The organism is Streptacidiphilus anmyonensis (genome assembly GCF_000787855.1).
Taxonomy (GTDB): Bacteria; Actinomycetota; Actinomycetes; order Streptomycetales; family Streptomycetaceae; genus Streptacidiphilus; species Streptacidiphilus anmyonensis.
Map to the genome: position 1 here is coordinate 1 of NZ_BBPQ01000069.1, position 45633 is coordinate 45633.

Consider the following 45633-nt stretch of genomic DNA (forward strand, 5'->3'; position numbering starts at 1 on the left):
TACGGCGACCACCGAGATCTACACCTAAGCCTTCGTCGGCAGCGTCAGATGTGTATAAGAGACAGGGCGGAGGCTCGGGGCGCTCGGGGCCGGGGCGCGGCGCGGCGGGGTACGCGCGGCGCTGGCGGCTGATGGGCGGGGTGTCGGCCGGGCTGCTCGCGGTGGCACTGGGCGGGGTGGTGTACGGGGTGGGCGGACTGCGGCACGCCGTCGCGCACGCCGCGTCCTCCGCGCGGGGCGGATCCGGGTCGGACGCCGTGATGCCCGCCCGGGCGTCGGCGGCCACCGCGTCCGCCGCCGGTCCCACCCCTTTGCCGAGGTCGACGCCGCTCGCCCTGGCCATCCCGTCCCTGCGGCTCGACGCGCCGCTGCTGGGCCTGGGGATGGACGGGAAGGGCGCCGCCGAACTGCCGCCGTTCTCGCTGCCGCACACCGCGGGCTGGCTGCGGGACTCCGCCTCGCCGGGGGAGGCCGGGACGGCGGTCGTGGTCGGGCACGTGGACACCACCACCGGGCCGGCCGTGTTCTGGAGCCTCGCGGCCGTGCGTCCCGGCGCCGAGGTGGACGTGTCGCGGCTGGACGGCCGCACGGCCGTCTTCACCGTCGACCGGGTGCGGGAGTTCCCGAAGGCGGGATTCCCGGCCGCCCAGGTCTACGGGCCCGCCCCGGGCGCGCAGTTGCGCGTGGTCACCTGCGGCGGCGGATTCGACCGCGACAAGCGCGAGTACACCGGGAACGTGGTCCTCTTCGCGCATCTGAGCGGCGTCCGCTGAGCCCGGGTGCGTACAATGTACGCACCTGTGTGGAGGAGGCCGTCTTGGCGGAAGCCCGTACGCCCGTGTGGGCCCGCCCGCGCGGCGCCGGCCGGGGACCCCAGCCGTCCCTGAGCGTGGAGTCCGTCGTCGAGGCCGCCGTGGCGCTCGCGGACGCCGAGGGGCTGGAGTCGGTGTCGATGCGGCGCATCGCCTCCGAGCTCGGCGTCGGCACGATGTCGCTCTACCGCTACGTCGAGACCAAGGACGACCTGCTCGACCTCATGATCGACCAGGTGATGGGCGAGGGCGACCGACCGCCGCGACGCGCCGACTGGCGTGCCGAACTGCGCGGCATCGGGCTGCGCTACCGGACGCTGGTGCTGCGGCACCCGTGGGTGCTGGGCGTCTCCGCCTCCCGCACGCCGCTCGGGCCCAACGTGCTCGACAACACCGAGCGGATGCTCTCCGCGATGGACGGCCAGGGCATCGGCATCGACGCGATGGCCCGTCTCGGCTGGACCGTGATGGCCTACGTGCGCGGGTTCGTGATGAGCGAGATCGCCGAAGCGGAGACGATCCGCCGCACCGGCGTCACCGAGGACCAGTACCGCAGCGCCCTCGGCCCCTACCTCGCGGGCGTGTTGGCCGAGGGCCGCCACCCGCTGCTGTCCCGCTTCGTCCACGACGCCGAGGACCACCCCGACCCGGACCGGGTCTTCGCCTCGGGGCTGGACCGCGTCCTCGACGGGATCGCCGTCGACCTGGAACGGATCCGAGCCGCCCGCGCGGGGTGAGATGCGCGGGGTGAGCTGCGCGAGGTGAGATGCGCGAGGTGAGGTGTCAGTGACGGGCGATAGCGTTTCCACGTCGAGTCAGCCCGAGACGACGACAGACAGCCAGACGGCGACGCCCGGAGGATCCCGCATGTCCAACACCGCTCCCACCGACGAGTTCGTGCTGCCCGAGTCGTGGCGCGCGGCGCTCCAGAGCGAGGTGGAGCAGCCCTACTTCCACGAGCTCGCCGCGTACGTCGACGCCGAGCGGGCCGCCGGACAGGTCTTCCCGCCCCGGGGGGAGGTCTTCGCCGCGCTGGAGCACACCCCGCTCGACCGGGTGAAGGTGCTGCTGCTGGGTCAGGACCCATACCACGACGACAACCAGGCGCACGGCATGTGCTTCTCCGTCCGCCGCGGCGTCAAGGTTCCGCCGTCGCTGCGCAACATCTACAAGGAGCTCGGCACCGACCTCGGCCTCACCGCGCCGGGGCACGGCAACCTGGAGGAGTGGGCCGACCAGGGCGTGCTGCTGCTCAACGCGGTGCTGACGGTCCGCGCCCACGAGGCCGGCTCGCACGCCGGCAAGGGCTGGGAGAAGTTCACCGACGCCGTCATCAAGGCCGTCAACGCCCGCCCGGAGCCGGTCGTGTTCGTGCTGTGGGGCGGCTACGCGAAGAAGAAGCTGCCGCTGATCGACACCGCCCGCCACGTGGTGGTGCAGAGCGGCCACCCCTCGCCGCTCTCCGCGCGCCACTTCCTCGGCACCAAGCCCTTCTCGCAGATCGACAAGGCGCTGGCCGACTTCGGCCAGCCGGCGATCAACTGGCAGCTCAGCGACTGAGATTCGGGCGGGTTCAGGCGCGGAACGGGGCCTCCGTCACGTCGCGGAGGTCCTGGACCGTCACACCGGGCGTCAGATCGACCAGCCGCAGGCCGTCCCGGTCGACGTCGAAGACGGCCAGGTCGGTGATGACCCGGTGCACCACGCGGCGGCCCGTCAGCGGCAGGGTGCACCGGCGCAGCAGTTTGGGGCTGCCGTCCTTGGCGGTGTGCTCCATGACGACCACGACCCGCCGGGCGCCGTGGACGAGGTCCATGGCGCCGCCCATGCCCTTGACCATCCTGCCGGGGATCATCCAGTTGGCCAGGTCGCCCTCGGCCGAGACCTGCATCGCCCCGAGGATCGTCACGTCCACCCGTCCTGAGCGGACCATCCCGAAGGACGCGGCCGAGTCGAAGTACGACGCGCCGTCGAGGACCGTCACCGTCTCCTTTCCGGCGTTGACCAGGTCCGGGTGCTCGGTCCCGGCGAGCGGGTAGGGGCCGGTGCCCAGGATGCCGTTCTCGGAGTGGAGCACGACGCTGACGCCCGGCGGGAGATGGTTCGGCACGAGCGTCGGGAGCCCGATGCCGAGGTTGACGTACTGTCCGTCGTGCAGCTCGGCGGCGGCGCGGGCGGCGAGCCGCTCGCGGGTGAGGGTCGGCGTCGGGGTCGGCGTCGGCGTCATGGCTCAGCTCTCCGGGGTGGCGGCGGGGCGGACCGGGTGGACGGTGCGGACGGTGCGGCGTTCGATGCGCTTGTCGGCCGGGTCGTCGGCCTGGACGACCCGGTCGACGTGGATGCCGGGCAGGTGGATCGCATCGGGGTCCAACTCGCCCGCCTCGACGATGCGTTCGGCCTCGACGACGGTGGTCCGCCCGGCCGCCGCGGCGAGCGGATTGAAGTTCCGAGCGGCCGCGTGGAACACGAGGTTGCCGTGCCGGTCCGCGACGGCGGCCCGCACCAGCGCGAAGTCGGCGGTGATCGCCTCCTCCAGGAGGTGGTCGCGGCCGCCGAAGCTGCGCACCTCCTTGGTCGGCGAGGCGAGGACGACCTCGCCGTCCGGGCCGTAGCGCCACGGCAGGCCGCCCTCCTGGACCTGCGTGCCGACGCCGGCGGGTGTGTAGAACGCCGGGATCCCGCAGCCGCCCGCCCGCAGCCGTTCCGCGAGGGTCCCCTGCGGGACGAGCTCGACCTCCAGCTCGCCGGCGAGGTACTGCCGTGCGAACTCCTTGTTCTCCCCGACGTAGGACGAGGTCATCCGCGCGATCCGGCCCTCGCGCAGCAGCAGGCCGAGCCCCCAGTCGTCCACTCCGCAGTTGTTGGAGGAGACCCGCAGCCCGCCGACGCCGGAGGCGACGAGGGCGGCGATCAGCGTCGACGGGATCCCGCACAAGCCGAAGCCGCCGACGGCCAGTGAGGCTCCGTCAGGGATGTCCGCGACGGCCTCGGCCGCGGAGGGGAAGACCTTGTCCATGGGGCGAGCGCTCCTCGAAGGGTCGGGGGAGATGTGCCTGGGGAGGTGGTCCCACCATCGCCACCGTCCCTTCGCCGCAGCCATGTCGGGCGGCCACATGCTTCCGGCGGGGGAAGCGGTGTCCGTTCACATGTCCCTGCGCAGGCCGCGCTCCTACGGTTCCGGCATCCACCTCGCAGACCACCCGCAGCCCGAGGAGCCGGCCATGACCGTCGACCGTCCGTCCCGCCCAGCCAGACGCAGCGCGGGGGTCCTCGCCTTCGCCGCGGCCACTGCCCTGCTCGTCGCCGGGTGCGCCTCCGCCGGGACCGCCGGCACCGCGCAGTCGGGCGGCGGCGCCTCCGCGCCGGTCCAGGTGGGGCTGCTGTACTCGAAGACCGGCCTGCTGGCCGACTACGGCAAGCAGTACGAGCAGGGCTTCCAGGCAGGCCTCGCCTACGCCACCCACGGCACCGGCGCGGTGAACGGGCACAAGATCGACGTGGTCGAGGAGGACGACACCGGCGACCCGGCGACCGCCGTCGCCGACGCCAAGGACCTGATCGGCAAGGGCGTGAAGATCCTCGCCGGGACCACGGACTCCGGCGTCGGCCTCCAGCTCGCACCGCTCGCCGCGCAGAACCAGATCCTCTACATCGCCGGACCGGCCGCCACCGACGCGCTGACCGGCGCCAACACGTACACCTTCCGCTCCGGCCGCGAGAGCTACCAGGACATCGCGGCCGCGGGCTCCTTCGTGGGGGATCCGAGCGGCAGGAGGATCCTCGTGCTGGCCCAGGACAGCGCCTTCGGGCAGGCCAACGTGGCGGCGGTCAAGGCGGTGCTCGGACCCAAGGGGGCCACCGTCTCGCAGGTGCTGGCGCCGCCGAGCGCGACGGACCTCACCCCCTTCGCCCAGCAGGTGAAGTCCGCCAGGGCCGACCTGGTCTACGTCGCCTGGGCGGGCACCACCGCACCCGCGCTGTGGACGGCCCTGGACCAGCAGGGCGTGCTGGGTTCGACGAAGGTCGTCACCGGCCTGGCCGGCACCGCCTCCTACCCGATCTTCGGCAACGCGGGCAGCAAGGTCTCCTTCCTGGCCCACTACTTCCCGGGCGCGGGCGGGGACAACCCGGTGGAGACGGCCATGCTGAACGGCGTCAAGCAGGCCGGCGGCACGCCGGACCTGTTCACGCCGGACGGCTTCACCGCCGCTCAGATGATCGTCCACGCGCTTCAGGCGTCCGACAGCGACACCGGGGCCATGGTCAAGGCGCTGGAGGGATGGTCCTTCGACGGCCCCAAGGGGCCCGAGCAGATCCGCGCCGCCGACCACGCGCTGCTTCAGCCGATGTTCCAGGCCACGCTGACCGGCTCCGGCGCCTCCGCGCAGCCCAAGCTGCTGGCCTCGCTGACGGCCGCGCAGGTCGCGCCGCCGGTCAAGCCGATGGCGGGCTGAGCGACGTGACGACCGCGCCCCCGGCGCCGCCGGTGCTCCAGCTCACCGACGTGGGTTGGAGCATCGGCGGCGCCGTGATCCTCGACGACGTCTCGCTGGAGGTCCGCGAGGGCGAGTTCCTCGCCTTCATCGGCCCCAACGGGGCCGGCAAGACCTCGCTGTTCAACCTGGTCAGCGGCCTCAACCCGGTCAGCCGCGGCCGCATCGCGCTGGACGGCGCGGACATCACCCGCCTCGCCCCGCACGCCCGCGCCCGGCGCGGGCTGGGCCGCACCTTCCAGACGTCCAGCCTCTGGCCCGGCATGAGCGTCGCCGACCACGTCCGCCTCGCCGCGCAGGCGGCGCAGGGCGGCTCGTTCCGACTCTGGCGCCGCGCCCGGCCGTTCACCGCCGAGGTGACGGACACGCTGGAACGCACCGGCCTCACCGGCCGCGCCGACGCCCTGGCCGGCTCCCTCTCGCACGGCGAGAAGCGGAAGTTGGAGCTGGCCGTGCTGCTCGTCGGCGACCCGCGGGTGATGCTGCTGGACGAGCCGATGGCCGGCGTCAGCGCCGAAGAGGTGCCCGCGCTCACCGAGTTGATCCGCTCGCTACACCGCGACGAGGGCCGCACCGTGATGATGGTGGAGCACCACATGGACGTCCTGCTGGGCCTGGCCGACCGCCTGGCCGTGATGCACCACGGCACGCTGCTCGCCCTCGACGTCCCCGACACCGTCATGGCCGACGAGACCGTCCAGCTCGCCTATCTGGGGGAGGGGCTGTGACCTCTCCCGTTCTGAGCGTGCGGGGCCTGAAGGTCGTCACCGGCGGCCGCCACATCCTGCACGGCGTCGACCTCGACGTCGCCCCGGCCGGCGTCACCGCGCTGCTCGGTCGCAACGGCGCCGGCAAGACGACCACCGTGCGGGGCATCCTCGGCCTGGTCCCACGCACCGGCTCCGTCCGCTACGGCGGCGACGAGACCGTCACCATGACGACACATCAGATCGTCCGGCGCGGCATCGGCTACGTCCCCGAGGACCGGGGCGTCTTCGCCGCTCTGACCGTGGCGGAGAACCTGCGCCTGGCCGAGCGGGACCCGGACCCCGCCTACGGCCTGGTCCACGAACTGTTCCCCGAGCTCAGGCAGCGCGCCCGGCAGGCCGCGGGGACGCTGTCGGGCGGGCAGCAGCAGATGGTCGCCATCGGCCGCGTGCTGCTCAACCGCGGCAACCGGCTGATCATCGCCGACGAGCCCACCAAGGGGCTCGCGCCGCGCGTCGTCACCGAGGTCGCCGTCGCCCTCGAACGCGCCGCGCAGGCCGTGCCCGTTCTGCTCGTCGAGCAGAACCTGGCCCTGGTGAGGCGGTTGGCCGACCACTGCGTCGTCCTCGCCGACGGCCGCACCGCCCACGCCGGTCCCGCGGCCGAACTCCTCGCCGACGCCGGGAAGTCCCGCACGCTGCTCGGCGTCGGCCGCCGGGTGGACGCGCCCGCGCCCGCCTCGGGAGGGGAGAGCTGATGTCCACCGTCGTCCTGCTCGGCATCACCGGCCTCGGCCTCGGCGCGCTCTACTTCCTTGTGGCGTCCGGGCTCTCGCTCATCTTCGGCCTGATGGACGTGCTCAACTTCGCCCACGGCGCGCTGCTGTCGATCGGCGCCTACGCCACCTGGTGGGCGGCGAGCCACTCCTTCGGCTTCCCGCTCGCGCTGCTCTTCGGCACCGCGGTGGGCACCCTGGCCGCCGTCGCGCTCGAACTCGGCCTCGTGCGGCCGCTCTACCGGCGGCCGCGCGAGCAGGTGCTGGCCACCGTCGGCGTGGGGCTGGCCGTGCCCGCGCTGCTCTCCGCGATCTGGGGCGCCGACGCCCGCACCTTCCCCGTGCCGAGCGCGCTGGCCGGGACGTTCACGCTGCTCGGTGCATCGGTGCCGGTGGACCGGCTGGTGCTGGTCGGGGCGGCGCTGGTGGTGCTGCTCGCGCTGCGGCTCTTCCTCGGCCGCACCCGGCACGGGCTGGTCGTGCGCGCCGGGGTGGAGGACCGGGCCATGGTGACCGCGCTGGGCATCGACGTCCGCAAGGCGTTCACGCTCGTCTTCGCCATCGGCGGCGCGGCCGCCGCCCTCGCCGGGGGTCTCGCCGGGCTCTACTTCGGCTCCGTCGACCCCACCCAGGGCGGCTCACTGCTCATCTTCGGCTTCGTCGTGGTGGTGATGGGCGGCCTCGGCTCGGTCAGCGGCGCGGCGGTCGCCTGCGTCGTGGTCGGCCTGGTCCAGCAGTTCGCCAACTACTACAGCACCGCGGGACTGGGCGACCTGTCCGTGGTCGTCATGCTCGCCGCACTGCTGCTGGTGCGGCCGAGCGGCCTGACCGGGAGGCTCGCGTGAACATCCCCGCCCTGCTGCGGCGTTGGTGGCCGCTGCCGGCCCTGGCCGTGCTGGTCCTGCTCCCGTACAGCGCGCTGCCGCTGCCGGGCCTGCTGGACGGTCCGATCGGCAGCCCCGGCAGCCTCCAACTGCTCGCCCTCTGCCTCGTCTTCGGCGCCCTGGCCACCGGCTACGACCTGCTCCTCGGCCGCACCGGGCTGCTCTCCTTCGGCCACGCCCTCTACTTCGCCGCCGGGACCTACGCCACCGGCCTGCTGCTCACGCGAGCCGGCCTGGGCTTCTGGCCCGCGGCCGGCCTCGGCCTGCTGGCGGGCGTCGCGCTGTCCGCGCTGCTCGGCGCGGTGAGCCTGCGCGTGAGCGGCATCGGGTTCGCCATGGTCACCCTCGCCTTCGCCCAGGCCGGGTCGATCCTGGTCCAGCGCGACCCCGGCGGGGTGACGGGCGGCGAGGAGGGCCTCGCCGCGACCGGCCTGCCGGCGTCCCTCGTCGGCATCGCGCACACGGCCGACCTGTACTGGATCGCGCTGGCCTATCTCGTGGTCACCCTGGCCGCCGTCCAGTGGGCCGTGCGCTCGCCGATCGGCCGCGTCTGGGAGGGCATCCGCGAGAACGAACGCCGGGTGGAGGTGCTGGGCCTGCGCCCGTACGGCTTCAAGCTCGTCGCCTTCGTCCTGGCAGGCACCCTGGCCGCGCTCGGCGGAGTGGTCTACCTTCTGCTCACGGGCGGCGCCACGCCGCAGACGACGACCTCGGACTTCACCCTGTCGCTGCTGGTCATGGTGGTGCTCGGCGGTTCGGGGACGCGCTGGGGGCCGCTTGTCGGCGGCGTGCTGTACACCTGGGCGCAGCATCGGCTCGCGAGCCTGGCCGGCTCCGGGACGATCGCCGGTCTGCCGTCGGTGCTGCGGGTGCCGTTGTCGCAGCCGCTGTTCCTGCTGGGGGTGCTGTTCGTGATCATCGTCTACGCCCTGCCGGGCGGCGTCGCCGGCCTCCCGGCCCGGCTGCGCGCCCGAGCGGTATCGAGGGGAGCACAGGCATGAGTGCAGTTCCGTCCGTTCCGCCCGTTCCGCCCGTTCCGTCCGTCCCATCGGCACCGGGGAGCTACGAGGAGCTGTCCGTTCCGGTGGAGGGCGGCGAGCTCGCCGTCCTTCGCTGGCCCGCGTCCTCGCCCGACGCGCCCGTCGTGCTCGCCCTGCACGGCATCACCGCGAACGGCCTCGCCTGGGCCGCTGTCGCCGAGGCCCTGGACGGCCGGGCGACCCTGCTCGCCCCCGACCTGCGCGGCAGGGCCGCGAGTGCGGGCATCGGCGGCCCGTGGGGCCTCGGCGCACACGCCGAGGACGCCGCGGCCGTCGTCCACGCCCTCGCGGGCGGCGGCCCGGTCGCGCTGACGGGCCACTCGATGGGCGCGTACGTCTCCACGGTGGCCGCGGTCCGCCACCCGGAGCTGTTCTCGTCCGTGCTGCTGGTCGACGGCGGCGTCGGCTTCCCTCCGCCCCCGGGCCTCACCGGCGACGAACTGCTGACCGCCGTCCTCGGCCCCGCGATGGCACGGCTCTCCATGACGTTCGCCACACGGCGGGCCTACCGCGAGTTCTGGCAGGCGCATCCGGCCGTGGGCGGCCTGTGGTCCGACGCGGTGGACGCCTACCTCCAGCGCGACTTGGTGGGGCAGGAGCCGGCGCTGCGCTCGTCCTGCGTCCTGGATGCCGTCCGGACGGACGGCATGGGCGTCTTCGACGCCGAGACCCTGGGGGCCGTCCACAAGCTCCCGGACCGCTCCCGCCTCCTCCTCGCGGAACGCGGCCTCCTGAACGAGCCCCAACCCCTCCTCGACGCCTCGCGCATCGCCGCCGCGGGCGTCGACACCCTCCGCCTCCCCTTCGAGGTGGTCCCGGACACCAACCACTACTCGATCCTCACCGCCCCCGGCCCCGCGGGCCGGATCGCGGACCTGCTGCTGGGCAAGTGAGCAAGCCCTCCAGGAGCGCGGGGCTCAGCCGATACTCGGCTCTCCCGCAGCCTCCGGCCGGGGGTAGCCCCACCCCTGGCCTCCGGCCGGGAGGTACCCCCACCTCCGGCCTCCGGCCGGGAGGCGCCCCCAGCGTGGGCGCGACAAGCCACTGACGAGCAGATGGTCCGGGGCGCGCAGGGCCACCCGCACACGGTGGTTGCTCGCGCCCGCGCGGCGGAGCCGCAGATCGGCGGAGCCCCGCGCTCCTGGAGGCGGGTGCAGCCGACTCGCCGTTGATCCCTACGCGGCTTCGGCGAGGGACTCCGCGGCCGGTGCGGCGGCGCGGTTGCGGGCGCGCTGCCGCGCGACCTTGCGGGCGACGAACGCGCTGATCGTGGTGGTCGCTGCGAAGGAGACCGCGAGGCTCAGCCAGAACGTGTTGAACGCGTTCTCGTTCAGCCAGCCGACGCCGATCACGTAGACGGACCAGACCGTCGCCGAGACCGCCGACCAGCGGATGAAGTGGCGCGGCGGGGACTCCGCCGTGCCGACCGCCAGGTCCAGGACGCTGCGGCCGCCGGGGACGAAGCGGGCGATCACCACGGTGCGGCCGGGCTTGCGCTCCAGCGCGGACAGGACCGTCGCGGCCGCCTCCACCGTGCCGGCGCGGCGTCCGATCCAGCGGCGCGCCCGCGCGCCGCCCTTGCGGCCCAGCCGCAACAGCACCAGGTCCGCGGCGAAGGACGCCGCCGCGACGCCCGCGACGAGGATCGGCAGCGGCGCGTGTGACTCACGCGACTCCAGCACGGCCGCGACCACGATCGAGGCGCTGGGAACGAAAGGCAGGAACGCGTCGGAGAAGACCGCCAGCAGCGCCAGCAGGTAGAACCACGACATCTCCAGTGAGCCGAGCACCATGTTCACGCCCTCTGCACCGTGCCTGTCCTGTTCCGTCGTCCGCCTGGTTACCGGTCCACCACTTTCGGGCTCAGCCCTTTCTGGTCGACGACAAACGCTAGCCGGTGCATCATGCCACCGAACACTTGGGCCACGTGTCCCAGCTCACTCCCTTCTTACCTGCGAAAACGCTGGGAATACGCTCCGCTGCCGGATCGGGACCCTCCGCTATGTCTTCGTGACGCCGCGTTCACCCGTTGGCTGACTGCATGTCGGCCGGACGACTCTCCTGCTTCCTAGGGTCGTCACCATGTCCGCCACACTTCCGGCGCCGTCCGCCCCCTCCGCGCCGATACCGCCGGCCGGGGCCGCCGCCCCCGGCGGGACCGACCCCGCCGCCGCGCGCGGCAGGGGACCGCGGCGTGCCGCCGGGCCGGTGTTCCGGCTGCGCGCGCAGGCCGCCGCCGCGCTGCTGCTGCTCGCCGCCCTGCTGGTCACCGCGTTGCTCGGCTTCGCTGACACCGCGGCCCGGGTGCACCAGCTCACCGACGTCTCCGAGCCCCGTGCCGCCGCGGCCGGGCGGCTGTACCAGGCGCTGGCCGACCTGGACGCGCAGCGCGCCAAGTCCCTGGTCATGGGCTACTCCGCCGCCGACCCCGCGAATCCGACCGCCGCCCCGGTCCTCGTCGACGACGGCGTGCTGGCCGGCCTCACCGCACAGGCGGACCAGCGCGACGCGGCAGCCGCGCTGTCACAGCTCGCCGCCGCCGAACCGCAGCAGGTCCAGAGCCTGCTGGACACGCTCAACCTGTACGACGCCTGGACCGGCACGGAGGAGTACTTCGTCAGCAGCCAGGCCAACCCCGTCGTCGGCCACCCGGTGCCCGGCGCGGTCGACAACTACGCGCAGGCCGACGCGCTGCTCCAGACCAAGCTGCTGCCCGACGTCGCCGCGCTGCGCGACGACGCCGACCGGCAGGTCTCCGCCGACCGGGGCGACGCCCACGACGCGGCCCTCGCCTACGCGGCGGCGCTGGGCGTGCTCGCCGTCGCCTCCGGGCTGGTTCTGCTCTGGTGGCAGCGTGATCTGACGATCCGCCACAACCGCGTCCTCAGCCTGCCGCTGGTGGTCGCCACCGCGTGCGTGGCGGCGCTGCTGATCGGCGCCGCCTCGGCACTGGCCGGTGCGGCCGGCGAGGTCGACTCGGCGGTGTCCACCGGCTACACCCCCTACGCCCGGCTCTCCCAGGCGTCCGTCGCGGCCGCCGACGCCGAGGCCCGGCAGAGCCGCTGGGTCGTCGACACCGACTACCGGCCCGCGCTCGCGTCCGACTTCCAGACCGACGCCGGACGCGTCAAGGAGCTGCTCGCCCAGGACCACTCCCCGGCGGCGGCTGTGGTGCGCCAGCGCTTCGACGCCTACCTCGGCTCCGACACCGGCCTGCGGCAGGTCGCCGACGGCGGCGACGTCAACGGCGCGGCGTTGCGGCTGACCGGCGTCGGCCGTGACGACGTGGCCTTCACCTACTACGACTTCTCGGTCCACCTCGGCGCGCTGGCCGCGACCGACGCGGCGGCCTTCAGCGCGCACGCGGGCGCGGCGTCGGACGACCTGTCCGGCTGGACGGGCATCTCCGCGGCGGTGTGCGCGGTGGCGATGCTGCTGGTCCTCGGCGGCGTCAGGCCGCGGCTGCGCGAGTACAGCTGAGCCCGCCTCCGGGCGGCACCGCACCGCAGGTTCGGTCAGGCCCGGGCGGGTCCGGCCGGGGCCAGCCCGGGCCCGGCCAAGTGCGGCCAAGTGCGGCCAAGTGCGGCCTCAACGGGCCGGGGCGCCGCCGGCGTGCCGGTAGAGGTAGTCGACGACCGGCATCGTGCCGTCGACGCCGTCGGGGTTCATGAACGGCGAGGTCCGGAACGCGCCGCCGACGATCACGCTCGGCATCTCGCTGGTCCGGTACTTCTCGCGCAGCGCCGGGGCCGCCTGCGTCTCGTCCTGCACCTGCCGCGACTCGTACGCGCTCCTGACCGCGACCGGATCCAGCCCCTCGCCCGTCGCCCAGTCCACGACGGCGTCCTCCGTGGTCAGGTCCATCCCCTCGTCCCGCACCGCGTGGAACACCGGGATCGCCTCGCGCTGCGCCACCCCGAGCTTGTCGAGGGTGTAGTAGAGCCGCGCGTAGGCCACCATCACCGGCTGGTCCGGCCACGCGGCCGGGATGCGCCGGATCACCACGGGCGGGTTCTGCCGCGCCGCCCAGTCCTCCAGCGGCTGCTCCAACTGGTAGGAGTGCGCGCAGTCGTACCAGAACACCTCGGTGACCTCGCGCGGCGACGTCTTCACCGGCGGGCTCAGCCGGACGTACTGCTGCCCCTCCGTGTAGGGGGCGACCGCGGTCGGCGCGGGCGCGGGGGCTGCGCCGAGCAGCGTGGAGCAGGTGGCGGCGGCGAGGGTGAGCCGGATCAGAAGGCGCATGCAGGCACGATGGCAAGCCGCGCGGCGCGACGGTCCGGGGACACGGCGAGCGCCCGCGGTATTCGCCCGAACGGGGACGGCCGGTAATTCGTTTGCGCGCCCCCGGGCGCGCCCCTAGCGTGGACGTCGTACCTGCTGCCGCCCGACAGGAGAAGGCCCTTGCTCTGCTGAGCTCGGAGACACGTCCCGACCTCAGCCGTGCTGTGCCCTCGTCCCGTTACCGGGCGGCTTTCGCATGCGCGCCCCCGCGCCGACGTCCTTGCGCCGGCTCTTTTGTCGGGCTCTTCGTGTCTCCCACGTGTCGCTGGATTGCTTTCCCCAACGTCACCGGGAGCCCTGCATGTCACACCCCACCACCCCCGAGCCCGCCGTCGTCGTGACGGGCCTCCACTACGCCTGGCCCGACGGGACGCCCGTCCTGGACGGGCTGGACCTCGCCGTCGGCGTCGGCCGCACCGGCCTGATCGGACGCAACGGCAGCGGCAAGTCCACGCTGCTGCGCCTGGTCGCCGGCGACCTCGCACCGGACGACGGCCAGGTCCGCGTCCGCGGCACCCTCGGCTACCTGCCGCAACACCTGCCCCTGGACGTGCAGCTGCCCGTCGACGCCGCCCTCGGCATCGCCGGTCCGCGCCGCGCGCTGCGCGCCGTCGAACGCGGCGAGGTGACGGAGGAGAACTACGCCGCCGTCGGCGACCAGTGGGACGTCGAGGAGCGCGCCCTCGCGGAACTGGACCGGCTCGGCCTCGGCCACCTCGGCCTGGACCGGCGCCTCGCCGAGCTGTCCGGCGGCGAGGCCGTCCTGCTCGGCCTGGCCGGGCAACTGCTGCGCCGCCCGGACGTGCTGCTGCTCGACGAGCCGACCAACAACCTCGACAGCGGCGCGCGGGAACGCCTCTACCGGGCCGTCACCGAGTTCCGCGGCACGCTCGTCGTGGTGAGCCACGACCGCGCGCTGCTGGACCTGGTGGACTCCGTCGCCGAACTGCGCGAGGGCGGGGTCACCTGGTTCGGCGGCAACTTCACCGCCTACGAGGAGGCGCTCGCCGTCGCCCAGGAGGCGGCGCAGCGCGACGTCCGCGTCGCCGAGTCCGATCTGCGGCGCCAGCGCCGCGAACTGGTGGACACCCAGGTCAAGCTGGCCCGGCGGAAGCGCTACGGCCAGAAGATGTTCGACAGCAAGAGGGAACCGAAGATCGTCATGAACAGCCGCAAGCGGGCGGCGGAGCAGTCCGCGGGCCGCCTGCGCAACGAGCACGAGGAGAAGGTCCGCCTCGCGCGCGAACGCCTCTCCGAGGCGGAGCTCGCGGTCCGGGACGACGACGAGATCCGCGTCGACCTGCCCGCGACGGAGGTCCCGGCCGGTCGCACGGTGCTGGAGCTGCGGGACCTCCTGCCGCTGTACGCCGACCCGGAAGGCGAGGGTTCGCGGCTGCGGCTGGAGCTGCGCGGGCCCGAGCGGGTGGCGCTGGTCGGCGCGAACGGCAGCGGCAAGACGACGCTGCTGCGGACGATCGTCGGTGAGCTCGAACCGGTCGCGGGCGAGGTGCACCGTCCCGTCCCGCTGCGGTACCTGCCGCAGCGGCTGGACCTGCTCGACGAGGAGGCGAGCATCGTCGCGAACGCGGCGCGGTTCGCCCCGCAGGCGAGCGAGAACGCGCTGCGCGCGCGGCTCGCCCGCTTCCTCTTCCGCGGTGCCCGGGCGGAGCAGCCCGTCGGCACCCTGTCCGGCGGCGAACGCTTCCGGGCGACGCTGGCGGCGCTGCTTCTGGCCGAGCCGGCCCCGCAGCTGCTGCTGCTGGACGAGCCCACCAACAACCTCGACCTCGCGGGCGTGCGCCAGCTCACCACCGCCCTCTCGGGCTACCGCGGTGCGCTCATCGTGGTCTCCCACGACCAGCGCTTCCTCGCGGAGCTCGGCATCGACCGGGAGGTACGGCTGAACGCGGACAGGTAGCCGCAAACGCTCAGGGCGCGGGCGCGAGGCTGTGCTGATGTGCGGCGCTGCCGCGTGGGCGCGAGCTTGTGCTGTCGGTCCGGCCTGCCGTTGCAGCACGTCAGGGGCGCGAGGCTGTGCTGATGTGCAGCGCCGCCGCCGCGTGGGCGCGAGCTTGTGCTGTTGGTTCAGCCTGCCGTTGCAGCACGTCAGGGGCGCGAGGAACTGCGCGAGCAACCATCCTGTGCGGATGGCGCTGCTCGTTCGGCGACACACCACGCTGGGTGGTCTGTCGCCCAGTTCCCCGCGCCCCAGAGGCGGGTCGGGCGTCAGCCGCCGGTGCTGGCCGTGGCGGGAGCCTTGATCGGGGCCATGAACCAGTCGAAGTAGATCGATGCCGAGACGAACAGGCCGATCACACCGAGCACTGCCCCGGCCCAGGCGACCGCCTTGACCCAGGAGGGGATCTCCTTCGAGGACAGGAACGCCCCGCCGAACAGGGTCGCCGCGCCGACCAGCGCCGCCACCAGCGCGAACACGCCGTTCCACTCGGCCATGCGGTGCCACGCGTCGGTGTACGCGTTCTTCACCAGGTCCGCGTTCGACTTCGCGCCGATCTGGCCGATGACGCCCTGACGCTGCTGGACGACCGTGCCGAGGTACGTGCCGCTCAGCGAGATCACGCCGAGGGCCGCCGAGACGATGGCGAACGCGCCGCCGAGGACCCCCTTGGAGACACTCTCCTGGGTCAGCGCCTCCAGCTCCTCGTCGGTGAGCTCGTCCAGCTCCTTCTGCTCGGGGCTGAGCACGTTGTTGGGGCGGGGAGACCACGCGGTCTTCGGGCCGACGCCCATGGAGACCGTCTTGGGATCGGCGACCGTCTCGGTCGCGGTCTGTATGGGCGTGGCGGGGCCGAAGCCGGGCACGTCGCTGGGGTCGGTGGGGGCGGAGGCGCCGCTCGGAGTGGTGGGACCGGGAGTCGTCATGCCGGGCACCCTAGGGCTTCTTTGTGAGGAGCGGATGAATTCTTGACTCCTTCATGGGACTGGCCGCGCCGCGCGAGCTGGCCCATACGCGGGGTCTCGCCATCCGGTCCTGTTTACCCTCACCAGGAACAGGGCTCAGGTCTTGTACAGAGTCACACCCATGTCTCGCTGGTCCCGCCTCGTAGGGTCATAAGGGTGAGCTGGCTCCCCGCCACAGCGGCGACCGTTCCGCACTGACCTTGGAGTGTTCTGCAATGACCGTCTTGCGTGAAGCCCCTGTGAGCACGAGCGATGCGCACGGCCGTGTCGTCGAGCTGCATGCGATCCGCGAGCAGATGCTGGCGGGGCCGAGTGAGGCGGCAACCGAGGCGCAGCACGCGAAGGGCAAGTTGACCGCGCGTGAGCGCATCGCGCTGCTGCTGGACGAGGGTTCGTTCAACGAGGTGGAGCCGCTGCGCCGGCACCGCGCGACCGGCTTCGGGCTGGAGAACAAGAAGCCCTACACCGACGGCGTGATCACCGGCTGGGGCACCGTGCACGGCCGCACGGTGTTCGTGTACGCGCACGACTTCCGGATCTTCGGCGGCGCGCTGGGCGAGGCCCACGCGCAGAAGATCCACAAGATCATGGACATGGCCATCGCGGCCGGTGCCCCGCTGGTCTCCCTGAACGACGGCGCCGGCGCCCGCATCCAGGAGGGCGTCACCGCCCTCGCCGGCTACGGCGGCATCTTCCAGCGCAACACCCGGGCCTCGGGTGTGATCCCGCAGATCTCGGTGATGCTCGGCCCGTGCGCCGGCGGCGCGGCCTACTCGCCGGCGCTGACGGACTTCGTGTTCATGGTCCGCGACACCTCGCAGATGTTCATCACCGGCCCGGACGTGGTCAAGGCCGTCACCGGCGAGCAGATCTCCCAGAACGGTCTCGGCGGCGCGGACGTGCACGCCGAGGTCTCCGGGGTGGCGCACTTCGCGTACGACGACGAGCGCGCCTGTCTGGAGGAGGTCCGCTTCCTGCTGTCGATGCTGCCGCAGAACAACCGCGAGACGCCGCCGGTCGAGATGACCGAGGACCCGGCCGACCGCCGCTGCGAGTCGCTGCTGGACCTGGTCCCGGCCGACGGCAACCGCCCGTACGACATGCGCAAGGTGATCGAGGAGCTGGCCGACGACGGCCAGTTCATGGAGATCCACGAGCGTTGGGCCACCAACGTCATCTGCGCGCTCACCCGGATGGACGGCCAGGTCGTCGGCATCGTGGCGAACCAGCCGCAGTCGCTGGCCGGCGTGCTGGACATCCACGCGTCGGAGAAGGCCGCGCGGTTCGTGCAGCTGTGCGACGCGTTCAACATCCCGCTGGTCACGCTGCTGGACGTGCCGGGCTTCCTGCCCGGCGTGGACCAGGAGCACGGCGGCATCATCCGCCACGGCGCGAAGCTGCTCTACGCCTACTGCAACGCGACCGTCCCGCGGATCTCGCTGGTGCTGCGCAAGGCCTACGGCGGCGCGTACATCGTCATGGACTCGCGTTCGGTCGGCGCCGACCTGGCGTTCGCGTGGCCGACCAACGAGATCGCGGTCATGGGCGCGGAGGGCGCGGCGAACGTGATCTTCCGCCGGGAGATCGCCGCGGCTGACGACCCCGAGGCCAAGCGGGTCGAGATGGTCAAGCAGTACAAGGACGAGCTGATGCACCCGTACTACGCGGCCGAGCGCGGCCTGGTCGACGACGTGATCGACCCCGCCGCGACCCGCGAGGTGCTCATCCGTTCCCTGCAGATGCTCCGCACCAAGCACGCGGACCTGCCCGCCCGCAAGCACGGCAACCCGCCGCAGTAACACCGGCAACCCGTCGAAGTAACAGTCGTCTGTAATCCTCGAATATCGAATATCCGAGTACACACAAGCACTGAGGAAGGCACCGATGACCTCCGCCACCGTGCCGATGGTCCAGATCGTCAAGGGTGAGCTGGCCGACGAGGAGCTCGCCGCACTGACCGCCGTCCTGATGGCCCGCGCGGCAGCGGCGCAGCGCGCGGCCCAGCCGCGCTTCGCGCACGGAAGCCGCCACCCCCAGGCCCGCTGGCGCCGCCTCGAGCGCGTCAGCAGCTACCGCAACCCGGTCAGCTGGCGCTGACCCGGACGCCGACCTGAACAGGGGCGCGGAGGCTGATGCCCCGCGCCCCTGAGCGTTCCCGTCTTCGCGCGCTCCTGGGCGTGTGCGCCTGTGCCTGCGCCTCGCGCCGAGCGTGCCCCGCGGGCCTTGATCTCTGCGCGGTGGCTAGAGCCACCGCAACAGCTTGCGCATGCAGTCCTCGACGAGCGCCGCCGGCCCGTGCTCGCCGTCCAGCGGACCGTCCGACGCCGCCCACGCCTCCAGCGCCAGGCGGATCGCGTCCGTCGCGCCCGCGGCGATCATCTTCAGTTCGAGCCCGCCCAGGTCCGCCGGTCCCGGCAGGGTCCCGAGGACTTCGGTCAGCCTCTCCTCGGACTCCTGGTTCACCCGGTACCAGACCGCCCGCAGCGCGGCGTCGTCCGCCGCCGCCCGCAGCAGTCCACGGGTGCCCTCCGCCTCGGCCCAGCCGTGACCGAGGGACCAGCCCTCCGTCTCCGCGGTGAGGGACGCGCGCGCCGCGCGCACCAGCGCCTCCCGCAGGTCCGCGCCGGTCGTGTCCGCCGCTTCCGCGGCCGCCAGCTCGCGCCAGCGTGCGCCCCCCGCGCTCAACAGGGGCGAGACCGCGTCCTCCTTGTTGCGGAAGTAGCGGTAGAAGGTGCGCAGCGCGATCCCGGCCCGCTGCGCGATCTCCTCGGCCGTGGTGGCGTCCGGCCCGCGCTCCGCGAACAGCTCGGCCGCGGCGCGGGCGATGTCGAGCTGGGTCGCGGCCTTGCGGCGCTCCGTCAGCGAGGGCTGAGGCTGCATCGTCCGCGGCTGCGTCGTCTGCGTGTTGCTGCTCACGCCCCCTACCTTAAGCCGCCTGCGGCGGCGGATGCCGATGCTGCACGCAATGCCTTGATGGCAAAACGTGCCATCAAGGCGTACGGTGTCTATCGACGCCGAGAACCTCGACGTCGAGAGATTCGTATGGAAACGGAGCAGCCATGAACCGCTACGAGGGTCGTCGAGTCCTGATCACCGGCGGAGGCTCCGGCATCGGCCAGGCCACCGTCCTGCGCATACTCGCCGAAGGCGGCCACGTCGTCGCCGCCGACGTCGACGAGGCCGGCCTCGCCGCCACCCGCAAGCTCGCCGCCGAGGCCGCCGAGGCAGCCGAGGCCGGCGAGGCCGGCGGGGCAGCCGGAGGCGAGGCGGAGGCGCGCCTGCACACCGTGCAGGTCGACATCGCCGACGAGTCGTCCGTCCGCGCGGCCGTCGCCGCCGCGCTCGCCGCCCTCGGCGGCGGGCTGGACGTGCTGGTCAACGCCGCCGGCATCCTGCGCTCCTCGCACACCCACGAGACCAGCCTGGAGCAGTTCACCAAGGTGATCGCGGTCAACCTGACCGGCACCTTCCTGATGATCCGCGAGACCCTCCCGGCGCTGGCGCAGGGCGACGCCCCGGCCGTGATCAACTTCAGTTCGACGTCCGCGAACTTCGCGCATCCCTACATGGCGGCCTACGCGGCCAGCAAGGGCGGCATCCAGTCGATGACCCACGCCCTGGCCGCCGAGTACGGCAAGCAGGGCATCCGGTTCACCGCCGTCGCGCCGGGCTCGATCTCCTCCGGCATGACCGACGCCAGCGGCACCAGCGCGCAGAACGCGGGTCCGGGCCTGCCGCAGGACGCGGACCTCTCACTGTTCGCCAAGCTCGCCCCGGCCCTCGGCCACGGCTTCGCCGGACCGGACGCGGTGGCCGGCGTGGTCGCGATGCTCGGCTCGGCGGACGGCTCGTTCATCACCGGCACCGAGATCCGCATCGACGGCGGCACCCACTACTGAGCGCGACGCCCACGACTGAGCGCGGCACCCACGACTGAGCCTCGCCCTTCTGAACGAAGAAGGGGCGGCCGACGGCCGCCCCTCCCTCACTTCACGTGAGCATCACTCAGCACGGACCGTTGTCGGTCCAGACCCCGGCCGCGCCGCCCGGGGTGTCGGCCTCGGTCCACCACTTGGCAGTCCACTGGTGGCCGTTGTAGCTGACCACGGCGCCGCCGTTGTAGGCGGTGGCGGAGTTCCACGGGGCCGCCGTGCAGGTGCCGCCGCCACCGCTGCTCGGCGACGCGCTGGCGCTGGCCGTCGAGGTCGGGGACGAGGTGGGCGATGCGGAGGCGCTCGCCGACGGCGTGCTGGTGGGCGGCGTCGCGCCCGCGAACTCGACGTCGTACTTGGTGAAGTCCCAGCTGTTCTGCGTGACGCTGCTGCAGGTGCCGGAGGTCTGGCCGTTGTTGTCGGCCGGGCTGCACTGGCGGTCGCGGTTGACCGACCAGAAGGTGTACCGGGCCATGTGGTTGGACTCGGCGAAGTTCAACACCGTCTGGAAGTCCGACTGGTAGAAGTACTCGCCGCTGTCACTGCGGCCGTTCATCATGGAGATGCCCTCGTGGGCGTAGGCCGTCGCGCTGTCCCAGCCGAAGGTGTTCATCAGCATCGTGTTGAACTGCTGAAGCGCGGAGATCTGGCTCGCGGCGCCGTTGAAGCCGCCGTCGAACGGCATGATGGAGAAGTTGTTCGGCGTGAAGCCGTCCGTCTTCGCCTGGTTGAGCATCTGCTGGCCGAACCAGCCGGTGCCGGAGGTGGTTCCGGGCGTGGTCACCGAGATGTAGAGGCCCGGGTTGTTGCGCTGCAGGATCTGCGCCGCGCCGATCTCGTTGGCGACCGCCGTGCTGTTCTCGTACTCGGGCTCTTCGAGGTCGAAGTCCATCGCGTGCAGGCCGTACTTGTCGATGACCTGCTGGTACGCGGCAGCGGTCGAGGCCGGGTCGGAGCAGGTCTGGCCGAGCTTCGTGCCGCCGTACCCGCCGATGGAGACCGAGACGTCGCCGCCCGCCGCGCGGATCGAGGAGATGGTCGCGGCCACGCTCGTGTCGCTGGACACCGGCGCGGTGCCGCCCCAGGTCGGGGTACAGCCGCCTCCGTTGGGGGCGAGGATGAAGGCGAGCTGGAACGCCTTGAGGCCCGTCGCTGCCATCACGTCGGTCGGGTTGGGCGGGTTGTTGTCGAGCGGCATCAGATAGGGCGCGGCGGCGTACCAGTTACTGCCGAGGGCAGCCGTCGTGCTGGCCTGGGCGCTGCCGCCCATCGAGGCCAGCAGCCCGCCGGCGGCGAGCGCGGCGGCGCCGACCGTCGCCAGGATGCGGTTGGGGGTCAAGCGGAACACCTGGACTCTCCTTGTGGGGAGGAGGGCAAGGACATCCGCGGACGCGTGCGGGCGCGAGGGGGCGCAGGGTGGGGGGCACCCGCACGGATCCACGGTCCGTCCAGGGTGGGTGAATGTCGACGGCGCGTCAATAGATTGGACTAGACCTAGGGCTAGACCAATGTTCCCTTAAGGTTGCCGGGCCTTCCCGAGCCTTCCCGGCCTTCCCGGTCTTCCCGTGCGGCTCAGGCGGCTCGGGCGGCTCGGGTCGCTCACCCGGCGACCACCACGACCAGCGTCGTGCCGTGCGCGATCACCGCAGGCTCGGCTGTCTCCGCGTCCGTCCCCGCCTCCGCCTTCGCCTCCGCCTTCGCCCCCGCCTTCGCCTCGGCCCCCGCCTCGGCCCCCGCCTCCAGGCGCACGAACCGCGTGAACAGGGCCCACAGCAGCTTCGTCTCGTAGGTCGGATCGAGCGCGAGGCCGTGCCGCGCCTCGAAGTCCGCGCGGAACGCGTCGAGTTCGGGCGTACGGCGCCCGTACCCGCCGAACACGGCCGCGGCGTCGTCCACGGCCCAGTCGCCGCGCGGGCCGCCGAAGGCGTCCTGCTGCAGCGCGCGCGTCTCCGCCGCGAGATCCGCGTGCCCCAACGCGGCGAACCCGAGCGCCCGTTGGCCCGGGGCCAGGCCGGCCGCCAGCCCCGCCAGCATGCCGCCCGTCCCGACGGAGCAGCACACCAGCTCAGCGCCGCAGTCGCGCAGCTCCTCGCCCAACGCCACGCAGCCGCGCACGCCCTCGGCATTACTGCCGCCCTCCGGCACCACCCACGCCCGCCCGTACCGCCGTCGGAACGCGTCGAGGGATTCGGGCTCCATTCGCCTCCGCCACTGCGCGCGGCTGACGAACTCCAACTCCATCCCGTCGGCGGCAGCCTGGGCCAGCACGGGGTTCAACTCCCGTCCGCGGAGCTCGTCCCCGCGCACGACGCCCACCGTGCGCAGGCCCGCCTCCCGGCCCGCCGCGGCCGCCGCGCGCAGGTGGTTGGAGTACGCGCCGCCGAAGGTCAACAGCGTGTCATGCCCCTCGCGCTGCGCGAGCTCCAGATTCGGCTGCAACTTGCGCCACTTGGTGCCGCTCACGGGTGGATGCAGCAGGTCGTCGCGCTTCAGCAGCAGTCGCACGCCCGCGCGCCGGACGCGCTCGTCGTCCAACTCCTGCACGGGGGAGGGAGCCGACCAGGTCACCCGAGCAGACCCCACGCCTTGGCCACCAACTCGTACGAACGGCGGCGCGCCTCGTGGCCGTGGATGTTGCTGGTGACCATCAGCTCGTCCGCGCCCGTCCGCTTGCGAAGCTCCTGCAGCCCGGCGCGGACCTGGTCCGGGTCGCCGACGACGACGTTCGACAGCCAGGCGTCGATGAAGTCCCGCTCCAGCTCGCTGTAGGGGTACGCCTCCGCCTGCTCCGGCGTCGGCACGAGGCCGGGCCGACCGCTGCGCAGCCGCATCATCGCAAGTGCGCCAGAGCCCGCCAGCCGCCGCGCCTCGTGCTCCTCGTCCGCCGCGACGACCCCCACGCCGATCAGCGCGTACGGCTCGGAGAGGATCTCCGACGGGCGGAACGTCTCCCGGTACAGATCCAGCGCGGGGACGGTGTTCGCCGCGCTGAAGTGGTGCGCGAACGCGAACGGCAGCCCGAGCCGCCCGGCCAGCTGCGCGCTGAAGCCCGACGAGCCCAGCAGCCACACGGGCGGCCGCCCCATCCCGGGCGCGCTCGCCTCCCCGGGCACGGCCTTCAGCCGCTCGTACAGGTGCCCGGCGGGGAAGTCCGCGTCCAGGAAGTGCAGCAACTCGCTGAGCTGCTGCGGGAACTCGTCCGCCGCGTCCATCCCGGCCCCGCGCCGCAGCGCCCGCGCCGTCGCTTGATCCGTCCCGGGCGCCCGCCCGAGCCCGAGGTCGATCCGACCCGGATGCAGGGCGTGCAGCATCCCGAACTGCTCCGCGATCACCAGCGGCGCGTGGTTCGGCAGCATCACGCCGCCGGAGCCGAGCCGGATCCGCTTCGTGTGCGCGCCCAGGTGCGCCAGCAGCACGGCGGGGGAGGAGCTCGCTATGCCGGGCATCCCGTGGTGCTCGGCCACCCAGAAGCGCGAGTAGCCCCACTCCTCGGCCCGCTGCGCCAGCGCCGTGGTCGCGGCCAGCGCCTGCGTCGGCGTGTAGCCCTCCCCGACGGTGGCCAGGTCGAGGATCGACAGCGGCGTCTCAGCTGCCGCTGCTCCGCCCTGCGCGGTCTGCACCGGCTGCACGGTGTGCTGGGGGACGGTCTGGCTCATCGTGCGGCTCCGCGGGTTCGAAGGGCGTCCGTGTCCGGCTCTGCTGGTCGTTCTCTCTACCTCTGGGCAACCGCCGCCCCGGCCGTCCTGTTCCCGCCCCGAGCCGTACGCCGCGCGTCGGGAACCGCCCCGCCGCCGCGAACGTGACACCTTTCACACCGCAGGATCGGGAGGTCCGCATGACCGACGACATCGGCGGCGACGGCTTCGCGGGCGGCTTCACCGACGCCATCACCGACACGACGACCTGCCTCCCGGAGGACCTTCTCCTCCTCTGCGCCCGCCCGGGCGACGGACGCGTCAGGCAGCCGCTCTACTTCCCCCACGCCCTCGCCGGCGCGATCCTCGTCGAGCTGCTGCTCGCCGGGGCCCTGCGGCTCGACGGCAACCGCCTGCGCGTCCACGGCAACGTTCCGCTCCGGCACCCGGCCCTGGCAGCGGCGGCGACCTACCTGCTCCCGACGGTCGCAGGCCCGCGCGGAGCACGCCTCTCCACCTGCCTGCAGCGCCTGCGCCGCCGCCGCCCGGGCGCGCGGCCCTACCTCGACTCCCTCACCGCCGCCGGTCTCCTCCGCCGCGACGAGGCGCGCCTCCTCGGCTTCATCCCCGCCACCACCCACACCCTCACCACCCCGTCCGCCCGCGCCTCCCGCGTCGCCTGCATCGACGCCGTCCTCGCGTCCCCGTCCACCGCGGGCCCGCGCAGCCTCGCCCCCACCACCCTCGCGGCCACCGTCGACCTCACCAACCACCTCCACCCCACCCGCCCGGACCGCCAGACCCGCCTCCTCCTCACCGACCTCACCCGCGCCGACCCGGTCTCCGCCGCCGTCGCCACCTCCATCCGCCGCGCCCGCTCCGCCGACTGACCCCACCCCGCCGCGGGTGGTCACGAGCACCCCCGCAGGTCAGGTAGTATTTCTGTCGTGCCGAGGCGCGGGAGACCGCGAACAAAGCACACCGGCGCCGCTAGCTCAGTTGGTTAGAGCAGCTGACTCTTAATCAGCGGGTCCGGGGTTCGAGTCCCTGGCGGCGCACCACCAAGGTGGTATCTGACCTGCGGCTTCATGGTTGACCATGGAGCCGCAGGTCTTTTTGTGCCCGTGGTTGGAGCGGGGTGGGAGAACGGGCCCGGGCTGGACATGAACGGCTCGGATGAGTCCGCCCTGCCGGGCTTCGCGCGGGGGGAGGCCGGGCAGTGCCACGTGAGCGCTTCGGCGGGCCTGTGCGACCGAGGCCGTCGGCCCGCCTTTCCGGAGCAAGCGGCAACCTCGCATCTTGTGCTGACGTTTGATCAGCTGAGACGTCGGATGACCTCCTGGCTGATGCGCTGCAGGTCCTCGTCGTTGCTGATGTTGGAGAATCGGCCGCCGCGCCGGGGGAGGGCCAGTTGGAAGCGGAGCAGGGGTAGGGCGGGTGCGGCAGCGGTGCCCATGCGGGCCAGGCAGGCCACGGCGTTGTTGGCTGTTGCCGGGTTCTTCGTCCAAGCCTGGAGCAGGGTGTCCAGCACAGCCGGTGCCTCCGGCTCGCCGCCGATGTCCCAGAGGGCTGCGGCGCATGGGACGCGGACCCACTCGTATCCGTGCGCCAGGAGGGAGCGCAGGCGCGGTAGCGCTGCTGCGGCCGGAGCGCCGATCTGGCCGAGGACCTCGGCTGCTTCCGAGATGCGGAAGGTGATGGTGTCGTCCAGCAGGTCAAGGAGGAGCGGCATGACTTCCTCGTGGTCGCGGCCGACGGCCCAGAGGGCGGCGACGGCGGCGGGCCGGACGTGGGCGTCCGTGGAGCCGGTCAGGGCGCGGATCTCGGCGAGGGCCGGTGCCGCCGCCGAACCGAAGGCGCGCAGGGTCTCCAATGCCGAGCAGGCGATGCCCCACAGCTCGATGCCCACCGCTGTGGTGAGCGTGTCGTGGACCACCGGCAGCGCGGCCGGATCTCCGAGTGAGGCGAGGGCGGACAGCGCGGAGCGGACGCTCATCTCCGCGGGCCCCTGCGCGAGTTCGAGCCGACGCAGGTGAGCACAGAGCCGCGGCACCAACGCGTCGGTGGCCTCCGGCAGACTGCCGGCCACCTGGACGGCGCGCCAGGCGTCGACTCCGCTGTCGAAGGCAGCGACCAGGCTGGGAACGGCTCGCACGTCGCCGAGGCGGGCCAGGGCGAGGACGGCGTCCTGGTGGGCCCGCCCCAGATGGGGGCGCGTGGTCGCCCACACGTTCGGTCCGTAGGTGGTGCGTTGCTCGGCGACGTACTGGGCCAGTGCCTCCCGGGCCGGCCCGGCGATCACATGGCACGCCTCTAGGACGGCCGCGGCCTCTCCGGCGACCTCGAGGTGCTCCGCGCCGAGTTGGTCGGCGACCAGCGTGATCAGTGGCGCGTGGTCACCGCGCCAGGCCCGCATCAGGTCCCCGCTCATGCGCAGGGCGTCCAGCCGCGCGCCGGGATCGGGGTCGCGCAGTTGTGCACCCAGCAGGGCCGTGCGCTCGGGCACCCGGTGCGTCAGGGTCTGATGGAAGGTGCGCAGCAGGTCGGTGGTGGGGGAGTGGACGCGCCCGTGTCGTTCAAGGTCCTCGAACGCGGCGAGGATGTGCGGCGGTACGCCGTTCGCCTTTGACTTCGGGGTCTTCTTGCGCGGCGGGTCCGCCCACGCGGAGGCCGGGACGTGGACCTGTGCGAGCTCGCTGAGCAGCTCGATCGCGGCGGGAACGACGTCGGGACCGATCCGGTCCGGAGTACACCGGGCGCGTTGGACCACGGCCGCAAGCCGGATTTCGGGCGCGGCCGTCGGGTCCGAGGCAAGCTCGGTGAACCACGCCATGGCTTCGTCTGTCGCCTGCGGCAGACGCAGGGCCAGCACCGCCATCGCCTCCAGCAGAAGTAGCCGCTCCACGATTCCCGACTCCTCGGGAAGGCGGGTCCGCAGCAGGTGCGCGGCCCGGTGAGCGTCTTCGAGGAAGTGCCCCAGCGCCGGTATCGCGGCGCGGCGCAGTTGCGGGTCGGGCTCCGAGACGAAGCCGGCGAACACGTCCGCGCGCCTGCGCATGGTGGCACCGGCTCCGGTGAAGAACTCTGCGTCGCCGTCTTCCACGTCGCCGCGCTCGATCGCGGACTGCCCGATGCTGACGAGCAGTCGGACGATCTCGGCGCGGTCGGGCGTCCGGTGGTCCTCGGCCAGTTCGAAGAGGAACGGCAGGCTGGCAATGGTGGACGGGTACACGGAGCCCTGGTGGTGCACGGCCGCGTAGTACCGGCTCAGGGCCTTGTCCCGCTCCTCGGGATCCGGGGAGCCGAGGGCCGCCAGCAGGGCGGGCACCTCCTCGGCCGAACCGTAGGCGTGGTGGAGCGACGACCAGTCGATCTCGTGAAGTCCGTTCAACATGGTCGGCACTATGCCTCGCTCCACCGACATCGGCCCGAGGCGCCGGCTCCGAGCCCCCACGAGGCGTTTGTCCGCGCCGACGGTCAAGCCGGTGCGCTGCTGGCATGGCCGGCGGTCGACACCAGGCACAGCCCCGATCGCAGGTCCACCTGTCGGTGGGTGATGCGACGATCGCCACGGTGACTTCGTGGATCGTGATTCAGGTTGGCGAGACCGGCACGGAGATCGAGGTCGTCCTCGATGCGGACGGTGGGTGCGGTGTCGGTGCTGTCCGCTTGTATGGACTGGTGACTGTCTATGGTGTGATCGCGCAGCTACCCGACCCGGAGATCGTGCGGGCACGTTCGAAGGCGATGGCGATGCTGGACGCCACGCTGAGCCCGGAATGGCAATGGCGCTACTACTCGTACGACGCGCAGTGGGGACACTCCGAGGAACTGGCCTCCATGCGCGACGGAAGCGGCAACGACTACGCCGTCGTCTTCGGCGAGGCCGGGGTCTACGCCCAGGCGTGCGATCACGAGTCGCCGATCAACGCATACCGCGTGTCGCCCCCGGAACCGTGGCCCGGACTCTTCGACGCACTCCCGGATGCCTTCCGCCACCTTGAGCGCGAGCCGGCATTCCTCGACCACAACGGTGTGCAGCGGGCCACCGTCTGCCTGTGGCGGGAGCGCACGGACTCCGTGTGGAGGTGCGGCGACATCGAGATCCCTGACAAGAACGAGGATGACGCCGACGGTGCCGAGTGGCTCTTCGAGCTGCTTCTGGAGGGCACCGCGGAGGCCTACGTCGAGTTCGCCGACGAGTACTACGAGATGGCGCCCGCCCTGGAGGCGGTTCAGCACGTCTACAACCTCAAGCCGCTGACGCAGGAGGTCGTCTCGGCCTTGAATCCGGTGGTGAAGCTTGAGGAACTTGCCGAGGACATCGCTCAAATCGGCTATCCCGTATAGCGCCGGGCGATGATGCGAAGGAAGCGCCGCCGTGCCGATGCCGACGGACGGCCCGGGGATCGTCGATTTCCAGCTCTCCCCGCGTGCTGTTCGTTCCAAGGGTGGCCTGAACTGAAGCTCGTGGTGGACTACGACCCGTCCGGATTCGCAATCGGGCAGGCAGGATTCGTCCGCGCAAGGAGGGACGGCGGCCCGTCGCACGCCTTGCCGAAGCCGCGGCGTTTCCTGAAGGCGGACCTCGAGAAGGAGTTGTTGCAGGAGGTGGAGCAGCGGTCGGAGGGGGTGTGACCTGGGCCCCAGGGGGAGGACGATCCTTTACAGAGAACCGTCCAATCGGTATTTTTCGTCGCGGCCTAGCGGCGGCGTAAATCGGACGGGGGACCGGGTGGACGCGCAGGTAGTGGTCGTAGGGGGTGGGCCCGTCGGGCTGCTGGTGGCAGCCGAGTTGGCGGGCCGTGGGGTGGGCGTGCTGGTGTTGGAGAGTCGGGAGGCCGCGTCGGAGCGGCCGAAGGCGACCACGCTGCACGCGAGGACGGCGCAGTCGCTGGCCCGGCGTGGTTACCGGTTGGGTGAGCGGGGCCACGGCAGTGGCGGACCGGTGGGAGCGGAGTTCCACTTCGCCGGGATGCCGGGGCTGAACATCACCGTGCCGTCCACGGAGCCGGGCCCGATCGTCAAGATCGAGCAGTCGGAGGTCGAGCGGCTGTTCGCCGAACGGGCCCGCGCCACGGGCGTGCGGGTGTTGCGGGGGCATCAGGTGACGCGGGTCGTCCAGGAGGGCGACATGGTGCGGGTGGCCGCGCGCCGTGCGGACGGCAGCAGCGCGACGTTCACCAGCGGGTACCTGGTCGGCGCGGACGGCGCCCGGAGCACCGTGCGCGAGCAGCAGCGCATCGAGTCGGACACCTGGGATGCGACGGTCTCCGCCCTGATGGGCCGGGTGCGCCTGCGTGACCCGGGGGCGGTGCTGCCGGGCTGGCACCGCACGGCGCGCGGCTGGGTCGCGGTCAAGGACCTGTTGGACGGGCGGGTGCACCTGCGCACGCTGAGCGACAGACCCTGCGGCGGGGACCGCCACACACCGCCGACCGTCGAGGAGTTGAGCCAGGAGGTGTCCTGGATCACGGGCCGCGAGGTCGCCATGGAGGAGCCGCAGTGGCTCAGCAGGTTCAGCGACTTCTCCCGGCTGGTCCGGACCTACCGCGCGGGTCGGGTCTTCCTCGCCGGGGACGCCGCGCACGTCCACTTCCCGATCGGTGGACAGGGACTGAGCACCGGTCTGCTGGACGCCGTCAATCTCGGTTGGAAGCTCGCCCACGCGGTGCAGGACACCGCCGGGCCGGGGCTGCTGGACAGCTACGACGAGGAGAGACGGCCGGCCGCGCGGCGGGTGATCGACAACACCCAGGCGCAGGTAGCGCTGATGCGGGTCGACCCGGCGCTCGCCCCGTTGCAGGAGCTGCTCGGGGGGATGCTGGCGTCGGGGACGGGGAGCGAGTACCTGGGGCCGTTGATCAGCGCGCAGGACACGGTCCTGCCCGGCCGGCTCCCGGGCGGTGCCGGATCCCCCTGGGAGGGACGGTTCCTGGAGAACATCGCGCTGGTCACCGAGGACGGCCCGACGGAGGTCATCGACCTGCTGCAGGAGGGCCGCTTCCTGCTGTTGCTCGCCGGGGGAGGCGACGCGGCGGAGCGGTACGTGCGCGAGGCGGGCCCGTGGGCCCGCGAGCTGCGCGTGGTGCGGGTGCCCGCCTCAGGGCCGGAGGCGGGGCCGGGGCCGGGTCAGGAGCCGGGTCAGGAGCTGGGGGCGGCGGCGTCGGGCGAGGGCCTCCCGTGTGAGTCGCTGCTGGTCCGCCCCGACGGTTACATCGCCTGGGAGCCGGGGGCCGGCTGCCTCCGGGAGGCGCTGTCGGTCTACCTCGGCGCCGCACGCCATCCGGTCGAGCCGGAGCCCGCGGGTTACCGCTGACCGGCGGTGCTCGGGGTCAACTCCTCCTCGGTCTCCGCGAGTTCCTCGAAGACGTCCTGGCCGCGGTGCGGGGACAGGTCGAGGGTCGCGACCACCGAGGGCACCACGACGCTGGGCAGCAGGTGAAGCAGCAGCGCCCGCATCCGGTGCGGCAGATCGCGGTAACCGGTGACGGCCTGGGACATCGCCTGGACGCCCGCGAAGCTCCCCACCATGACCTCGGCGGTCTCGTCCAGCACCACGTGCGGCAGCAGTTCGCTCTGGGCCCGGGCCTGCTCCAGCAGGCCCGTCACCACCGTCGTCCAGCGCAGGAACGGACCGCTGCGGTCGAGTTCGTGGGCCAGCTGGTCGAGCGAGAGCCGCACGCCGGCGCGGACCATCGGATCGCTCTGCAGCCGGTAGGCGTGGAGCATGGCCACGTCCACGAGCTCCTGCGACTTGGACGTCCGCGGGGGGACCGTCATGGCCTGGTCCTGCTCGGCCAGGACGCCCTGGGCCAGCTCCTCCTTGGAGGAGAAGTGGAAGTAGAGCGCGCCCTTGGTCACGCCCGCAGCCTCCAGGATCTCCGCGATCGTGGCCGCCTGGTAGCCGCGTTCCTCGAAGACCCTGGCCGCGGCGGACAGGATCGCCCGGCGCGTACGGATCGCTCGGTCCTGCTTTGCCACGTCGGTCTCCTTCGGGTGGGGTGGCACCGAGGCGGTCGTCCCAAAAAAAACCGCCAAGCCTGTATATTACAGCCTCGTGGGGACCGTTTCGGCTGCGTTTCGCAACTGATGGTTCCCGAACCGCCGATGCGGAGGGGGCGTCGATGATTCTGGTGACGGGGGCGACCGGGACGGTCGGGCGCGAGCTGGTCCGCTGCCTGCCGGCGGACGTGCCGCTGCGGCTGATGACCCGGGACCCGTCCCGGGTGGGCGACGTGCCCGCGGAGGCCGAGGTGGTCGGCGGGGACTACGCCGATCCGGACTCGCTCGCCCGCGCCCTGCGCGGTGTGCGGGGGGCCTTCCTGGTGACCTCCCGGCCGGGCAGCGAGGACGACGCCGCGTTCCTGTCGGCCGCGCGGGCGGCCGGCGTGGCCCGGATCGTCAAGCTCTCCGCCGCCGCGGTGGCCGACCCAGGAGCCGACGACCTGATCACCCGGGTGCAGCGGGACAACGAACGGCTGCTGCGCGAGTCCGGGATCGCCTGGACGCTGCTGCGGCCCCGCGCCTTCATGTCCAACCGTCTGTCGTGGGCGGCCTCGGTGCGCGCGGAGGGTGTCGTGCGCGCCCTGCTCGGCGACGCCCCCAACGCCTCGGTGGACCCCCGCGACATCGCGGCGGTCGCGGCGCGGGCCCTGACCGAGGAGGGGCACGAGGGTCGGGTGCACGCGCTGACCGGACCGGAGGCGCTGAGCGCGGTGGAGCAGACGGCGCAGCTCGCCGAAGTCCTCGGCGTGCCGCTGCGGTTCGAGGAGCTCGGCTGGGACGAGGCCCGCGCGCAGCTGCTCCGCCGGTACCCGGCCCGCGTGGCGGAGGCCCTGCTGAGCAGCGCGCGTCGGCAGGCCGAAGGGGCCAAGGCCCGGGTGGAGCAGACCGTCCAGGAGATCACCGGCCGCCCGGCGCGGAGTTTCCGCACCTGGGCCGGTGATCACGCGGGGGCGTTCGCCCCGGCGGCGGCGGAAGTCACCGCAGAGGCCTGAGCAGGCGGGTTGAGCGCCGAGCGCCGAGCGCCAAGCGCCGAGCGCCGAGCGCCGAGCACTGAGCACTGAGCGCTGAGCGGTGCCCGCTGTGACCTCACTGCCGGGCGCTCACCGCTGGCCGCTGACCGCCGCTCACCGCAGACCGCTGGCCGCTCATCGCTGGCCGCCGCTAGCCGCCGACCGGCTGACCGCCGCTGGCCGCTGACCGCCGCTCACCGCCGAGCGCCGACCGCTCGCCGCCGACCGCGTCGCGGTGCGTTCGCTCAGCGGGCGTCGGGTGCGGCCACGACCGTGGTGCTGAACACCGTCGCGCCGTCCTGGTGGCCGGTGACGAGCACCTGCTCGTAGCCGGCCGGGCTCGGCGCGAGGCGTTCCGCCTCGATCAGGCAGGGGGCGTCCAGCTCGGCGTACCGGTGGAAGCGGCTGGTCATCCCGAGCGGCAGGAACTCGCGGCGGCCGAGGACGGAGGCCGTCGCCTGGCGGGCGGCCTCGACCAGGACCATGCCCGGGACGTGGTCGACCGGGTGGTCGAAGAGCACGGGGTGCCGCGTGTCGACCCGCAGTTGCCAGCGGGTCTCCTCGCCGATGGGCGTCAGCACGACGTCGCGGCTGGACAGGCGGCCGACGTACTGGGGTGCGACCGGGGCGGTGAGCGGCAGTCGGCGGCTGGCGCCGCTCAGGCCGCGCTCCCCGCGCAGCCGCCGGTAGACGGCCGCGGAGGTGCAGGCGAAGGAGCCGCTGCCGGAGGCGGCCGGCTCTCCGTCGCGCAGGAGCCGCAGCTCCATCTGTATGCCCGTCAGCTTCCCGTTGCGCCACTGCGGTTCGCAGGCCGCCTCGATGTCGAGCGTGGCCGGCGTGGCCTCGGTGCGCAGCCGGTCGGGGAGGACGGTGAAGTCGAGGTCCCACATCACGAAGGCGTGCCCGAGCGGGACGTCGAACTCGGCGTGGGCGAGCAGGGTGCCCGCCTGCCGGATCGTCTCCGCGACCAGCAGCGGGTCGTGGTGGTCGCCGACGGAGTGGAAGAAGCTGTGCCCCCGGGGCCATTGGGCGGTCACACCGAAGGACTGACCGTCCTTGCCGCGTCGCCAGTCGGTGAGCATGACCTCGGCGACCGCGGCGCGGTGGACGAACTCCCTTGGCACGGTGGTGGTCAGGGAGGGAAAGCGGAAGAGCGGCGGTGCGCTCGGCAGGGAGCGGCCTGCGAGGTGTGCGGGCAGTGCGTGCGCGCCGGTGGACTCGGTGCGGAAAGTGCCGACAGCCATGGTTCCCCCAAACGATGACGTGACGGAGCCAGCGGTGCTGGTGCCCCCGTTCGACGACAAAGATACCTACCAACCGGTTTCGTTTCCACCCCCTTGAGGAGAGCGCGCCAAACCCGAAACCGGAATCTTGCGCCTCCGTCTGGCCTGACGCCCCGAAGCGGGCCATACTAAACCGCATAGTTGGTTTTGTAGGCTGAACTGCCTGCGGGCACGCGTCGAGGGTCGGCTGACCGCCGCCGCGCGCCCCGGGCCGATACGGGAGGCGATGGGTGACCAAGCAGGAGAGGGCGGTCCGGACGAGGCGGTCCTTGATCCGAGCCGCTGCGGAGGTGTTCGTCGAGCAGGGCTTCGCGTCGGCGTCGCTCCAGGTCATCAGCAAGAGGGCCGGCGTCAGCACGGGGGCTCTGCACTTCCACTACCCCACCAAGGAGTCGCTGGCGCAGGCTGTCCAGGACGAGGCGGCCCGGCTGCTGGCCGTCATCGCCGAGGGGCGCGCGAGGGCGGAGCCGCGCGCGCTGCAGGATCTGGTCGACGCGACGTATCGGCTGGTCAGCGGCCTGGCGGACGATGTCGTACTGCGCGCCGGCTTCGAGTTGGGTGTCACCGTGCGACGCGACGCGGGGGCGGACCTGTGGCAGGCGTGGCAGCGCTGCGTCGAGGGCGCGCTGCGCCGGGTGGTCGCGCAGGGGGAGCTGGCCGAAGGGGTCTCCGCGGACGGGGCGGCCGCCTGCATCGTGGCCGCGACGGTGGGCTTCGAGGTGCTCGGCGGCCGGGACAGGGCCTGGTTGTCGGAGGGGCGGGTCGCCGCCCTGTGGCGCCTGCTGCTGCCCGGCCTGGCGGACGGCGGGGCCTTGGAGAAGGTCAGCCCGCGGCCGACCTGCGCCGCCTGCTGAGAGAGCGGATGGGGACGGTGAGACCTGCCTCTGCATGGTCCGAGTCACGTTGACAAACCGACTGGACCGTTTTTTAATCGATCTGGCCTCCTGCGATGTCGGGCCCGGCGGCGATGGCGCCGCCAGGCCCCGCGGGACGACGTCACGGCCGGCGCGGCGCGTGGGCGTCCCGGAGACGAGCAGGGGCGGACGGGGGAATGTCGTGTGCAGTAGGAAAGACGTGTCCACGCCGTGGAGACCGCCTTTCGGCGGAAAGCCGGCGGTGATTTCCGAGAGAGAGCTCTCCCCTCCGCTCGTGCGGGCCTGTCCGTGCCGTGTCCGACCGACGGGAACACGGTCCTGGAATCTGGGCGAGAGTGAGTCCACGTGCTGATCCTGATAATGACGAACGACGGCGAGTTCTCGGTTGAGCTCGCGGGCGGCCTTGAGGGCGCGGGTCATCGGGTCGACAAGGCGGCCCGGCTCGACGTCGTGCTGGCCCGCTCCGGCGAGGTGGACGCGGTCCTGCTCGACTTCGGGGCGTTCGGTACCGACGGCTTCGAGGTGTGCCGGGCGATCAGGTCCGCGTCGCCGGTGCCGCTGATCGTGGCGGACGTGTCCGACGACGAGTTCGACCGGGTGCTGAGCTTCAAGCTCGGCGTCGACGACTTCATCGTCCGCCCGTGCAGCGCGCGAGAGTTGATCGCGCGGATCGAGGCGGTGGTGCGGCGGGTCGACAGCTCCTGGCGGCCCTGGGAGAGCTCCGTCGCGTCGGCCGAGCAGGTCCACGACGTCGGCGCGGTGCGGATCGCCCTGCGCAGCCGCACCGTGACCGCGCACGGGCGCGAAGTCATGCTGACCCGCAAGGAGTTCGACATCCTCGCGCTGCTGGCCTCCGATCCCGGTCGGGTCTTCAGCCGCGAGGACATCATGCGCGAGGTCTGGGGCTACGACGGGGCCGGCGACACCAGGACCCTCGGCGTCCACATGGTCGGGATCCGGCGCAAGCTGCCGTCCTCGCTCGTCGAGACGGTGCGCGGGGTGGGTTTCCGGCTGAACGCGGGACGCGCGCACGGTGTTTCGGCCCCCGAGGCGGGCGGCCTGCTGGCCGGGGTCGGGCTCCGCGCCGGATGAGCCCGACGGCCCGCCGCAGCGGTTGCGTCGGGCCGCCCGGACGGCGTTCAGAAACGCCTCCCGGGATCCTAGTGAAAACCTAGAAATGCCCCGCTTGTTCTTTGTGCGGACACCGAAGAAGCTATTGCGTAATCTCCCGTGAATTGAATTCAGGCACGGGTCCACGGAAAACGGAGGCGGTCAATGACTGCGATCACGGCGGACGAGAAGCAGCAGATCAAGGACATCGTCTGCGACATTCTCGAACTCGAGGAGGACGAGATCACCGAGGAGAGCCTCTTCGTCGAGGAGCACGACGCCGACTCGATGCGTCTCATCGAGATCCTCTCCTCGCTGGAGCTGAACCTGAAGGTCACCATCGAGCAGTCGGAACTGGCGCGGATGGTGAACCTCGCCGGTGTGTACGAGGTCGTCGCGGAATCCGCTCGATGACCGGCCGGGCGCCGTCGCGACGGCGGCTGGACATCGTCGGCTGGTCGGCCACCTCGCCGTTCGGCACCGGCCGCGCCGCCTTCAGCCAGGGGCTGCGGGAGGGCCGGGGCACCTCGGCGCCGCTCGACCACGAGCAGTGGCAGGTCCCGGCCGGACCCGCCTGTCTGGTACCGGACTTCGACGTCCGCAAGGTGCTCGGCAAGAAGGGCACCCGGAGCATGAACCGGGTGACCGGACTGGCCGTCAGCACCGTCGGCGACCTGCTCGCCGAACTGGACCGCCCCGGGCTCACCCCGGAGACCACGGGCATGGTGCTCGGGACCACCGGCGGCAGCGTCCAGAGCACCCTGGACTTCACCCGCGGCTCTCTCACGGGAGAGCTGCCCTACCTGGTCGACCCGGGCCTGATCCCCTACGGCGTGATGAACGGCGCCGCCGGTCAGATCGCCATCTGGCACCAGCTGAAGGGGCCCAACGCCACGCTCGCGGCCGGGCGTTCGGCCGGTCTGCTGGCGCTCAACTACGCCCGCCGGCTGCTGCTCACCGACCGGGCCGAGATGGTGCTCTGCGGCGCGGCCGAGGAGTACTCGACGGCGCGGGCCTGGCTCGCCCGGCACACCGCCGAGTCCGACCCGGACGCGCTGCTGCTCGGTGAGGGCTGCGCCATGTTCGCCCTCACCGCGGTGGCCGCCGAGTCGGACCCGGTCGCCCAGGCGACCGCGTCGCTGGTCGGCGTCAAGGCTCTGACCAGCAGTGAGGGCGACTGGGAGGCCGTGGTCCGCCGGGCGGTCGGGCAGCTGCTCGACGACGCCGGCATCACCCCGGCCGACCTGTGGGCGGTCAGCCCCTCCGCCGCCGCCGGCGCCGCGGGCAAGGCGGAGGCCGTCATCGCCCAGGACCTGGTGGCGGCGGGCGGCGGGGTCCGACTCCCGGTCGCCGAGCTGCTGGGCGAGGCGCACGCGGCGTCCGCCGCGTTCCAGCTCGCCGCGGTGCTGGGCCGGGCCGAGGCGGACGAGCGGGCCGCCGGCCGCTTCTCCGTGGTCACCAGCACGGACGAGGCCGGCACGGTCGCCGCAGCCCTGCTGCGGCACTACTGAGAGCCGGTCGGGGTTGTCCAGGACTCCTCCCGGCCGCCCCCGCACGACCCGACTCCCGGCGACGCGGCCCGGACCCGGACACCGAGGTGGACCGGGCCGCGTGTCGGCCTGCCTGAGAAAGGCCGTCCGTTGATCACCCTGGAAGCGGTGGAGTCCTACGTCCCCGAGCGCACGGTCGGGATCGAGGACCGCGCCGCGGAACTGGACCTCACCCCGGAACAGATCCACATGTTCCGGCGCCACTTCGGACTCGACCGCATGCGGTACGACCCCGCTGCCGAGCTGATCGAGCAGCTGCTGCCCGCCGCCGAGCGTGCGCTCGGGGACACCCCGCGCGGCGACGTCCGCCATCTGCTCTTCGGCCACGCGCTGCACGGCGCCGGCCACGTCCCGCCCGACACCGCCCGGGAGCTCGCCCGGCGGCTCGGGCTCGAGCACGCCACCGCGTTCGCGCTCACCCAGCAGAACTGCGCCGTCTCGATGTCCGCCCTGGACGTCGCGGGCAGCCTGCTGGAGGCCGGGGCGGACCCCTCCGCCCGCGCCCTGGTCGTGGTCGGGGACAAGCCGCGCACCCGCGCGGCCCAGCTGATCATGAACACCTGCATCGTCGCCGACGGCACGGCCGCCGCACTGGTGGCGGTGGACGGCCCCGGCGTGCCGGTGCGCTCCTTCGCCACGCGCACGCTCGGACAGTTCAGCGACGGCATGCTCTCCACCCCGGAGACCCTGCGCAACGCGGCGGAGCTGCGGCCCACGGTGCTGGCCGAGGTGATGACGGAGGCCGCGGGAAGGGCCGGCTGCTCCCTGGACGACGTCCAGTGGTTCATCCCGTCCAACCCCAACCTGGTCTTCTGGCGGGACGCGGTCCCGGACGAGGACCTGCGCGCGCGGTTCTACCTCGACAACGTGCCGCGACTGAGCCACTGCCTGGCCGCCGACGTGTTGGCGAACTACACCAGCCTCCGGGAGGAGAAGCGGTTGCGGCACGATCGACCGGTCATGTTCGTCGCCATCGGCGTCGGCATGACCTTCTCCGCGATGGTGGTCACCCCGGGCGTCGAGCACGGGGCGGTGCACGGATGAGCCTGCGTCTGCACGGCGTCGCCCAGCACGTCGAGCCGGCCGGTTCCGACGCGCTGCCGCTGTTCCACGCCGATCTGGTGGACCGTCTGCTGACCGTCGCACCGCAGCCGGCGGAGCCCGGCCCGGACCTCGTGGTCCTGGTCAATGCGGCGCCCGACACCCAGGGCCACAAGACGACGGCCTCCTGGCTCAACCTGCGCACCGGCGGCGCGGCGCACAGCTTCGCGCTCACCGGCCAGGGTGTCGGCGGCCCGTTCACCGCGCTGCGGGTGGCGGACGCCTGCGCCCGCACCGGCCGCGGCGGTTCCGCGCTGCTGGCCGTCGTGGAGTGCGCCGGGGCCGACGGAGCCTCGGACGCGTCCGGCGTGCTGCTGCGCCTGGACGACCGGGCCGGCGGCGCGGCGGTCGAGGTCGCCGCCGTCCCGACGAAGGAGCTGGCCGGCGAGCTGGCGGCGCTGGTCCCCGAGCGGGGCCAGCTGCTGCTGGTGCTCGGCCCCGGGACGGACCCGGGGGTGGCGCCGGGGGAGCGGACCGAGGTCCGCACCGCGCCGGAGACCAGTTCCTGCACCGCCGTGTGGCGTGTGCTGGCCACCAAGTGGGCGGCCTCGCGCGACCGCTGTCCGGTCGTGGCGCTCTGCGCCGCTGACCCGGTCACCGCCACCACCCACCTTGCAGTTCTGCGTGACCTGGACGAATGGGAGCCGCCTGCGGGCGGGACTGAGGGAAGAGGGAATGGACGTGAGTGACGTGACGGCACCGAGCGCGCAGCGCTCCGACCGCGACCGGGTGGTCGTGACCGGCCTGGGCGTGTTCTCCAGCATCGGCGTGGGACTGGGCGAGTTCACCGAGGGTCTGCGCTCCGGGCGCAACGGTGTCTCGCCCATCTCGGCCTTCGACACGACGGGCTTCGCCCACGCGAACGGCTGCGAGGTGCGGGACTTCGAGCCCGCCCCGTGGCTGCGCCGCTGGAAGCAGGAGGAGTTGGGCCGGGCGGCCCAGTTCTCCGTGGCGGCGGCGCGGATGGCGGTCGCGGACGCAGGCCTGAGCGACGACGAACTGCGCGCCCGTCGGGTGCAGATCACCGTCGGCACGACCGACGGCGAGTCGCAGGACCTGGACCGGCTGGCCGCGGAGTGGGTCGCCGAGGGGCCGCAGTCCTGGGCCCCGCAGATCGCCGGCCGGGTCGGCGCGGGCCGCCTGTCGGCCGCGGTGGCCTGGGAGTTCGGCCTGACCGACAGCGAGGCGGTCACCCTGGCGACCGCGTGCTCGGCGGGCAACTACGCGATCGGGATGGGCCTGGACGCGATCCGCGTCGGCGACGCGGACATCGCCCTGTGCGGCGGTGCGGACGCGATGTGCCAGAAGTCCTTCGCCGCCTTCTACCGGCTCGGGACCATCGCTCCCGACTTCTGCCGCCCCTTCGACAAGGACCGCCAGGGCATCCTCACCGGCGAGGGCGCCGGGGTGCTGGTGCTGGAGCGGCTGGACTCGGCGCTGGCGCGCGGCGCCAGGATCTACGCCGAGGTGCTGGGCTACGGCCTGACCTGCGACGCGCACCACCCGGTGCAGCCGGAGCAGTCGAGCATCGCCCGCTGCGTCCGCACCGCGCTGGACGACGCGGGGGTGCGCCCGGAGGACGTCGACCTGATCTCCGCCCACGGCACCGGCACCCGGACCAACGACGTGACCGAGTCGCGCGCGATCCGCGAGGTCTACGAGGTGCCGCCGCGCACCGTGTCGCTGAAGTCGATGCTCGGTCACACCATGGGCGCGGCCAGCGCGCTGGCCGCCGTGGCCTGCTCGGTGGCGCTCACCGAGGGCTTCATCCCGCCGACGATCAACCACCGGGAGACCGACCCGGAGTGCGAGATCGACTGCGTGCCGAACCAGTCGGTCGAGGCGGACCTGAAGGTCGTGCAGAACAACGGTCTGGCCTTCGCCGGCAACAACGCGGTTGTGGTGCTGGGCCGTTACGACGGGGACCGGACGCCTGCGACGGTCGCGGGCTGATCGTGGCGGTGTCGTCGCCGGTCCGCGGGGCGAACCCGGGAAGCCGGTTGCGTACGACGTACGAAGATGGCATTCTCAAGCTATCTTCGGACGCCGTACGAAGTTCGGTGACGTGATCACGGAAAGCGAGGAGAGTCATGGCAGAGGACACGATCCCCGCCGCCCGGCCGACGGCCGACCCGGCGGCGCCCGCCCCGCAGGCGCGCCGGCGGGTCGGTTTCGGCCTGGTGGCCCTGGTGCTCGGCATGGTGCTCGGCGTCCTGGACCAGGTGATCGTCGGGACGGCCCTGCCCACCATGGCCGGCGAGCTCGGGGGGCTCAGCCTCCTCCCGTGGGTGGTGACCGCCTACGGGCTGGCCACCGCCACCACCACCCCGCTCTGGGGCAAGTTCGGTGACCTCTACGGGCGGAGGCGCACCTTCACCGGGGCCATCGCGCTCTTCCTGGTCGGCTCCATGGCGGCCGGCCTCGCCCAGGACATGACGCAGCTCATCGCCTTCCGGGTGGTGCAGGGTCTGGGGGCCGGCGGGCTGATGGTGGGCGCCTTCGCCCTCATCGGCGACCTGGTCCCCGACCCCGCGGGGCGGGTGAAGCTCCAGTCGGTGATCGGCGCGGTCATTCCGGTCGCCCTGGTGGGCGGGCCGCTGCTGGGCGGTGTGCTCACCGACCACGCCAGCTGGCGTTGGGCGTTCTACCTCAACGTCCCGGTCGGCGCCGTCGCCCTGGCCGCCGCCTACATCGGCATCCCGGCCGCCCCGCGCGGCCGGAAGGCGCGCATCGACTACGCGGGCGCCGCACTGCTCTCGGTGTCCGTGGTCGCGCTGACCCTGCTGGCCGGCTGGGCCGGCTCCCGCTACGCGTGGGGCTCGTGGCCGATCGCCGCGCTCGCCGTCGTCGCGGTGGCCGCGCTGGCCCTGCTGGTCCGGGTCGAGCGACGGGCGGCCGAGCCGATCCTGCCGCCGGTGCTGTTCCACTCCAAGGACTTCAACCTGGCGCAGGTGATGGGCCTGCTCGTGGCCGCGGGCATGCTCGCGGTGATGGTGCACCTGCCGCTCTACATGCAGAGCGTCAAGGGGGCCTCGCCGACCGTCAGTGGTCTGCTGCTGCTGCCCTTCATGGGCGGCATGATCACGGCTCAGCTGATCACCGCGCGACTGGTCCTGCGCACCGGCCGGGTCCGGCTGATGGCCCTCATCGGCTCGGGATCGGCGACCGTGGGCATGGCCCTGCTCGCCCTGGTGGACACCGGAACCCCCACCGCGGTCGCGGCGGGCCTGGGGGTGGTGGCCGGGTTCGGCATCGGCATGGTGCTCCAGGGCACCCTGGTCATCACCTTCGGCAGCGTGGACCGGCGCTACATCGGCGTCGCCAGCGGGCTGCTCAACCTCTTCCGCTCCATCGGCGGCTCGCTGGGCGTGGCGCTGCTGGGCTCGGTCTACCACTCGCTGTCGACCAGCACCCTGACCGACCGTCTCGGCGTCCAGGCGGGCCGTCAGCTCGCCGGCGCCAGCCAGCATCTCGACCCGAAGGCGCTGGCCCAGCTGCCGGCCCGGGCGCTGGACGCCTTCCGGGCATCGGTGGTGGACGGGCTGCACGGCGTGCTGCTCGGCGCCTGCCTGCTGGCCGCCGTGGGCTTCGCGACGGCGTGGCTGCTGCGGTCCCGGATGTCCCCGCCCGGCGCCCCGGCGCCGGCCGCCGAAAAGCCCGCCGCGGCGGTCGAGAGCGTTTAGCGCGAACTTAATCGGCGCCGCATTGAACTTAACCGCGCCGCCGAAGAAACTATTCAACAGGCTCCGGTGGTGTGTTCACCGAGAAAGCGAAGGCCGCTGCATCCGCAGCGGCCTTCGCTTTTGACTTCACGAAACCGTTCAGGGGAGAGGCCACATGGCAGACGACATTCCAAGGACCGCCCTCGTCAGCGGCGGGTCGCGCGGCATCGGGCGCGCGGTGGTGCTGCGACTGGCCCGGGACGGCTACCAGGTGGCCTTCTGCCACCAGCGCCCGTCCGAGGCGGTCCGGAGCCTGGAGAAGGAGGCCGCCGAGCTGGGCGCGGTGGTGGTGGGAAGCCAGGTCGACGTCGCCGACGCCGACCAGGTCCGCGCGTGGGTGCAGCGCACCGAGCGCGAGCTCGGCCCGATCGACGTGGTCGTCAACTCGGCCGGCATCGTCCGCGACACCCCGCTGGTGATGATGAAGGACCAGGACTGGCACGACGTGGTCGACGTCAACCTCACCGGCACCTTCAACGTCTCCCGCGCCGTCGTCTTCGGAATGATGAAGCGGAAGTCCGGCTGCGTGGTGAACATCTCCTCGGTCGCCGGAGTCCACGGGAACGCCTCCCAGACGAACTACTCGGCCACCAAGGCCGGAATCATCGGATTCACCAAGGCCCTTTCCAAGGAGACCGGCCGCTACGGGATCCGGGCGAATGCGGTGGCCCCCGGATTCATCGAGACCGACATGGTGGCGGGACTCTCCGAGAGCTTCCGGGAAAAGGGGCGGGAAAGCACCTCGCTGCGCCGCTTCGGCCGCCCCGAGGAGGTCGCCGACGCCGTCGCCTACCTCGTGACCGCCGAGTACGTCACCGGAACCGTCCTCGAGGTCGACGGCGGCCTCTCGATCTGAGCGCGCGCCAGACCGCGCCCGTGACCCAGCAAGGAGACCTGATTCATGCACCGGACACCCCACCTCGACCTGCGGAGGGCACGGTGAAGCGACGCGTCGTCATCACCGGCATCGGCGTCCTCGCGCCCGGCGGCATCGGCGCCAAGAACTTCTGGAGCCTGCTCAGCGAGGGCCGCACCGCCACCCGCGGCATCACCTTCTTCGACCCGTCGCCGTTCCGCTCCCGGGTCGCCGCAGAGATCGACTTCGACCCGGAGGAGCACGGCCTGCGTCCGCAGGAGATCCGCCGGATGGACCGCGCCGCGCAGTTCGCGGTGGTCGCGGCCCGCGAGGCGGTGGCCGACAGCGGCCTCGACACCGCGGCCGCCGACCCGCACCGCATCGGCGTCTCCCTCGGCAGCGCCGTGGGCGCCACCATGGGCCTGGACCAGGAGTACCGGGTCGTCAGCGACGACGGCCGCCTGGACAGCGTCGACCACCGCTACGCGGTGCCGCACCTGTACAACCACTTCGTGCCCAGCTCCTTCGCCGCGGAGGTCGCCTGGACCACCGGGGCCGAGGGCCCGACCAACGTCGTCTCCACCGGCTGCACCTCCGGCCTCGACGCGGTCGGTCACGCCGTGGGGCTGATCCGCGAGGGCAGCGCCGACGTGATGATCGCCGGCGCCACCGACGCGCCGATCTCGCCCATCACCATGGCCTGCTTCGACGCCATCAAGGCCACCACGCCGCGCTCCGACGACCCGGCGCGGGCCTCGCGCCCGTTCGACGGGACCCGCAACGGCTTCGTGCTCGGGGAGGGCTCGGCCGTCTTCGTGCTGGAGGAGCTGGAGGCCGCCAAGGCCCGCGGCGCCCACGTCTACGCGGAGATCGCCGGCTTCGGCTCCCGCGCCAACGCCTTCCACATGACCGGACTGCGCCCCGACGGCGTCGAGATGGCGGAGGCCATCCGGGTCGCCCTGGCCGAGGCCCGGCTCGACCCCGAGGACATCGACTACATCAACGCCCACGGCTCCGGCACCAAGCAGAACGACCGGCACGAGACCGCCGCCTTCAAGCTCAGCCTCGGCGATCACGCGTACCGGACCCCGGTCAGCTCCATCAAGTCGATGGTCGGCCACTCGCTCGGCGCCATCGGCTCGATCGAGATCGCCGCCTGCGCGCTCGCCATGCAGTACGGCGTCGTCCCGCCGACCGCCAACCTGCACACCCCCGACCCCGAGTGCGACCTCGACTACGTCCCCCTGACGGCGCGCGAGCGCAAGCTCGACTCCGTCCTCAGCGTCGGCAGCGGCTTCGGCGGCTTCCAGAGCGCGATCGTACTCAGCCACCCGGAGAGGAGCCCGCGATGACCGCGACCGTGGTCACCGGCCTGGGAGTGCTCGCCCCCAACGGCCTCGGCACCGAGGACTTCTGGGCCGCCACCCTGGCCGGGGAGAGCGGCATCGGGCCGGTCCGCCGGTTCGACGCCTCCTCCTACCCGGCCCGGCTGGCCGGCGAGGTGCCCGGCTTCGACGCCGCGGAGCACCTGCCCAACCGGCTGCTCCCGCAGACCGACCACATGACCCGGATGGCGCTCGTCGCCGCCGACTGGGCACTGGCGGACGCCGGCCTGGAGCCCGACAGCACGGACTCCTTCGGCATGGGCGTGGTCACCGCCAGCTCCGCCGGCGGCTTCGAGTTCGGGCAGAACGAGCTGCGCGCGCTGTGGAGCCGCGGCCCCAAGCACGTCAGCGCCTACCAGTCCTTCGCCTGGTTCTACGCCGTCAACACCGGCCAGATCTCCATCCGGCACGGCATGCGCGGCCCCAGCGGCGTGCTGGTCGCCGACCAGGCCGGCGGCCTGGACGCGCTCGCCCAGGGCCGGCGGCTGATCCGCGACGGCACTCCGGTGGTGGTCTCCGGCGGCGTCGACTCCTCGGTGTGCCCGTGGGGTTGGGCCGCCCAGCTGTCCGGTGGCCGACTCGCCGCCGGCGACGACCCGGCCACCGCCTACCGCCCGTTCCACCCGGACGCCGCCGGCCACGTCAGCGGCGAGGGCGGGGCGATCCTGGTGCTGGAGGACGCGGCCCACGCCGAGGCGCGGGGCGCCCGCGTCCACGGCCGGATCCTCGGCTGCGCCGCCACCTTCGACCCGCGACCGGGCAGCGACCGCGAGCCGGGCCTGCGCCGCGCGATCGAACTGGCCCTCGCGGACGCGGACCTGACGCCCTCGGACATCGACGCCGTCCTCGCCGACGCCGCCGGCCTGCCGGAACTCGACGCGGCCGAGGCCGCCGCGCTGTGCGCGGTCTTCGGCGAGCGCGGGGTCCCGGTCTCCGCGCCGAAGACGATGACCGGCCGGCTCAACTCCGGAGCCGGACCGCTCGACGTCGCCACGGCGCTGCTCTCGCTGCGCGACCAGGTGATCCCGCCGACGATCAACGTCGAGGCGGACCCGGCCCTCGGCCTGGACCTGGTCACCGGGCGGCGCCGCGAGGCCGCCCTGCGCAACGTCCTCGTGCTCGCACGAGGGCACGGCGGCTTCAACTCTGCTCTCGTGGTGGGCGGTGCGGCCTGAGACAGGGGTGGCGGCACACCGCACCGCGGTGTGGCTCCCGCCGACGCTGAGCGCCGACGCGGAGCTGTGGTTGGTCAGCCCCTCCGGGCAGCCGACCGAGGAGGAGTACGCCGTGCTGGACGCGGCCGAACGCCGGCGGGCGGCCTCGTTCCGCCGTCCGGCGCGTGCCGCGCTGTACGTCGCGGCCCATGTGGCCATGCGGCGTCTGCTCGGTGAGCATCTCGGCATCCCGCCCGAAGAGGTGGTGATCGGTCACGAGCCCGGCGGGCGGCCGGTCCTCGCCGACCGGCTGGACGCCCTGCACTTCTCCCTCTCGCACAGCGAGGGGGTGGCGTTGCTCGGCGTCGCGGACCGGGTGATCGGCGTCGACGTCCAGGGCGTGCCCAGCCCCGCGACGGCCGGACTGTGCGCCGCCAGGCTGCACGCGGCCGAGCGGGCGGAGATCGAGGCCCACCCGGACGCCGAGCGTCCGGAGGCGTTCGCCCGTGTCTGGGCACGCAAGGAGGCCTACCTCAAGGGCCTGGGCACCGGTCTGCAACGCGCGCTGGAAGCCGACTACCTGGGCGACGGTCCGCCCGGCTCGCCCTCCCGACCGGAGGGCTGGACCGTGCTGGACCTGGCCTGCGGGGAGCGCTACGCCGCCGCGATGGCCATCGCCGACCCGGCGCTTCCGGCCACCCCTACCGCGGGTCCCCTCCGGTTCCTCCACCGGGGGAGCCCGTCGCCGCCACCGAACGAAGGAGAAACAGGTGAGTGATCACGTCCTGCCGTACGCCATCCGCGTCGAGCGCGGCTGTCTCGCCGACGACGAGACGGCCGCGCTGGTCGCGGTCCTGCTGGCCCGGTGCCAGGTGAGCGCCGGGCCCGCCCCGGCCGCCTCCGGCGGCGGCCGGGGCATGCTGCGGCCGGCCCGGGCGCGCTGGCGCCGCCCCGAACGGGCGCACGGCTTCCACGGGCCGCGCAGCTGGCAGGACCTGGTCTGAGGCACCGGGGCGCCCCCGGCACCGGGGCGCCCCGGCCCCACCGTCCGAAACGAAGCCGAACGAAGCCGAACGAAGCAGAGAAGGGAGCCG

The 45633-nt window shown here is 72.8% G+C and carries 44 protein-coding genes and 1 tRNA gene; 33 read left to right on the top strand and 12 right to left on the bottom strand.

The window, feature by feature from the left end:
* Positions 1 to 50 precede the first annotated feature (50 nt).
* The 3 genes from TR50_RS34920 (at position 51) to ung (ending at position 2372) form a co-directional block, all read left to right on the top strand.
* Positions 51 to 773, top strand: a complete 723-nt coding sequence (locus tag TR50_RS34920; RefSeq protein WP_152648804.1) for a class F sortase — start codon at positions 51 to 53, stop codon at positions 771 to 773.
* Positions 774 to 817: 44 nt separating this feature from the next.
* Positions 818 to 1549, top strand: a complete 732-nt coding sequence (locus TR50_RS34925; RefSeq protein ID WP_042431800.1) for a TetR/AcrR family transcriptional regulator — start codon at positions 818 to 820, stop codon at positions 1547 to 1549.
* A gap of 130 nt (positions 1550 to 1679) precedes the next feature.
* Complete coding sequence (ung, locus tag TR50_RS34930; RefSeq protein ID WP_042431750.1) at positions 1680 to 2372, top strand: uracil-DNA glycosylase; 693 nt, start codon at positions 1680 to 1682, stop codon at positions 2370 to 2372.
* 13 nt (positions 2373 to 2385) lie between these two features.
* Here ung and TR50_RS34935 read toward each other — a convergent pair whose 3' ends face one another.
* Positions 2386 to 3039, bottom strand: a complete 654-nt coding sequence (locus tag TR50_RS34935) for a 3-oxoacid CoA-transferase subunit B (RefSeq protein WP_042431752.1) — start codon at positions 3037 to 3039, stop codon at positions 2386 to 2388.
* Between the two features lie 3 nt (positions 3040 to 3042).
* Positions 3043 to 3828 carry a CoA transferase subunit A gene (locus tag TR50_RS34940; RefSeq protein WP_042431754.1) on the bottom strand — a complete coding sequence of 262 codons (786 nt, stop codon included), beginning with the start codon at positions 3826 to 3828 and terminating at the stop codon, positions 3043 to 3045.
* A 205-nt stretch (positions 3829 to 4033) separates the two neighbouring features.
* Here TR50_RS34940 and TR50_RS34945 point away from each other — a divergent pair, with 205 nt between their 5' ends.
* Genes TR50_RS34945 through TR50_RS34970 form a run of 6 tightly spaced genes read left to right on the top strand, consistent with a single transcriptional unit; the run spans position 4034 to position 9605 of the window.
* Positions 4034 to 5266 (top strand): substrate-binding domain-containing protein, encoded by a 1233-nt coding sequence (locus TR50_RS34945; RefSeq protein ID WP_042431802.1) that lies wholly within the window; start codon positions 4034 to 4036, stop codon positions 5264 to 5266.
* 5 nt (positions 5267 to 5271) lie between these two features.
* Complete coding sequence (locus TR50_RS34950) at positions 5272 to 6033, top strand: ABC transporter ATP-binding protein (RefSeq protein ID WP_236654722.1); 762 nt, start codon at positions 5272 to 5274, stop codon at positions 6031 to 6033.
* On the top strand, positions 6030 to 6770 hold the full coding sequence (locus TR50_RS34955) for an ABC transporter ATP-binding protein (protein ID WP_042431756.1): 741 nt from the start codon (positions 6030 to 6032) through the stop codon (positions 6768 to 6770). The genes TR50_RS34950 and TR50_RS34955 overlap by 4 nt, the downstream gene beginning before the upstream one ends.
* A complete protein-coding gene (locus tag TR50_RS34960) occupies positions 6770 to 7633 on the top strand; it encodes a branched-chain amino acid ABC transporter permease (protein ID WP_042431758.1) in 864 nt (287 codons plus the stop codon). The genes TR50_RS34955 and TR50_RS34960 overlap by 1 nt, the downstream gene beginning before the upstream one ends.
* A complete protein-coding gene (locus TR50_RS34965; protein ID WP_042431760.1) occupies positions 7630 to 8673 on the top strand; it encodes a branched-chain amino acid ABC transporter permease in 1044 nt (347 codons plus the stop codon). The genes TR50_RS34960 and TR50_RS34965 overlap by 4 nt, the downstream gene beginning before the upstream one ends.
* Positions 8670 to 9605, top strand: coding sequence for an alpha/beta fold hydrolase (locus TR50_RS34970; protein ID WP_084701501.1), 936 nt, complete (start codon positions 8670 to 8672; stop codon positions 9603 to 9605). Before TR50_RS34965 ends, TR50_RS34970 begins: the two co-directional genes overlap by 4 nt.
* Positions 9606 to 9887: 282 nt before the next feature.
* On the opposite strand, the gene TR50_RS34975 is transcribed toward TR50_RS34970, so the two are convergent.
* A complete protein-coding gene (locus TR50_RS34975) occupies positions 9888 to 10505 on the bottom strand; it encodes a DedA family protein (RefSeq protein WP_042431761.1) in 618 nt (205 codons plus the stop codon).
* A gap of 289 nt (positions 10506 to 10794) precedes the next feature.
* Here TR50_RS34975 and TR50_RS34980 point away from each other — a divergent pair, with 289 nt between their 5' ends.
* Complete coding sequence (locus TR50_RS34980; RefSeq protein WP_042431763.1) at positions 10795 to 12192, top strand: GlnX family signal transduction membrane protein; 1398 nt, start codon at positions 10795 to 10797, stop codon at positions 12190 to 12192.
* Positions 12193 to 12300: 108 nt separating this feature from the next.
* Here TR50_RS34980 and TR50_RS43245 read toward each other — a convergent pair whose 3' ends face one another.
* Positions 12301 to 12957: a thiol:disulfide interchange protein DsbA/DsbL gene (locus TR50_RS43245; protein WP_052441693.1), complete on the bottom strand. Its 657-nt coding sequence runs from the start codon at positions 12955 to 12957 to the stop codon at positions 12301 to 12303.
* Positions 12958 to 13297: 340 nt separating this feature from the next.
* Between TR50_RS43245 and TR50_RS34990 the strand changes: the two genes are divergently transcribed.
* The gene (locus TR50_RS34990; RefSeq protein WP_042431765.1) at positions 13298 to 14914 is read left to right on the top strand and encodes an ABC-F family ATP-binding cassette domain-containing protein; all 1617 of its coding nucleotides are present in this window, start codon (positions 13298 to 13300) and stop codon (positions 14912 to 14914) included.
* A gap of 308 nt (positions 14915 to 15222) precedes the next feature.
* Here the strand turns inward: TR50_RS34990 and TR50_RS34995 are convergent, their stop codons facing one another.
* The gene (locus tag TR50_RS34995; protein ID WP_052441694.1) at positions 15223 to 15879 is read right to left on the bottom strand and encodes a hypothetical protein; all 657 of its coding nucleotides are present in this window, start codon (positions 15877 to 15879) and stop codon (positions 15223 to 15225) included.
* A 254-nt stretch (positions 15880 to 16133) separates the two neighbouring features.
* On the opposite strand from TR50_RS34995, the gene TR50_RS35000 reads away from it, so the two are divergent.
* On the top strand, positions 16134 to 17717 hold the full coding sequence (locus tag TR50_RS35000) for an acyl-CoA carboxylase subunit beta (protein WP_042431767.1): 1584 nt from the start codon (positions 16134 to 16136) through the stop codon (positions 17715 to 17717).
* A gap of 85 nt (positions 17718 to 17802) precedes the next feature.
* Positions 17803 to 18015: an acyl-CoA carboxylase subunit epsilon gene (locus TR50_RS35005; protein ID WP_042365869.1), complete on the top strand. Its 213-nt coding sequence runs from the start codon at positions 17803 to 17805 to the stop codon at positions 18013 to 18015.
* Positions 18016 to 18159: 144 nt separating this feature from the next.
* Here TR50_RS35005 and TR50_RS35010 read toward each other — a convergent pair whose 3' ends face one another.
* Positions 18160 to 18798, bottom strand: coding sequence for a TetR/AcrR family transcriptional regulator (locus TR50_RS35010; RefSeq protein ID WP_042431812.1), 639 nt, complete (start codon positions 18796 to 18798; stop codon positions 18160 to 18162).
* A gap of 179 nt (positions 18799 to 18977) precedes the next feature.
* Between TR50_RS35010 and TR50_RS35015 the strand changes: the two genes are divergently transcribed.
* The gene (locus TR50_RS35015) at positions 18978 to 19817 is read left to right on the top strand and encodes an SDR family NAD(P)-dependent oxidoreductase (protein ID WP_042431770.1); all 840 of its coding nucleotides are present in this window, start codon (positions 18978 to 18980) and stop codon (positions 19815 to 19817) included.
* 106 nt (positions 19818 to 19923) lie between these two features.
* On the opposite strand, the gene TR50_RS35020 is transcribed toward TR50_RS35015, so the two are convergent.
* From TR50_RS35020 to TR50_RS35030, 3 genes are all read right to left on the bottom strand, one after another.
* Positions 19924 to 21120, bottom strand: coding sequence for a chitinase (locus TR50_RS35020; protein WP_084701509.1), 1197 nt, complete (start codon positions 21118 to 21120; stop codon positions 19924 to 19926).
* A gap of 329 nt (positions 21121 to 21449) precedes the next feature.
* Positions 21450 to 22418, bottom strand: coding sequence for a 1-aminocyclopropane-1-carboxylate deaminase/D-cysteine desulfhydrase (locus TR50_RS35025; RefSeq protein WP_063775205.1), 969 nt, complete (start codon positions 22416 to 22418; stop codon positions 21450 to 21452).
* A complete protein-coding gene (locus tag TR50_RS35030) occupies positions 22415 to 23506 on the bottom strand; it encodes an LLM class flavin-dependent oxidoreductase (protein WP_042431774.1) in 1092 nt (363 codons plus the stop codon). Before TR50_RS35030 ends, TR50_RS35025 begins: the two co-directional genes overlap by 4 nt.
* Before the next feature lie 179 nt (positions 23507 to 23685).
* Here TR50_RS35030 and TR50_RS35035 point away from each other — a divergent pair, with 179 nt between their 5' ends.
* Together TR50_RS35035 and TR50_RS35040 are read left to right on the top strand one after the other, a co-directional pair.
* On the top strand, positions 23686 to 24375 hold the full coding sequence (locus TR50_RS35035; protein ID WP_042431776.1) for a GOLPH3/VPS74 family protein: 690 nt from the start codon (positions 23686 to 23688) through the stop codon (positions 24373 to 24375).
* A 94-nt stretch (positions 24376 to 24469) separates the two neighbouring features.
* Positions 24470 to 24546 (top strand) — tRNA-Lys (locus TR50_RS35040).
* Positions 24547 to 24800: 254 nt separating this feature from the next.
* On the opposite strand, the gene TR50_RS35045 is transcribed toward TR50_RS35040, so the two are convergent.
* Positions 24801 to 26879 carry a HEAT repeat domain-containing protein gene (locus tag TR50_RS35045; RefSeq protein ID WP_042431816.1) on the bottom strand — a complete coding sequence of 693 codons (2079 nt, stop codon included), beginning with the start codon at positions 26877 to 26879 and terminating at the stop codon, positions 24801 to 24803.
* 104 nt (positions 26880 to 26983) lie between these two features.
* On the opposite strand from TR50_RS35045, the gene TR50_RS35050 reads away from it, so the two are divergent.
* The 3 genes from TR50_RS35050 (at position 26984) to TR50_RS35055 (ending at position 29804) form a co-directional block, all read left to right on the top strand.
* A complete protein-coding gene (locus tag TR50_RS35050) occupies positions 26984 to 27835 on the top strand; it encodes a hypothetical protein (protein WP_236654723.1) in 852 nt (283 codons plus the stop codon).
* A gap of 120 nt (positions 27836 to 27955) precedes the next feature.
* Positions 27956 to 28123 carry a hypothetical protein gene (locus TR50_RS47260; RefSeq protein WP_160311237.1) on the top strand — a complete coding sequence of 56 codons (168 nt, stop codon included), beginning with the start codon at positions 27956 to 27958 and terminating at the stop codon, positions 28121 to 28123.
* A gap of 97 nt (positions 28124 to 28220) precedes the next feature.
* Entirely contained in the window at positions 28221 to 29804 is a 1584-nt protein-coding gene (locus tag TR50_RS35055) for an FAD-dependent monooxygenase (protein WP_042431778.1), read from the top strand.
* Here TR50_RS35055 and TR50_RS35060 read toward each other — a convergent pair.
* Positions 29795 to 30469, bottom strand: a complete 675-nt coding sequence (locus TR50_RS35060; protein WP_042431780.1) for a ScbR family autoregulator-binding transcription factor — start codon at positions 30467 to 30469, stop codon at positions 29795 to 29797. The genes TR50_RS35055 and TR50_RS35060 overlap by 10 nt on opposite strands.
* A 143-nt stretch (positions 30470 to 30612) precedes the next feature.
* On the opposite strand from TR50_RS35060, the gene TR50_RS35065 reads away from it, so the two are divergent.
* Entirely contained in the window at positions 30613 to 31485 is an 873-nt protein-coding gene (locus tag TR50_RS35065) for an NAD(P)H-binding protein (RefSeq protein WP_042431781.1), read from the top strand.
* A 263-nt stretch (positions 31486 to 31748) separates the two neighbouring features.
* Here TR50_RS35065 and TR50_RS35070 read toward each other — a convergent pair whose 3' ends face one another.
* Positions 31749 to 32747 carry a ScbA/BarX family gamma-butyrolactone biosynthesis protein gene (locus TR50_RS35070; RefSeq protein WP_084701507.1) on the bottom strand — a complete coding sequence of 333 codons (999 nt, stop codon included), beginning with the start codon at positions 32745 to 32747 and terminating at the stop codon, positions 31749 to 31751.
* A gap of 269 nt (positions 32748 to 33016) precedes the next feature.
* Between TR50_RS35070 and TR50_RS35075 the strand changes: the two genes are divergently transcribed.
* From TR50_RS35075 to TR50_RS35135, 13 genes are all read left to right on the top strand, one after another.
* Positions 33017 to 33640, top strand: a complete 624-nt coding sequence (locus TR50_RS35075) for a ScbR family autoregulator-binding transcription factor (protein WP_042431783.1) — start codon at positions 33017 to 33019, stop codon at positions 33638 to 33640.
* Between the two features lie 366 nt (positions 33641 to 34006).
* Positions 34007 to 34753, top strand: coding sequence for a response regulator transcription factor (locus TR50_RS35080; protein WP_052441695.1), 747 nt, complete (start codon positions 34007 to 34009; stop codon positions 34751 to 34753).
* Between the two features lie 183 nt (positions 34754 to 34936).
* Positions 34937 to 35185, top strand: coding sequence for an acyl carrier protein (locus TR50_RS35085; RefSeq protein WP_042431784.1), 249 nt, complete (start codon positions 34937 to 34939; stop codon positions 35183 to 35185).
* Positions 35182 to 36282, top strand: a complete 1101-nt coding sequence (locus TR50_RS35090) for a beta-ketoacyl synthase N-terminal-like domain-containing protein (protein WP_042431786.1) — start codon at positions 35182 to 35184, stop codon at positions 36280 to 36282. Before TR50_RS35085 ends, TR50_RS35090 begins: the two co-directional genes overlap by 4 nt.
* A gap of 129 nt (positions 36283 to 36411) precedes the next feature.
* The gene (locus tag TR50_RS35095; RefSeq protein WP_042431788.1) at positions 36412 to 37365 is read left to right on the top strand and encodes a 3-oxoacyl-[acyl-carrier-protein] synthase III C-terminal domain-containing protein; all 954 of its coding nucleotides are present in this window, start codon (positions 36412 to 36414) and stop codon (positions 37363 to 37365) included.
* Positions 37362 to 38111 (top strand): hypothetical protein, encoded by a 750-nt coding sequence (locus TR50_RS35100; protein ID WP_052441696.1) that lies wholly within the window; start codon positions 37362 to 37364, stop codon positions 38109 to 38111. The genes TR50_RS35095 and TR50_RS35100 overlap by 4 nt, the downstream gene beginning before the upstream one ends.
* On the top strand, positions 38098 to 39375 hold the full coding sequence (locus tag TR50_RS35105; RefSeq protein WP_042431790.1) for a beta-ketoacyl-[acyl-carrier-protein] synthase family protein: 1278 nt from the start codon (positions 38098 to 38100) through the stop codon (positions 39373 to 39375). Before TR50_RS35100 ends, TR50_RS35105 begins: the two co-directional genes overlap by 14 nt.
* A gap of 137 nt (positions 39376 to 39512) precedes the next feature.
* Complete coding sequence (locus tag TR50_RS35110) at positions 39513 to 41105, top strand: MDR family MFS transporter (RefSeq protein WP_042431792.1); 1593 nt, start codon at positions 39513 to 39515, stop codon at positions 41103 to 41105.
* 154 nt (positions 41106 to 41259) lie between these two features.
* Complete coding sequence (gene fabG, locus TR50_RS35115) at positions 41260 to 42000, top strand: 3-oxoacyl-ACP reductase FabG (RefSeq protein ID WP_042431794.1); 741 nt, start codon at positions 41260 to 41262, stop codon at positions 41998 to 42000.
* Between the two features lie 83 nt (positions 42001 to 42083).
* Entirely contained in the window at positions 42084 to 43352 is a 1269-nt protein-coding gene (locus tag TR50_RS35120; protein WP_042431796.1) for a beta-ketoacyl-[acyl-carrier-protein] synthase family protein, read from the top strand.
* Positions 43349 to 44560: a ketosynthase chain-length factor gene (locus TR50_RS35125; RefSeq protein WP_042431797.1), complete on the top strand. Its 1212-nt coding sequence runs from the start codon at positions 43349 to 43351 to the stop codon at positions 44558 to 44560. The genes TR50_RS35120 and TR50_RS35125 overlap by 4 nt, the downstream gene beginning before the upstream one ends.
* Positions 44561 to 44567: 7 nt before the next feature.
* Entirely contained in the window at positions 44568 to 45317 is a 750-nt protein-coding gene (locus tag TR50_RS35130) for a 4'-phosphopantetheinyl transferase family protein (protein WP_052441697.1), read from the top strand.
* Positions 45310 to 45543 carry an acyl-CoA carboxylase subunit epsilon gene (locus TR50_RS35135; protein WP_042431798.1) on the top strand — a complete coding sequence of 78 codons (234 nt, stop codon included), beginning with the start codon at positions 45310 to 45312 and terminating at the stop codon, positions 45541 to 45543. The genes TR50_RS35130 and TR50_RS35135 overlap by 8 nt, the downstream gene beginning before the upstream one ends.
* The last annotated feature ends 90 nt before the right edge of the window (positions 45544 to 45633 follow it).

Excerpts from the sequence above, each read along its gene's own strand:
- ung (WP_042431750.1), top strand. The coding sequence starts at position 1,680 with ATGTCCAACACCGCTCCCACCGACGAGTTCGTGCTGCCCGAGTCGTGG.
- TR50_RS34935 (WP_042431752.1), bottom strand. The coding sequence starts at position 3,039 with ATGACGCCGACGCCGACCCCGACGCCGACCCTCACCCGCGAGCGGCTC.
- TR50_RS34940 (WP_042431754.1), bottom strand. The coding sequence starts at position 3,828 with ATGGACAAGGTCTTCCCCTCCGCGGCCGAGGCCGTCGCGGACATCCCT.
- TR50_RS34945 (WP_042431802.1), top strand. The coding sequence starts at position 4,034 with ATGACCGTCGACCGTCCGTCCCGCCCAGCCAGACGCAGCGCGGGGGTC.
- TR50_RS34960 (WP_042431758.1), top strand. The coding sequence starts at position 6,770 with ATGTCCACCGTCGTCCTGCTCGGCATCACCGGCCTCGGCCTCGGCGCG.
- TR50_RS34970 (WP_084701501.1), top strand. The coding sequence starts at position 8,670 with ATGAGTGCAGTTCCGTCCGTTCCGCCCGTTCCGCCCGTTCCGTCCGTC.
- TR50_RS34975 (WP_042431761.1), bottom strand. The coding sequence starts at position 10,505 with ATGGTGCTCGGCTCACTGGAGATGTCGTGGTTCTACCTGCTGGCGCTG.
- TR50_RS34980 (WP_042431763.1), top strand. The coding sequence starts at position 10,795 with ATGTCCGCCACACTTCCGGCGCCGTCCGCCCCCTCCGCGCCGATACCG.
- TR50_RS43245 (WP_052441693.1), bottom strand. The coding sequence starts at position 12,957 with ATGCGCCTTCTGATCCGGCTCACCCTCGCCGCCGCCACCTGCTCCACG.
- TR50_RS34990 (WP_042431765.1), top strand. The coding sequence starts at position 13,298 with ATGTCACACCCCACCACCCCCGAGCCCGCCGTCGTCGTGACGGGCCTC.
- TR50_RS34995 (WP_052441694.1), bottom strand. The coding sequence starts at position 15,879 with ATGACGACTCCCGGTCCCACCACTCCGAGCGGCGCCTCCGCCCCCACC.
- TR50_RS35000 (WP_042431767.1), top strand. The coding sequence starts at position 16,134 with ATGACCGTCTTGCGTGAAGCCCCTGTGAGCACGAGCGATGCGCACGGC.
- TR50_RS35005 (WP_042365869.1), top strand. The coding sequence starts at position 17,803 with ATGACCTCCGCCACCGTGCCGATGGTCCAGATCGTCAAGGGTGAGCTG.
- TR50_RS35010 (WP_042431812.1), bottom strand. The coding sequence starts at position 18,798 with ATGCAGCCTCAGCCCTCGCTGACGGAGCGCCGCAAGGCCGCGACCCAG.
- TR50_RS35015 (WP_042431770.1), top strand. The coding sequence starts at position 18,978 with ATGAACCGCTACGAGGGTCGTCGAGTCCTGATCACCGGCGGAGGCTCC.
- TR50_RS35020 (WP_084701509.1), bottom strand. The coding sequence starts at position 21,120 with ATGGGCGGCAGCGCCCAGGCCAGCACGACGGCTGCCCTCGGCAGTAAC.
- TR50_RS35030 (WP_042431774.1), bottom strand. The coding sequence starts at position 23,506 with ATGAGCCAGACCGTCCCCCAGCACACCGTGCAGCCGGTGCAGACCGCG.
- TR50_RS35035 (WP_042431776.1), top strand. The coding sequence starts at position 23,686 with ATGACCGACGACATCGGCGGCGACGGCTTCGCGGGCGGCTTCACCGAC.
- TR50_RS35045 (WP_042431816.1), bottom strand. The coding sequence starts at position 26,879 with ATGTTGAACGGACTTCACGAGATCGACTGGTCGTCGCTCCACCACGCC.
- TR50_RS35050 (WP_236654723.1), top strand. The coding sequence starts at position 26,984 with ATGGCCGGCGGTCGACACCAGGCACAGCCCCGATCGCAGGTCCACCTG.
- TR50_RS35065 (WP_042431781.1), top strand. The coding sequence starts at position 30,613 with ATGATTCTGGTGACGGGGGCGACCGGGACGGTCGGGCGCGAGCTGGTC.
- TR50_RS35070 (WP_084701507.1), bottom strand. The coding sequence starts at position 32,747 with ATGGCTGTCGGCACTTTCCGCACCGAGTCCACCGGCGCGCACGCACTG.
- TR50_RS35085 (WP_042431784.1), top strand. The coding sequence starts at position 34,937 with ATGACTGCGATCACGGCGGACGAGAAGCAGCAGATCAAGGACATCGTC.
- TR50_RS35090 (WP_042431786.1), top strand. The coding sequence starts at position 35,182 with ATGACCGGCCGGGCGCCGTCGCGACGGCGGCTGGACATCGTCGGCTGG.
- TR50_RS35100 (WP_052441696.1), top strand. The coding sequence starts at position 37,362 with ATGAGCCTGCGTCTGCACGGCGTCGCCCAGCACGTCGAGCCGGCCGGT.
- TR50_RS35105 (WP_042431790.1), top strand. The coding sequence starts at position 38,098 with ATGGACGTGAGTGACGTGACGGCACCGAGCGCGCAGCGCTCCGACCGC.
- TR50_RS35110 (WP_042431792.1), top strand. The coding sequence starts at position 39,513 with ATGGCAGAGGACACGATCCCCGCCGCCCGGCCGACGGCCGACCCGGCG.
- fabG (WP_042431794.1), top strand. The coding sequence starts at position 41,260 with ATGGCAGACGACATTCCAAGGACCGCCCTCGTCAGCGGCGGGTCGCGC.
- TR50_RS35125 (WP_042431797.1), top strand. The coding sequence starts at position 43,349 with ATGACCGCGACCGTGGTCACCGGCCTGGGAGTGCTCGCCCCCAACGGC.